At 73.7% G+C, this 57,671-nt stretch carries 45 protein-coding genes, 1 other RNA gene and 1 pseudogene (2 of these 47 only partly in view); 33 read left to right on the top strand and 14 right to left on the bottom strand.

What is annotated here, in order from left to right; genetic code table 11:
* The 4 genes from ACF08F_RS05695 to ACF08F_RS05680 all read left to right on the top strand — a co-directional run.
* A protein-coding gene (locus ACF08F_RS05695) for an acyl-CoA dehydrogenase (protein ID WP_392297207.1) crosses the window boundary here: on the top strand, positions 1-173 show its 3' portion. 2,005 nt of this gene lie to the left of the window's left edge; 173 of the gene's 2,178 nt are visible here — the last part of the coding sequence; the start codon falls outside the window, past its left edge; its stop codon occupies positions 171-173.
* 12 nt (positions 174-185) lie between these two features.
* Positions 186-1,388 carry a lipid-transfer protein gene (locus ACF08F_RS05690; protein WP_392297206.1) on the top strand — a complete coding sequence of 401 codons (1,203 nt, stop codon included), beginning with the start codon at positions 186-188 and terminating at the stop codon, positions 1,386-1,388.
* Positions 1,389-1,491: 103 nt separating this feature from the next.
* The gene (locus tag ACF08F_RS05685; protein ID WP_392297205.1) at positions 1,492-2,973 is read left to right on the top strand and encodes an MFS transporter; all 1,482 of its coding nucleotides are present in this window, start codon (positions 1,492-1,494) and stop codon (positions 2,971-2,973) included.
* A gap of 10 nt (positions 2,974-2,983) precedes the next feature.
* Positions 2,984-4,309, top strand: a complete 1,326-nt coding sequence (locus ACF08F_RS05680; RefSeq protein ID WP_392297204.1) for a phosphatidylserine/phosphatidylglycerophosphate/cardiolipin synthase family protein — start codon at positions 2,984-2,986, stop codon at positions 4,307-4,309.
* 33 nt (positions 4,310-4,342) lie between these two features.
* On the opposite strand, the pseudogene ACF08F_RS05675 reads toward ACF08F_RS05680, so the two are convergent.
* Positions 4,343-4,768 (bottom strand): annotated as a pseudogene (locus ACF08F_RS05675) (response regulator); the annotation flags it as partial.
* Positions 4,769-4,860: 92 nt separating this feature from the next.
* On the opposite strand from ACF08F_RS05675, the gene ACF08F_RS05670 reads away from it, so the two are divergent.
* From ACF08F_RS05670 to ACF08F_RS05655, 4 genes are all read left to right on the top strand, one after another.
* Positions 4,861-5,409: a GNAT family N-acetyltransferase gene (locus tag ACF08F_RS05670; RefSeq protein WP_392297203.1), complete on the top strand. Its 549-nt coding sequence runs from the start codon at positions 4,861-4,863 to the stop codon at positions 5,407-5,409.
* 299 nt (positions 5,410-5,708) lie between these two features.
* Positions 5,709-6,563, top strand: coding sequence for a MaoC/PaaZ C-terminal domain-containing protein (locus tag ACF08F_RS05665; RefSeq protein WP_392297202.1), 855 nt, complete (start codon positions 5,709-5,711; stop codon positions 6,561-6,563).
* Positions 6,564-6,640: 77 nt separating this feature from the next.
* Entirely contained in the window at positions 6,641-7,717 is a 1,077-nt protein-coding gene (locus ACF08F_RS05660; protein WP_392297201.1) for a Zn-dependent alcohol dehydrogenase, read from the top strand.
* A 20-nt stretch (positions 7,718-7,737) separates the two neighbouring features.
* Positions 7,738-8,682, top strand: coding sequence for a 3-oxoacyl-ACP reductase (locus tag ACF08F_RS05655; RefSeq protein WP_392297200.1), 945 nt, complete (start codon positions 7,738-7,740; stop codon positions 8,680-8,682).
* Positions 8,683-9,010: 328 nt separating this feature from the next.
* Here the strand turns inward: ACF08F_RS05655 and ACF08F_RS05650 are convergent, their stop codons facing one another.
* Complete coding sequence (locus ACF08F_RS05650) at positions 9,011-10,150, bottom strand: hypothetical protein (RefSeq protein WP_392297199.1); 1,140 nt, start codon at positions 10,148-10,150, stop codon at positions 9,011-9,013.
* Positions 10,151-10,452: 302 nt separating this feature from the next.
* On the opposite strand from ACF08F_RS05650, the gene ACF08F_RS05645 reads away from it, so the two are divergent.
* From ACF08F_RS05645 to ACF08F_RS05630, 4 genes are read left to right on the top strand one after another with little or no spacing between them, the layout of a single operon-like run.
* Complete coding sequence (locus ACF08F_RS05645; protein ID WP_392297198.1) at positions 10,453-11,283, top strand: Nif3-like dinuclear metal center hexameric protein; 831 nt, start codon at positions 10,453-10,455, stop codon at positions 11,281-11,283.
* A complete protein-coding gene (locus ACF08F_RS05640; protein WP_392297327.1) occupies positions 11,280-12,023 on the top strand; it encodes a zinc ribbon domain-containing protein in 744 nt (247 codons plus the stop codon). Before ACF08F_RS05645 ends, ACF08F_RS05640 begins: the two co-directional genes overlap by 4 nt.
* Entirely contained in the window at positions 12,023-13,504 is a 1,482-nt protein-coding gene (locus ACF08F_RS05635) for a bifunctional RNase H/acid phosphatase (RefSeq protein ID WP_392297197.1), read from the top strand. The genes ACF08F_RS05640 and ACF08F_RS05635 overlap by 1 nt, the downstream gene beginning before the upstream one ends.
* Before the next feature lie 56 nt (positions 13,505-13,560).
* On the top strand, positions 13,561-14,400 hold the full coding sequence (locus ACF08F_RS05630) for a GNAT family N-acetyltransferase (protein ID WP_392297196.1): 840 nt from the start codon (positions 13,561-13,563) through the stop codon (positions 14,398-14,400).
* A gap of 28 nt (positions 14,401-14,428) precedes the next feature.
* On the opposite strand, the gene eda is transcribed toward ACF08F_RS05630, so the two are convergent.
* Both eda and yaaA read right to left on the bottom strand, forming a co-directional pair.
* Entirely contained in the window at positions 14,429-15,112 is a 684-nt protein-coding gene (gene eda / locus ACF08F_RS05625) for a bifunctional 4-hydroxy-2-oxoglutarate aldolase/2-dehydro-3-deoxy-phosphogluconate aldolase (protein ID WP_392297195.1), read from the bottom strand.
* Positions 15,113-15,175: 63 nt separating this feature from the next.
* The gene (yaaA, locus tag ACF08F_RS05620; RefSeq protein WP_392297194.1) at positions 15,176-15,943 is read right to left on the bottom strand and encodes a peroxide stress protein YaaA; all 768 of its coding nucleotides are present in this window, start codon (positions 15,941-15,943) and stop codon (positions 15,176-15,178) included.
* A 95-nt stretch (positions 15,944-16,038) separates the two neighbouring features.
* Between yaaA and ACF08F_RS05615 the strand changes: the two genes are divergently transcribed.
* The gene (locus tag ACF08F_RS05615; RefSeq protein ID WP_392297193.1) at positions 16,039-17,481 is read left to right on the top strand and encodes an RNB domain-containing ribonuclease; all 1,443 of its coding nucleotides are present in this window, start codon (positions 16,039-16,041) and stop codon (positions 17,479-17,481) included.
* On the opposite strand, the gene ACF08F_RS05610 is transcribed toward ACF08F_RS05615, so the two are convergent.
* Positions 17,426-18,289, bottom strand: coding sequence for a hypothetical protein (locus tag ACF08F_RS05610; RefSeq protein ID WP_392297192.1), 864 nt, complete (start codon positions 18,287-18,289; stop codon positions 17,426-17,428). The genes ACF08F_RS05615 and ACF08F_RS05610 overlap by 56 nt on opposite strands.
* Entirely contained in the window at positions 18,286-19,038 is a 753-nt protein-coding gene (locus ACF08F_RS05605) for a MerR family transcriptional regulator (RefSeq protein WP_392297191.1), read from the bottom strand. Before ACF08F_RS05605 ends, ACF08F_RS05610 begins: the two co-directional genes overlap by 4 nt.
* Before the next feature lie 78 nt (positions 19,039-19,116).
* Between ACF08F_RS05605 and rnpB the strand changes: the two genes are divergently transcribed.
* Positions 19,117-19,515: RNase P RNA component class A (rnpB, locus tag ACF08F_RS05600), an RNA gene on the top strand.
* Between the two features lie 583 nt (positions 19,516-20,098).
* Here rnpB and ACF08F_RS05595 read toward each other — a convergent pair.
* Positions 20,099-20,278, bottom strand: a complete 180-nt coding sequence (locus tag ACF08F_RS05595) for a hypothetical protein (protein ID WP_392297190.1) — start codon at positions 20,276-20,278, stop codon at positions 20,099-20,101.
* 134 nt (positions 20,279-20,412) lie between these two features.
* On the opposite strand from ACF08F_RS05595, the gene ACF08F_RS05590 reads away from it, so the two are divergent.
* From ACF08F_RS05590 to ACF08F_RS05560, 7 genes are all read left to right on the top strand, one after another.
* Complete coding sequence (locus ACF08F_RS05590; protein WP_392297189.1) at positions 20,413-20,853, top strand: hypothetical protein; 441 nt, start codon at positions 20,413-20,415, stop codon at positions 20,851-20,853.
* 50 nt (positions 20,854-20,903) lie between these two features.
* Positions 20,904-22,349, top strand: coding sequence for a hypothetical protein (locus tag ACF08F_RS05585; protein ID WP_392297188.1), 1,446 nt, complete (start codon positions 20,904-20,906; stop codon positions 22,347-22,349).
* A complete protein-coding gene (locus ACF08F_RS05580; protein WP_392297187.1) occupies positions 22,346-22,870 on the top strand; it encodes a hypothetical protein in 525 nt (174 codons plus the stop codon). The genes ACF08F_RS05585 and ACF08F_RS05580 overlap by 4 nt, the downstream gene beginning before the upstream one ends.
* Before the next feature lie 48 nt (positions 22,871-22,918).
* Positions 22,919-23,428 carry a hypothetical protein gene (locus ACF08F_RS05575; protein WP_392297186.1) on the top strand — a complete coding sequence of 170 codons (510 nt, stop codon included), beginning with the start codon at positions 22,919-22,921 and terminating at the stop codon, positions 23,426-23,428.
* Positions 23,429-24,021: 593 nt separating this feature from the next.
* Positions 24,022-24,372: a hypothetical protein gene (locus ACF08F_RS05570; protein ID WP_392297185.1), complete on the top strand. Its 351-nt coding sequence runs from the start codon at positions 24,022-24,024 to the stop codon at positions 24,370-24,372.
* Positions 24,373-24,547: 175 nt separating this feature from the next.
* A complete protein-coding gene (locus ACF08F_RS05565; RefSeq protein ID WP_392297184.1) occupies positions 24,548-25,678 on the top strand; it encodes an acyltransferase domain-containing protein in 1,131 nt (376 codons plus the stop codon).
* Between the two features lie 161 nt (positions 25,679-25,839).
* Complete coding sequence (locus tag ACF08F_RS05560) at positions 25,840-26,811, top strand: aromatase/cyclase (protein WP_392297183.1); 972 nt, start codon at positions 25,840-25,842, stop codon at positions 26,809-26,811.
* 108 nt (positions 26,812-26,919) lie between these two features.
* Here ACF08F_RS05560 and ACF08F_RS05555 read toward each other — a convergent pair whose 3' ends face one another.
* The 6 genes from ACF08F_RS05555 to ACF08F_RS05530 all read right to left on the bottom strand — a co-directional run bounded on the left by ACF08F_RS05555 (position 26,920) and on the right by ACF08F_RS05530 (position 32,861).
* On the bottom strand, positions 26,920-27,177 hold the full coding sequence (locus tag ACF08F_RS05555) for an acyl-CoA carboxylase epsilon subunit (protein ID WP_392297182.1): 258 nt from the start codon (positions 27,175-27,177) through the stop codon (positions 26,920-26,922).
* 213 nt (positions 27,178-27,390) lie between these two features.
* Positions 27,391-28,332, bottom strand: a complete 942-nt coding sequence (locus ACF08F_RS05550; RefSeq protein WP_392297181.1) for a nucleotide disphospho-sugar-binding domain-containing protein — start codon at positions 28,330-28,332, stop codon at positions 27,391-27,393.
* A 105-nt stretch (positions 28,333-28,437) separates the two neighbouring features.
* Complete coding sequence (locus tag ACF08F_RS05545) at positions 28,438-29,214, bottom strand: BTAD domain-containing putative transcriptional regulator (RefSeq protein ID WP_392297180.1); 777 nt, start codon at positions 29,212-29,214, stop codon at positions 28,438-28,440.
* A 143-nt stretch (positions 29,215-29,357) separates the two neighbouring features.
* A complete protein-coding gene (locus tag ACF08F_RS05540; protein WP_392297179.1) occupies positions 29,358-29,963 on the bottom strand; it encodes a DNA-binding response regulator in 606 nt (201 codons plus the stop codon).
* 257 nt (positions 29,964-30,220) lie between these two features.
* The gene (locus tag ACF08F_RS05535) at positions 30,221-32,506 is read right to left on the bottom strand and encodes a TOMM precursor leader peptide-binding protein (protein WP_392297178.1); all 2,286 of its coding nucleotides are present in this window, start codon (positions 32,504-32,506) and stop codon (positions 30,221-30,223) included.
* A gap of 37 nt (positions 32,507-32,543) precedes the next feature.
* Positions 32,544-32,861 carry a hypothetical protein gene (locus ACF08F_RS05530; protein WP_392297177.1) on the bottom strand — a complete coding sequence of 106 codons (318 nt, stop codon included), beginning with the start codon at positions 32,859-32,861 and terminating at the stop codon, positions 32,544-32,546.
* Between the two features lie 399 nt (positions 32,862-33,260).
* Between ACF08F_RS05530 and ACF08F_RS05525 the strand changes: the two genes are divergently transcribed.
* Complete coding sequence (locus tag ACF08F_RS05525) at positions 33,261-34,457, top strand: sensor histidine kinase (protein WP_392297176.1); 1,197 nt, start codon at positions 33,261-33,263, stop codon at positions 34,455-34,457.
* Positions 34,458-34,471: 14 nt separating this feature from the next.
* On the opposite strand, the gene ACF08F_RS05520 is transcribed toward ACF08F_RS05525, so the two are convergent.
* On the bottom strand, positions 34,472-34,927 hold the full coding sequence (locus tag ACF08F_RS05520; RefSeq protein WP_392297175.1) for a DUF6059 family protein: 456 nt from the start codon (positions 34,925-34,927) through the stop codon (positions 34,472-34,474).
* A gap of 285 nt (positions 34,928-35,212) precedes the next feature.
* Here ACF08F_RS05520 and ACF08F_RS05515 point away from each other — a divergent pair, with 285 nt between their 5' ends.
* The 11 genes from ACF08F_RS05515 to ACF08F_RS05465 all read left to right on the top strand — a co-directional run.
* A complete protein-coding gene (locus tag ACF08F_RS05515) occupies positions 35,213-35,938 on the top strand; it encodes an alpha/beta fold hydrolase (protein ID WP_392297174.1) in 726 nt (241 codons plus the stop codon).
* Between the two features lie 126 nt (positions 35,939-36,064).
* Positions 36,065-37,846, top strand: a complete 1,782-nt coding sequence (locus ACF08F_RS05510; protein ID WP_392297173.1) for an acyl-CoA dehydrogenase — start codon at positions 36,065-36,067, stop codon at positions 37,844-37,846.
* Positions 37,843-38,748 (top strand): 4'-phosphopantetheinyl transferase family protein, encoded by a 906-nt coding sequence (locus tag ACF08F_RS05505; RefSeq protein ID WP_392297172.1) that lies wholly within the window; start codon positions 37,843-37,845, stop codon positions 38,746-38,748. Before ACF08F_RS05510 ends, ACF08F_RS05505 begins: the two co-directional genes overlap by 4 nt.
* 195 nt (positions 38,749-38,943) lie before the next feature.
* On the top strand, positions 38,944-39,204 hold the full coding sequence (locus ACF08F_RS05500; RefSeq protein ID WP_392297171.1) for an acyl carrier protein: 261 nt from the start codon (positions 38,944-38,946) through the stop codon (positions 39,202-39,204).
* Positions 39,201-40,253 carry a 3-oxoacyl-ACP synthase III family protein gene (locus ACF08F_RS05495; protein ID WP_392297170.1) on the top strand — a complete coding sequence of 351 codons (1,053 nt, stop codon included), beginning with the start codon at positions 39,201-39,203 and terminating at the stop codon, positions 40,251-40,253. The genes ACF08F_RS05500 and ACF08F_RS05495 overlap by 4 nt, the downstream gene beginning before the upstream one ends.
* Positions 40,253-42,121, top strand: coding sequence for an HAD-IIIC family phosphatase (locus tag ACF08F_RS05490; protein WP_392297169.1), 1,869 nt, complete (start codon positions 40,253-40,255; stop codon positions 42,119-42,121). Before ACF08F_RS05495 ends, ACF08F_RS05490 begins: the two co-directional genes overlap by 1 nt.
* The gene (locus tag ACF08F_RS05485) at positions 42,111-42,410 is read left to right on the top strand and encodes an acyl carrier protein (RefSeq protein WP_392297168.1); all 300 of its coding nucleotides are present in this window, start codon (positions 42,111-42,113) and stop codon (positions 42,408-42,410) included. Before ACF08F_RS05490 ends, ACF08F_RS05485 begins: the two co-directional genes overlap by 11 nt.
* Positions 42,407-43,162 (top strand): 2-oxo acid dehydrogenase subunit E2, encoded by a 756-nt coding sequence (locus tag ACF08F_RS05480; protein ID WP_392297167.1) that lies wholly within the window; start codon positions 42,407-42,409, stop codon positions 43,160-43,162. Before ACF08F_RS05485 ends, ACF08F_RS05480 begins: the two co-directional genes overlap by 4 nt.
* Positions 43,159-44,496, top strand: a complete 1,338-nt coding sequence (locus tag ACF08F_RS05475) for an FAD-dependent monooxygenase (RefSeq protein ID WP_392297166.1) — start codon at positions 43,159-43,161, stop codon at positions 44,494-44,496. Before ACF08F_RS05480 ends, ACF08F_RS05475 begins: the two co-directional genes overlap by 4 nt.
* Positions 44,489-50,773: an SDR family NAD(P)-dependent oxidoreductase gene (locus tag ACF08F_RS05470; protein ID WP_392297165.1), complete on the top strand. Its 6,285-nt coding sequence runs from the start codon at positions 44,489-44,491 to the stop codon at positions 50,771-50,773. The genes ACF08F_RS05475 and ACF08F_RS05470 overlap by 8 nt, the downstream gene beginning before the upstream one ends.
* A gap of 68 nt (positions 50,774-50,841) precedes the next feature.
* Positions 50,842-57,671 carry the 5' portion of an SDR family NAD(P)-dependent oxidoreductase gene (locus tag ACF08F_RS05465; protein ID WP_392297164.1) on the top strand. The gene runs 2,218 nt beyond the window's last position, so 6,830 of the gene's 9,048 nt are visible here — the first part of the coding sequence; its start codon is at positions 50,842-50,844; its stop codon lies off the right edge, out of view.

The raw sequence follows: 57,671 nt of genomic DNA, 5'->3' as shown, positions 1-57,671 counted from the left end.
TCGCCGAACTCACCCTCGAACTCCTCGGACCCGAGGGCGCGTTGCGCGAGGGCCCCGGCGAACGGGCGCTGCACGGAATGCTCATGTCCCGCTGCCTCACCATCGCGGGCGGCACCACACAGGTACAGCTCAATGTCGTCGCCGAGCGCCTGCTCGGCCTGCCGAGAGACTGAGGGGGACCCGCGATGACCACCAAGGCGTACGTCGTCGGCGTCGGGATGACGAAGTTCGAGAAGCCGGAGACCCGGGACTGGCAGTACTGGGACATGGCGAAGGAGGCCGGCACCGCCGCCCTCGCCGACGCGGGAATCCCGTACGAGACCGTGGAACAGGCGGCCGTCGGCTACTGCTTCCAGGCCTCCACCGCCGGCCAGCGGGCCGTGTACGAGCTGGGGCTGACCGGCATCCCCGTCTACAACCTCAACAACAACTGCGCGACCGGCTCCACCGCCCTCATGACCGCCCGGCAGTTCGTCGAGGGCGGCATCGCCGACTGCGTCCTCGCCCTCGGCTTCGAGAAGATGGCCCGGGGATCGCTCGGCGGCGGCGGATCGGCCGGCGAGAACGACTTCAAGACCTCGCCGGTCGCCCGGCACTACGGCATCATGGCCGCCGCCCACGGCTTCGAGATGTCCCCGCCCACCGCGCAGATCTTCGGCAACGCGGCCCGCGAGCACATGGAGCGGTACGGGACGACCGAGGTGCAGCTCGCGGCCGTCGGCGCCAAGAACCACCAGCACTCGGCGAACAACCCCAACGCCCAGTTCCAGGACGTCTATTCGGTGGACGAGATCCTCGCCGCCAGAAGCGTCCACCGGCCCCTCACCAAGCTCCAGTGCTCGCCCACCTCCGACGGCGCGGCGGCGGCCGTCGTCGTCTCCGAGCGGTTCGTCGAGGAGCACGGGCTGCGCGGGCGGGCGGTGGAGATCGCGGCCCAGGCGATGACCACCGACACCGGGGAGTCCTTCGCCTCCGGCTCCTGCATCGACGCCGTCGGCCGCCCGATGTCCCGGGCCGCCGCCCGCCAGGTGTACGAGCGCTCCGGGCTCGGCATCGAGGACGTCGACGTCATCGAGCTGCACGACTGCTTCTCCGTCAACGAGCTGCTCACCTACGAGGCGCTCGGCATGTGCGAGGAGGGCGCCTCCGGCAAGCTCGTCGAGTCCGGTGCCACCACCTACGGCGGACGCTGGGTCGTGAACCCCTCCGGAGGGCTCATCTCCAAGGGCCACCCGCTGGGTGCGACCGGTCTCGCGCAGGCCGCCGAGCTGGTGTGGCAGCTGCGCGGCGAGGCGGGGGCACGACAGGTCACCGGGGCGCGGGTCGGGCTCGCGCACAACATCGGCCTGGGCGGGGCGGCGGTGGTGACGCTGCTGCGGAAGGCGTAGAACGGGCCCGGGGGAGGGCGGCGTCGCGGCGGAGGAGGGGTGACGCTGCTGCGGAGGTCGTAGGGCGGAATCCCCATGTACGGGTCCCGACCGGTCTGCGACCATGACGTCCATGCCGCAGACCGACTCCGCCACGAGCGACACCGCCACGCCCCCCTCCCCCGGTACGCCCCGCCCGTGGCTGGTCGTCCTGACCGCGTGCGCCGCCCAGTTCCTCGTCGTCCTCGACGTCTCCGTCGTGAACGTCGCGCTGCCGTCCATGCGGACCGACCTCGGCCTCACCGCGCTCGGTCTGCAATGGGTCGTCAGCGCCTACTCGATCGCCTTCGCCGGCTTCATGCTGCTCGGCGGCCGGGCCGCGGACGTCTTCGGGCGGAAGGCGATGTTCCTGCTCGGGCTCGGGCTCTTCACCGGCGCGTCCGTCGTCGGCGGCATCGCCCCGGAAGGCCAGTACCTGATCGGCGCCCGCGCCGTGCAGGGCCTCGGCGCGGCGCTCCTGTCGCCCGCCACGCTGACCCTCGTCACCGGCGCCGTCGCGGCCGGGCCCGCCAGGACCCGGGCCATCGGGACCTGGACGGCGGTCGGCGCGGCGGGCGGCGCCGCGGGCGGCTTCGTCGGCGGTCTCCTCGTCGACCTGCTCTCCTGGCGCTGGGTCCTCCTCATCAACGTCCCCATCGGCGTCCTCGTCCTCGCCGCCGCCCTGCTCTGGCTCCGCGAGGGCCCCACCGGCACCGGCGGCCGCCACCTCGACCTCCCGGGCGCCGTGCTCGTCACCGGCGGGCTCGCCACCCTCGCGTACGGCATCGTCCAGACGGAGGAGGCGGGCTGGAGCGACCCGGCCACGCTCCTGACGCTCCTCGGCGGGCTCGCCCTCCTCGGCGTCTTCGTCGCCGTCGAGGCGCGCACGGCGGCCCCGCTGATGCCGCTGAAGATCTTCCGCAACCGGGCCGTGTCGGCGGCCAACGTGGCGATCCTGCTGTGCGGTTCGAGCTCCTTCGGCATGTGGTACTTCATGACGGTGTACGCGCAGAACGTGCTCGGCTACACCCCGATCCAGGCCGGCCTCGCGCTCGTCCCCAGCTCCCTCAGCGTCATCCTGGGCTCCAAGCTGGCCCCGCGCCTGATGCCGGCGCTCGGTGCCCGGAACGTCGCCGTGGCGGGCGCGCTCATCGGGGCGGCCGGCTTCGCCTGGCAGTCGACGCTGACGGCCGACGGCACCTTCCTCGGGACGATCCTCGGTCCCGGCGTCGTGATGATGGTGGGCCTCGGCCTGGCCACCACCCCGCTGGCCACGCTCGCCACCTCCCACGCGGAGCCGGGCGACGCGGGCCTCGTCTCCGGCCTCGTCAACACCTCCCGCACGATGGGCGGCGCCCTCGGACTCTCGGTCCTCTCCACGATCGCGGCCTCTGGCGGCCTGCCGGCCCCCCTCTCGTTCTCCGACTACTCCGTGTTCGGCACCCCGGACTCCTCGTACCTGGTCCCGGGATACGCCCTGGCCTTCCGCGTCTCGGCCGGGATCCTGGTGGCGGCCTCGGTCCTGATGCTGGTCTGGCTCCCGAAGGAGGCCAAGCGCGCCGGGTGACAATGCCCGGGTGATATCGATCAAGAACGACAAGCAGCACGGCGGCAAGGGAACGGGCGGGAACAGGTTCCGAACGGCCGTGACCGCGCTGGCCGTCGGCGCCGCCCTGACGGTCGCGCCCTCGGCCTCGGCCGAGCCGGTCCTGGCGGTGACCACCGGCGCCCTGTTCAACGACCCGAACAGCAGCGACGCCGCCGCGCGGGGGCGGATCCTCTTCCACCTGGGCGACCTCGTCGACGGCGCCGAGGCGGGGTCGTCCATCCGGATCTCCCTCTACCTCTTCCAGTCGGTGTACCTGGCGAACAAGCTGGGCGAGGCGCACAAGCGGGGCGTCACCGTCCAGGTCGTCGTCGACGCCGACAGCCGGTCCACCGGGCTCGACACCCTGAAGACCCGGCTGGCGGACCCGGCGGGCAGCCCCGACTCCTGGGTGCGGACCTGCAAGCCGGAGGAGGCCTGCCTGGCGCTGGACCCGGGCACCACGGAGGCGGACCCGAACGGCACGTACGACAACGTCAACCACAACAAGTTCTTCCTGTTCTCCCGTACCAAGGGCAAGGGCGACATCGCGGTCGACGACGTCGTCGTGCAGGCCTCCGGGAACCTCACGAGCCAGGACACCGACGACTGGTGGAACGACGCGCTCACCGTCGTCGGCAACACCGCCCTCTCCGGCGCTTACGGGCAGTACTTCGGCGACCTCGCGGCGGCCGCCGCCGGACAGATCCCGCAGGTCGCCGACTACGCCCACGACACCCAGGCCGGCAAGGCGAAGGTCTACTTCTTCCCGAGGTCCGGCTCGGACACGGTCGTCAACATCCTCGGCACGGTGGCACCGGTCGGCACCCCGGACTCCTGCGGCGGCAACTCCGCCGGCTTCGGCACGAGCGACGGCCGTACGAAGATCCGCATCGCCCAGGGCCACATCACCCGCACCGACGTCGCCAGGAAGCTGTGGGAGCTCGCCAACGCGGGCTGCCACATCGAGATCGTCTACCGTTCGCTCGACAACTGGACCGCCGACGACAAGCCCATGGGGCAGGTGGCCAACTGGCTGACCAGGCCGGTCACGGGCAAGGGCCGCATCACCCTGCACCAGCTCGACAACGACAAGCGCGGCGGCTCCGACTCCCACACCAAGTACCTGCTGATCGAGGGCACGTACTACGGCGGCGTGAACAAGAAGATCGTCTTCACCGGCAGCCACACCTACACGACGACGGCGCTCCGCTACAACGACGAGACCCTGCTCAAGTACGAGGACGCGACGGTCTTCGACGCCTACGTGAAGAACTTCGAGGCCCAGCGGACGGCGGCCCAGACCGAGGGCCTGTAGGCGCCCGCCCTACAGCCGCTCCTCCTCTTGGCGCGCGGCGGCCGCGAGGGCCGGGTCGACGACCGTCTCGCCCCGCAACACCTGCCGGACCGCCTCGGCCAGCTCCGCCACGGGCCCGTCCTTCACCAGGAGCCCCGCCGCCCCGGACTCCGTCGCCCGCCGGAGAAGGCCGGGGCGGCCGGAGGTCGCGAGGATCAGGACCCGGCAGTCCGGCACCTCGTCACGCAGGCCGGCGGCGGCGTCGAGGCCACCGCGTCCCGGCAGCTCGACGTCGAGGAGCGCCACGTCGGGCCGCGAGAGCAGCGCGGCGTCCACGACCTCGTCGCCCCGCCCGACCTGCGCGACGACCTCGATGTCCGGCTCCATCCCGAGCAGCAGGGCGAGCGCCCCGCGCGTCGTGCCCCGGTCCTCGGCGAGGAGGACGCGTACGGACTTCGCCGGGCGGTGGTCCTGCGGCATCTCGGTCACGAGGAACAGCGTAGATCCGCGGGCGCGGGACCGCCCCGCGAACTCCCCCCGCTCTCGCACGGGCGTGCGGTAGGTTGCCCGTCATGACTCAACTCGGGCCTGACTCCTGGCCGCCGGCTCCGCTGAAGACCGAACGGCTCGTGCTCCGAGGGTCCGAGGCGCGGGACCGGGCGGCGTTCGTCGAGCTGTTCTCCTCGCCCGAGGTGGGGGTGTACGTCGGTGGGGCCCGGCCGCGTGAGGAGCTCGACCGGGCGATGCCCGAGGTGCCGGGGCAGCGGCCTGGACTGTTCGTGATCGAGCTCGACGGAGCGATGATCGGCATGATCACGCTCGACCGGCGCGACGCGGAGCGGCCCGGTCACGTCCGTCCGGAGGGCGGGGAGGCCGAGCTCGGCTACCTGCTGCTGCCGGAGGCCTGGGGGCACGGGTATGCGGCCGAGGCAGGCGCGGCGGCGCTCGGCTGGTTCGCCGGGGCGTGTCCCGGCGAGCCGGTGGTGCTCGGCACGCAGACCGCCAACGCCCGCGCGATGCGCCTCGCGGAGAAGCTGGGGTTCACCGAGGTGGAGCGCTTCGAGGAGTACGGCGCCGAGCAGTGGTTCGGCGTGCGGAACTCCGGCGGGCCGGCCGGCTGAGTCCGGGCCCGGCCCCGCCCCTTCGTCGCCCCGTTCGTGGCCCTCGCCACGGGCGGGGCGTCCTCGTGTCCGCCGCGAGTTCTGCCCCGCGAGTCATTTCTGACGTACCGTCAGGCATGCCGTGCCCGGAGGGTTCCCAACTCCCCGCGCCTCGGCTATACATGAGATCCACCGACCTAGAACGCGTTCTAGAACGGCCGCGTCCGGGACGGTCCCGCACGGCCTCGGTGCGACCGACGGTGCGGACGGTCGCATCGAGGTCTTTCCCCGCCACCTCGCCCACGAGGAGCAGCAGCCCGATGCCGATCGACCCCGCCAAGGCCGTCGCCGCCGAACCCCGCAGCGCCGAGATCTCCTGGGACCACAAGGACGTCCAGCTCTACCACCTGGGACTCGGCGCGGGCACACCCGCGACCGACCCCGACGAGCTCCGCTACACCCTGGAGTCCAGGCTCCACGTCCTTCCCAGCTTCGCCACCGTCGCCGGCGCCGGCATGGGCGTCGTCGGCGGGCTCTCCGCCCCCGGCATCGACATCGACCTCGCCGCCGTCCTCCACGGCGGCCAGTCCGTCACGCTCCACCGCCCCGTCCCCGTGCACGGCCGCGCCGTCTCCACCTCCCGCGTCGCCGCCGTGTACGACAAGGGCAAGGCCGCCGTCCTCGTCCTGCGCAGCGAGGCCTCCGACGCCGACGGCCCGCTCTGGACCAGCGACGCCCAGATCTTCGTACGCGGCGAGGGCGGCTGGGGCGGCGACCGCGGGCCCTCCGAGCGCCTCGCGCTCCCGGACCGGATCCCCGACGCCACCGTCGAGCGCCCGATCCGCGAGGAACAGGCCCTGCTCTACCGGCTCTCCGGGGACTGGAACCCGCTCCACGCCGACCCCGAGTTCGCCAAGCTCGCCGGCTTCGACCGGCCGATCCTGCACGGGCTCTGCTCGTACGGCATGACCCTCAAGGCCGTCGTCGACACCCTGCTCGACGGGGACGTCACCCGGGTCCGCTCCTACCGCACGCGCTTCGCCGGGATCGTCTTCCCCGGCGAGACCCTGCGCCTGCGGATGTGGGCGGCCGAGGGCCGCGTCCAGGTGGCGGTCACCGCCGTGGAGCGCGACGACGCCCCCGTGCTCGCCGACACCGTCGTCGAGCACTCCTGACCCGTGGATCCGTACCGACCGGATCCGTACCGAGCAGATCCGTACCGAGCAGATCCGTACCGATTGGAGTCGCACCCATGCGCGCAGCCGTACTGCACGAGATCGGCCAGGACAAACTCGAGGTGCTCGACGACGTCGAGGCGGTGGGCTTTGGCCCCGGGAAGGTGCGGATCCGGGTCCGGGCCACCGGTCTCTGCCACTCCGACGTCTCCGCGATGAGCGGCGTGCTCCCGCAGCCCGCCCCCTTCATCCCCGGCCACGAGGGCGCGGGCGAGATCCTCGACATCGGCGACGGCGTCACCCACCTCACCCCGGGCCAGCGCGTCCTGCTCTGCTGGCTGCCCGCCTGCGGCACCTGTCCTGCCTGCAGGCGCGGCCAGACACAGCTCTGCCTGGCCGGCTTCATGAACGCCGGCACGCCCAACTTCAAGCGCCCCGGCGGGGACGTCTTCGGCTTCGCCGGCACCGGCACCTTCACCGAGGAGGTCGTCGTCGACGCGGGCTGCGCCGTCCCCATCCCCGACGACGTGCCCTTCGACATCGCCGCCCTCATCGGCTGCGGCGTCACCACCGGCCTCGGCGCGGCCATCAACACCGCGAAGGTGGAGGCCGGTTCCTCGGTCGCCGTCATCGGCTGCGGCGGCGTCGGCATCTCCGCGATCCAGGGCGCCAAGCTCCAGGGCGCCGCCCAGATCATCGCCGTCGACCCCGTCGAGTCCCGGCGCGAGGCCGCGCTGCGCTTCGGCGCCACCGAGGCCATCGCCCCGGACGCGCTCGCCGACGCCAAGCAGCGGATCACCGCGGGGGAGGGCTTCGACTACGTTTTCGAGGTCGTCGGCAAGTCCGCCACCGCCCGCACCGCCTACGACACGACCCGCCGCGGCGGCACCCTCTGCATCGTCGGCGCCGGCGCCCTCGACGACAACCTCCAGCTCAACATGTTCGAGCTGTTCTTCGACGAGAAGCGGATCCTGCCCTCCATGTACGGCGGCGGGGACGTCCTCACCTCGTACGAGCGGACCATCGCGCTCTGGCGGGCCGGCCGCGTCGACCTGGAGTCGCTCATCACCCACCGCGTACCGCTCGCGGGGATCAACGAGGCCCTGGAGCAGATGCGTACGGGCACGGCTCTTCGCACCTGCATCGAGATCTGACCCGAGAGGACTGCTGCGAGATGTCACTCCCCCTTGAGGGCTTGAGCGCGATCGTCACCGGCGCCGGACGGGGGCTCGGCCGCGCCGAGGCGCTCGAACTGGCCCGGCTCGGCGCCGCCGTCGTCGTCAACGACTACGGGCAGGCCGGCCGCGACGGCTCCGGAGAGGCCTCCGCCGCGCCCGCCGAGGAGGTCGCCGCGGAGATCCGCGCGGCCGGCGGCCGGGCGGTCGCCCACCTCGGCGACGTCTCCGACTTCGAGACGGCGCGGGGCCTGGTCGACCTGGCGGTGAGCGAGTTCGGGAAGCTGGACGTCCTGGTCAACAACGCGGGCATCCTGCGCGACCGGATGGTCTTCTCGATGAGCGAGGACGAGTGGGACTCCGTCGTACGGGTCCACCTCAAGGGCCACTTCAACACCACCCACTTCGCCGCGGTGCACTGGCGGGGCCGGTCCAAGGCCGGGGAGACCGGCGTCTACGGCCGGATCGTCAACACCTCCTCCGAGGCCTTCCTCGCCGGCTCGGCCGGACAGCCCAACTACGCGGCGGCCAAGGGCGGCATCGTGGGCCTGACGACCTCCTCGGCGCTCGCGCTCGCCCGGTACGGGGTCACGGCCAACGCGATCTGCCCGCGGGCCAGGACCCGGATGACGGAGGACGTCTTCGCGGGCTTCGCGGAGCCGGCGGCCGAGGGGGACCTCGACCCGCTGTCCCCGGAGCACGTGGCGCCGCTCGTCGGCTACCTGGCCTCCCCGGCGGCGGCCGGGGTCAACGGCCAGCTGCTCGTCGTCCACGGCGGGATGGTGGCGGTCGTGGACCGGCCGAAGGTGGCGGCCAAGTTCGACACCGCCAAGGAGGCGTTCACATACGAGGAGCTGGACGCCGTGCTCACCCCGCACTACGCCTCCCGGCCGGCGGGCGAGACCTTCGCCGCGGCCGAGGTGCTCGGCCTGAAGAAGGGCTGAAAGGGGGCGCGGGGGACGGACGGGGAAGTGGGGAAGGCGGGGAACGGCGATGGGCCCCGGGGAGACCCGGGGCCCATCGCCTTCCTCACCGACCGCTGCTGGACTGCTCGGTCACTGCGCGTCGGGTTCGCGACGGTGGCGACCGTGCGGCGAGGACGTGGAGTCCTCCGCCGGCGACGCCTCGCCGCGATGCCTTCCGGAGCCGCTGGGCTCCTTACCCTCCGTGCTTGCTTCCGACATGCTGGAACTCACCCCGTATGAATCGGTCTTTCGGTGTTGCTGTGCAACCGGTGAGTTTAGTGATGCGGACGGACAAGGAGGGAACGGTTCAGCCCGCGGGTCTCCGGTCCGTCAGGGGCGCCTGCTGCAGAGGTACCGGGCGGCACACCCGGGGCTCGTCGACGGCCACCACCACCGGCACCGGCTCGGGCTCGGGCGGCGCCTCCAGCTCCGCGAGGCCGCAGGGCGCCCCGGCCGTCGCGTACGGCAGCCGCAGCACGCCCTCCGCGGTCCACAGCCCCGCGCCGGCCAGCCAGCCCGCGGGCGCGGCCGACTGGACCAGCCGGCGCGAGGAGGGCTCCCAGGTCCCCACCCAGCTCCCGCCCGCCGCGTCGATCCGCAGTGCCACCGAGCAGCTCTCCGGCATCAGGACCTGACCCGGCTGCACCGCGAACGGCGTCACGACCGCGTCCTCGACCTTCAGGCACTCCGGGAAGCGCACCGGCAGCAGGCTGCCGAGCACACCCCAGCCGAGCCGCTCGCGCCCCGGCGACGGCGCGTCGGAGCCGATCAGGAGCAGCCCGCTGTCCGGGTCGGCGAGGAGCAGCCGGTCGTCGCTCTCCTCGGTGATCTGGAGCAGCGGGGTCACCTCGCCGCCCCGCTCCAGGTCGACCGCGACGGCCTTCACCGGCCCGCCGTCCAGCCGCCGGTCGAGCGCGAGCATCCGGCCCGTACGGTCGAGCCACACCCCGCCCGAGCAGCGGCCCCTGACCTCGGCGACCTGCTCGGGGCCGAAGGCGCCGCCGGCGACGAGCCACAGCGTCGTCGTCTCGGGCCCCGCGCACATCACGTACGCGCAGATGCCGTCCGGCGAGGGCGGCAGCAGGACCAGCCGCTCGGAGCCGGCCGCCTCGACCGCGCCGAGCTGGAGCTCGCCGGTGGCCGGGCCGGTGGGGTAGAGAAGGGAGAACGTGGTCCGCCGCCCGTCCACGCGGCGGGCGACGAGGACCCGGCCGTCCGCGAGGGGCAGCAGCTGGGTGTGCGGCTCCTCCGGCTGACCGAGGGGGAGCGGGACGGCGTACGGCTCGGGGCCGTCGAGCGTCCACCGCTCCACGTACAGGGCGTCTCCGGCGCCCGCGAGCCTGGCCGCGTACGCGCCGTTGGCCGTGATCGTGAAGCCGGCCGACCCCGTGGGGTTCTTGTCGCGGTCGTCGTCCTCGGCCGCGGTCTCGATGGCACACGCTGTCATCGACTCGTCACCTCCGGCCATGAAGCTAGTTTTCGCACTTCCTGCCGAACAACACGAGCCCGGTCACTTCACACATAAGGGTGGTCGTGCGGCGGTTCGGCTGTGGGTGAGGGGGCGGCTGTGCTGGAGTGGCCCGAGATGAGCAAGGTAAGGCGAGCCTAAGCGGAGCAGGTGACTCCGGTGCGGCCGCGCCCGGAGGCGACGCGGATCGGCACGGACACCGGCGCGGACAGGCCGTCCGTCGCAGTGGGTTGTCCACAGGTCAGGACGGCGGGGCGCGGGGTGCAGGTAGCCTTTCCCTCGTGCCCCGTCTGTCTGAAGTCATCGCCGCGCTCGACGCCCTCTGGCCGCCAGAGCGGGCCGAGTCGTGGGACGCCGTCGGCACCGTCTGCGGCGACCCCGACGCCGAGGTCGGCCGCGTCCTCTTCGCCGTCGACCCCGTCCAGGAGATCGCCGACGAGGCGATCGCCCTCGGCGCCGACCTCCTCGTCACCCACCACCCCCTCTACCTGAGGGGTACGACGACGGTCGCGGCCGGTCACTTCAAGGGCCGCGTCGTGCACGAACTCATCAAGCACGACATCGCCCTGCACGTCGCGCACACCAACGCCGACACCGCCGACCCCGGCGTCTCCGACGCCCTCGCCGGCGCGCTCGACCTCCGGGTCACCGGCCCCCTCGTGCCCGAGAACAACCTCGGCCGGATCTGCGAGCTCGACCACCCCGAGACCCTCGCCGAGTTCGCGGCCCGCGCCGCGAAGCGGCTGCCCGCCACCGCGCAGGGCGTCCGGGTCGCCGGCGACCCCGACATGGTCCTGCACCGCGTCGCCGTCAGCGGCGGCTCGGGCGACAGCCTCTTCGACGCCGTACGGGCCGCGGGCGTGGACGCCTTCCTCACCGCGGACCTGCGCCACCACCCCGTCTCCGAGGCCACCCAGCACGCGAACCGGTCCGGGCCGCTCGGCCTGGTCGACGCCGCCCACTGGGCCACCGAATGGCCCTGGTGCGAGCAGGCCGCCGCCCAGCTCGACGCGATCTCCGACCGCCACGGCTGGGACCTCCGCGTCCACGTCTCGAAGACGGTCACCGACCCCTGGTCCTCCCACCACACCTCTCCTGGAGCCCCCAACTGAACGCCGCGCCCGCCGACCAGATCCGCCTCCTCGACGTCCAGGCCCTGGACGTCCGACTCCAGCAGCTCGCCCACAAGCGCAAGTCGCTCCCGGAGCACGCCGAGATCGAGTCGCTGACCAAGGACCTCACGCAGCTGCGCGACCTGCTCGTCGCCGCGCAGACCGAGGAGAGCGACTGCGGCCGTGAGCAGACCAAGGCCGAGCAGGACGTCGACCAGGTCCGCCAGCGCGCCGCGCGCGACCAGCAGCGGCTCGACTCCGGCGCCGTGTCCTCCCCGAAGGACCTGGAGAACCTCCAGCGCGAGATCGTCTCCCTCTCCAAGCGCCAGGGCGACCTGGAAGAGATCGTCCTGGAGGTCATGGAGCGCCGCGAGTCCGCCCAGGAGCGCGTCTCCGAGCTGACCGAGCGGGTCTCCGCCGTCCAGGCCAAGACCGACGACGCCACCGCCCGGCGCGACGCCGCCCAGGGCGAGCTGGACGCCGAGGCCGCCACCGTCACCAAGGAGCGCGAGCTCGTCGCGGGCTCCGTCCCGGACGACCTGCTCAAGCTGTACGACCGGCTGCGCGAGAAGCAGGGCGGCATCGGCGCGGCCCGGCTGCACCAGCGCCGCTGCGAGGGCTGCCGCCTGGAGCTCGACGTCACCGAGGTGAACGAGATCCGCGCCTCCGCGCCCGACAAGGTCGTCCGCTGCGAGAACTGCAGCCGGATCCTGGTCCGCACCTCGGAGTCCGGCCTGTAATGACCACGGCACGCGAGCTGATCGTCGAGGCGGACGGCGGCTCCCGGGGCAACCCGGGGCCCGCCGGATACGGGGCCGTGGTCCTGGACCCGGTCACCGGGGAGACGCTCGCGGAGGCCGCCGAGTACATCGGCGTGGCGACGAACAACGTCGCCGAGTACAAGGGCCTCGTGGCGGGGCTCACGGCGGCCCGGGAGCTCTTCCCGGACGCCACCGTCCACGTCCGCATGGACTCCAAGCTGGTCGTCGAGCAGATGTCCGGCCGCTGGAAGATCAAGCACCCGGACATGAAGCCGCTGGCGGCCGAGGCCGGCCGGGTCTTCCCGGCGGGCCGCGTCCGCTACGAGTGGATCCCGCGCGAGCTGAACAAGCACGCGGACCGGCTCGCCAACGAGGCGATGGACGCCGGCAAGCAGGGCCGCCGGTGGGAGCCGTCCGGCTCGACGGCCGCGCTGGACGCCACCGCCGCGCGCAACGCCGCGGCCCCGCCCCCGACGGGCCCTCCCGGCGACGCCACGGCGGGCGCCGCGCGCGCCCGTGCGGCCCTGGCGACGCGATCGGGCGGGACGCCCGCGCCGGCCGGGGCCGGGACCTCAGGGACCGGGGCATCCGCTTCCACCGGGCAGGCCGACGACGGCCTGTTCGCCCACGACGAGGCCCTCGCGGCCCAGGCCCGCGCCTCCCTGGCCTCGGCCGCACCGGACGCCTCGGCCGCATCGGACGCCTCGGCCGCCGCGCACGCGGAGGCGACCGGCGACTTCGAGGCCGAGGCGGCCGCCGTCGTCCACACGGAGCCGGCCGCGCAGGCCGCCCCGGCCTCCGCAGCACCCAGGCAGGGGTGGGCCGGGCCCGACATGGGGGCGCCGGCGACGTTCGTGCTGCTGCGGCACGGCGAGACCGCACTGACCCCCGAGAAGCGGTTCTCGGGGAGCGGCGGCACCGATCCCGAGCTCTCGGCGGCCGGGCTGCGGCAGGCCGAGGCCGTCGCCGCCGCGCTGGCCGCGCGCGGCACGATCCAGGAGATCGTCAGCTCGCCCCTCACCCGCTGCCGACAGACCGCCGCCGCCGTCGCCGCCCGCCTCGGGCTCGACATCCGGGTCGAGCGGGGGCTGCGCGAGACCGACTTCGGAGCCTGGGAGGGCCTGACCTTCGGCGAGGTCCGCGAGCGGTACCCGGACGACCTGGACGCCTGGCTGGCCTCCCCGAAGGCCGCTCCGACCGGCGGGGGCGAGAGCTTCGCGGCCGTCGCCCGGCGCGTCGCCGCCACCCGGGACCGGCTGACCGCCGCCCACGCGGGCCGCACCGTCCTCCTCGTCACCCACGTCACCCCGATCAAGACCCTGGTCCGGCTCGCGCTCGGCGCCCCGCCGGAGTCGCTGTTCCGGATGGAGCTGTCGGCGGCCTCGATCTCCGCCGTCGCGTACTACGCCGACGGCAACGCCTCCGTACGGCTCCTCAACGACACCTCGCACCTGCGCTGAGGCGCCGCGGGAAAAGGGCTGGACCCCCGGCTCCCGGCGTACCACCATCACCGTTCATGACGTGGTACTTCACCGAGGACGTCGACACCTTCCGCACCGCCGCGGGCGAACTGCTCGCCGCCGAGGCGGCCCGCAACACCGCCGTGCTCACCCTCATGGACTCCGCAGGGCGGCTCGGCTGGTGGGCCGAGCCCGACGGCCGGGTCACCGGGGTGCTCGCGATGTCCCCGCCGCGCGAGCCCTCGCCAGGCCCTGTCGACCTGGGTGTCGTGACGGTGGAGGCGGCCCGCGCCCTCGTCCTCCCGGAGGGCGAGACCCCGACGTCGGTACGGGGTGAGACGGCGGCCGTCGAGGCCTTCGCGGAGGCGTACGCGCGGGCCACGGGCCTCCCCCGGACGGTCACCGGCCGGATGCGGCTCTTCCGGCTCGGCGAGCTGGTCCCGCCGGACCCCGCCCCCGCCGGCCGCGCCCGGACCGCGGTCGAGGCCGACATCCCGCTCGTCGCCGCCTGGGCGCGGGAGTTCGCCCGGGCCGTCGGGGACGAACCGGCCCCGGACGCGGACTTCACGGAGCACGTCACGGAGCGGATCACCGAGGGCCGCCTCGTCCTCTGGGAGGCCCCCGACGGACGCCCGGTGTCGATGGCGTGCGTCTCGCGCACGATCGAGGGCCAGGCCCGGGTCCACCTCGTCTACACCCCGCCCGCCGAGCGCGGGCACGGCTACGCGGCCGGTGCCACCGAGGCCGTCAGCCGGGCCGCGCGCGAACGCGGTACCGGGCAGGTCCTCCTCTTCACGGACCTCGCCAACCCCACCAGCAACGCCCTCTACCGGCGGCTCGGCTACCGCCCGGTGATCGACCACCTGGGCGTCCGGTTCACCGGCGCGGGCGACTGACGGAGGCGCCGGAGTCCGGGGCGGGTGCTCAGGACTCCGGGTCGAGGGCTCCGGAGGACGTGCTGGGGGCCCCGGAGGCCGGGGAAGGCGCCCGGAGCGCCGCCGCGTCGCGGGCGAGGGCCTCGACGCGGGGCCAGTCGCGGGCCGCGAGAGCCGCGGGCGGCAGCATCCACGTACCGCCGACGCAGCCGACGTTCGGGAGGGCCAGGTAGGCGGGCGCGGAGGCGAGGGAGACGCCGCCCGTCGGGCAGAAGCGGGCCTCCGGGAGCGGGCCGGCGAGGGACTTCAGGTACGGGACCCCGCCCGCCGCCTCCGCCGGGAAGAACTTCATGTCCCGCACCCCGCGTTCGAGCAGCGCGACGACCTCCGAGGCCGTGGAGACGCCCGGCAGGAAGGGCACGCCCGACTCGCGCAGCGCGCCGAGGAGCCGCTCGGTCCACCCGGGGCTCACCAGGAACCGGGCCCCGGCGCCGACCGCGGCCGCGACCCCGGCGGCCGAGACGACCGTGCCCGCGCCGACGACCGCCCCCGGCACCTCGGCGGCGACGGCCCGGACGGCGTCGAGCGCGGCCGGGGTGCGGAGGGTGACCTCGATCAGCGGGAGGCCGCCGGCGACGAGGGCGCGGGCCAGGGGGACGGCGTCGGCGGCCTCCTCGATCACCACCACGGGGACGACGGGAAGGGCGGGGGCAAGGTCGAGCACGCTCGTCATGAGCTTCATCGTGCCCAGGGCGAACGTCCTGCGCAACGAGCGTTGCGCAGGACGCAACACGCCCTAGTGGATCTCGTCCACCAGCACGTCCAGCGCCCCTGCCTTGCCGCCCTCCTCCACCACGTACCCCAGGTCCCGCAGGGCCGCCGTCAGCTCCCACGGCGACGCGGGCTCCGCGCCCGCCTCCAGGAGGCTCCGGACGATCCGGCCCTTCGTCGCCTTGTTGAAGTGGCTCACCACCTTCCGGGTCGGCGCGTGCAGCACCCGCACCGTCGCCGTCCGGCCCGCGAGCTCCCCCTTCGGCTTCCACGCCGACGCGTACGCCGACGAGCGCAGGTCCAGGACGAGCCCGTCCCCGGCCGCCTCCGGGAGCACCGACGCCATCGCGCCCCGCCAGTGCGCGCCCAGCGCGCCGAGCCCCGGCAGCTTGACCCCCATCGAGCAGCGGTACGACGGGATCCGGTCCGTCACCTTCACCGCGCCCCACAGCCCAGAGAACACGAGCAGGGACCGCCCCGCGCGCTTCCGGGCCGCCGCGTCCAGCGTCGCCAGACCCAGCGCGTCGTACAGGACCCCCGTGTAGACCTCGCCCGCCGGGCGCGCGCCCGCGGTCCGCAGCTCCACGTTCTTCGCGACCTCGCCGCGCAGCCCCTCGCTCAGCCCGAGGACCTCGCGCGCCTTCTCCTCGTCGGCGGCGCACAGCTCGACCAGCTCGTCCAGGACGGCGGCCCGCGCCTCCGCGAGCCCCGGCAGGGACAGCGACTCCGGCTTGAGCGGCGCCCCGCGCCCCGAGGAGGCCTTGCCTTCGGAGGGCGGCAACAGCACGAGCACGGTGGTTCTCCTTCGTCCGTACGGGGGTGGGGGTGCGGCCCCGGCAGTCCAGCCTACGAGGTGCCGCACCCCTCCCTTCCTCATACGCTCGGTCCATGCCCCGCCGCCACATCCACGTGACCGGCGCAGCCGAGGCTCCGCTGCGGGCCGCCCTGCGCGCACTGCGTACCGAGCTCGCGATCCCCGACACCTTCCCGCCCGCCGTCCTCGCCGAGGCCGAGGCCGCCGCGAAGAACCCCCGGCTCCCCGCGTACGACGCCACCGACCTGCCGTTCCTCACGATCGACCCGCCCGCCTCCACCGACCTCGACCAGGCCATGCACCTGGCCCGGCGGGCCGACGGCGGCTACCGCGTCCACTACGCCATCGCCGACGTCGCCGCCTTCGTCGCACCCGGCTCCGCGCTCGACGCCGAGGCCCACCGGCGGGTCCTCACCCTCTACTTCCCCGACACCAAGATCCCCCTGCACCCCGCCGTCCTCTCCGAGGGCGCCGCCAGCCTCCTCCCCGGCGAACCCCGCCCCGCGCTGCTCTGGCGCATCGACCTCGACGCCGAAGGCCGCAGGGTCGCCACCGACGTCCGCCGCGCCCTCGTCCGCAGCCGCGCCAAGCTCGACTACGCGGGCGTGCAGCAGCAGATCGACTCCGGCACGGCCGAGGAACCCCTCGCGCTCCTGCGCGAGATCGGACGGCTCCGGGAGGCCCTGGAAGCCGAGCGCGGCGGGATCTCCCTCAGCGTCCCCGAGCAGGAGGTCGTCGAACGCGACCACACGTACTCCCTCGCCTACCGGGCGCCGCTCCCCGCCGACGGCTGGAACGCCCAGATCTCCCTGCTCACCGGCATGGCCGCCGCCGACCTCATGACCGCCGCCGGCACCGGCATCCTCCGCACCCTGCCCACGGCCCCCGACGGCGCCGTCGCCCGGCTGCGCCGCTCCGCGCGGGCCCTCGGCGTCGACTGGCCGCACCACGTCTCGTACGCGGACGTCGTCCGCTCCGCCGACCCCGAGAACCCGCGCCACGCCGCCTTCCTCCAGGAGTGCACCACCCTCCTGCGCGGCGCCGGGTACACCGTCTTCACCGACGGACACGTCCCCACCCCGGCCGTGCACGCCGCCGTCGCCGACGAGTACACCCACTGCACCGCGCCGCTGCGGCGGCTCGTCGACCGGTACGCGGGCGAGCTGTGCGTCGCGGCGGTCGCGGGGAACGAACCGCCCGAGTGGGTCAGGGCCGCGCTGCCCACGCTCCCCGACGAGATGGCGGCGGGCACGCGCCGCGCCAACACCGTCGAGCGCGGATGCGTCGACATCGTCGAGGCGGCGCTCCTGAAGGAGCGGGTCGGCGAGGTCTTCGACGCGTACGTGATCGACGTCAAGGAACGCGAACCCGCCGTCGGAACCGTCCACCTGGAGGACCCGGCGGTCGTCGCCCGGATCGCCGGCGGCACCTCCCGCCTGCCGCTGGGGGAGTGGCTGCGGGTCAGGCTCGCGGAGGCGGACCCGGGCTCGGCGAAGGTGCTGTTCGCGCCCGCGTGAGCGCGCCGGACAAGGCGTCGGCCAGGGCCTTCGGGTCGTCGGCGTGGACCCGGACGACCCGTACGGGCCGGGGCGCGCCGAGCAGCCGGGGCGCGTCGACGGGCTCGGTCAGCTCGATGGTGAGGGAGGTCTGCGAGCCGACGGCGAGGTTCAGCTCGCCCTCGGTCCTCTCGTGCGTGAACAGCGACTCGCGGCGGACGGACGCGATCAGGGCGAGCGGTACGCGGACGTCGACGTGGGCCGCCTGCCGCAGGCGCAGGACGTCACCGGTCAGGACGTGCGGGCGGGTCACCGAGGCAGCGTGCAGGCCGAGGACGAAGAGCACGGTGTAGACGTCGAGGACGAGGACGACCGCGTGGACGACGGGCCAGTCGGAGAGGAGGTACGACATGCCGACGGACTCGACGACGCAGACGAAGGCGAAGCCGTGGAAGAGCGCGGCCTGGTCACGGGCGTGCGGGAAGACCCCGCCCGCGCCCGCGACCCCGTGCGGCCGCCGCGCGACCCACCGCACCAGGCTCGTCATCAGCCGCAGCTCGTGTCCGACGAGCCGCAGCACGGCCTCGGGGACGAGCTCGGCGACGGCCTCCCGCGCGGACAGCCCGCGCCGCCGCAGGCGGAGGAAGACCAGCCCGGTGACCGCCAGGAGGGCCACGGTCACCACCTCGGTGAAAGCGAGAACGGCCCCGGGTATCCGCACCCCGGCGACGAGGCAGACGGCGAGGACCACCTCGGCGGGCAGCGCGGCGTACGCGAGGAGCCGCAGGACGCGCAGGACCGGGCGGAGCCGGTCGTCGGAGCCGTTCATCGTGTCCCTCCCTGATGCCGTTCCCGGACGAGCCGCATCGCGAGGCGGACGGCGGCGGACTGGGCGGGGGCGAGGTCGCCGAAGAAGGCGTCCGCGAGCCGGCTCGTCCCCTCGGCGGGCAGCTCCCCGCCCACCTCGTCCGGCAGACAGGCGGCCAGCACCCCGGCGGCCTCGGCCACCCGCGGATCGTCCGGCTCCGCCTCGGCGAGGGCGTCGAACCGCGCGTACACCTCGTGCGCGTACTCCGCCGTCCCGTGCAGCAGCCCCATCAGCCGGGCCCGCTCCTCCTCCGGGACGACGGTGTCGAGCAGGGCGAGGATCTCGCGGTCCTTCGCCGCCATCGGCGAGTCCGGCGCCGGGCCGAGCCCCGCCAGGAGCTCGCCCAGCTCCGCCGACACGGGCCCCTCGGCGGGCAGCAGCCCGTCCCGCGCCCGCTCCAGCAGCGCGCCGAGCCGCTCCCGCCGCTCCCGGATGACCGCCTCCTGCCGGGCGAGGTCCTCCGCCAGCTCCCCGAGCACCTCCACGAGCCCCCGCCCCTCGTCGTCCGCGAGCACCGCCCGCACCTCGTCGAGTCCCAGCCCCAGCTCGGTCAGCCGCCGGATCCGCGCGAGCAGCACGGCGTCCCGGATCCCGTACTCCCGGTACCCGTTGGCCCGCCGCGCGGGCTCGGGCAGCAGCCCGGACTGGTGGTAGTGCCGCACGGCCCGCGGGGTGACCCCGACGAGCGCGGCGATCTCGCCGATTCGCATGGCCCCAGTAGAAACCCTGACGCTGCGGCAAGGTCAAGCGCGCTCCGGAGCTGCGGGTAGCATGGTCGGCACGGCAGACGAGCCGGGCGGGCGGCCGCGTGGAGATCCTCGGATCTTCCCGAGGAACGTCCGGGCTCCACAGAGCAGGGTGGTGGCTAACGGCCACCCGGGGTGACCCGCGGGACAGTGCCACAGAAAACAGACCGCCGGGGACCTCGGTCCTCGGTAAGGGTGAAACGGTGGTGTAAGAGACCACCAGCGCCTGAGGTGACTCAGGCGGCTAGGTAAACCCCACTCGGAGCAAGGTCAAGAGGGGACACCCCGGTGTCCCTGCGCGGATGTTCGAGGGCTGCTCGCCCGAGTCCGCGGGTAGACCGCAGGAGGCCGGCGGCAACGCCGGTCCTAGATGGATGGCCGTCGCCCCGACGACCGCGAGGTCCCGGGGGACAGAACCCGGCGTACAGCCCGACTCGTCTGCCCCTACCTGGGGCTTTGCCTCGGAAAGGGCCTCTGACCTGCGCCGGAGGCCCATTCCGGTCTTTCGGGGGCTTGCCGCGTTAGGCGGCGGAAAGTCCCTCGGAAGTCCCTCGGACAACACTGAAAGTCCCTGAAAAATCCCTGGCGCGGAGGCGCGGAGGGGGTAATCAGGTTCCTCTGGCCTCAGCGCGCGGCATGCGAGAGCTCGGCGGGAATGTACCGATGCGGCAGACCGCAACGCTCGTCGTCGAGATCATCGAGATTCCCGGAGTCCTTGCGCCGGCCGAGCTCGTCGAGAGCGAACGGGATGCCATCCTCGACGCAGCCCCCGTCGTCCGGGCGGACGAGCGGCTGGCTGTCGGACGACCCCGAACGAGTGCTGCCGACCTCTGCACTGCAGCTCGTACGGGGCTCTGCAGATCAGCTCGTACGCGGACAACCTGGGGTCCGTTCCGACGACGGTCCCCAGCAGGGCTTCCCCGTTCTCGAAGACGGAGACCACATAGCCGGCCGGGTTGTCCTCGTCCGAAGTCATGGAGAAGTAGCAGCCGACCTCGCCCCTGCCGGACATCGGCCTCGCGTCCTACACCCCGATGGCCTTCTGCTGGGCCTCCGTGAACGTGGCTTCGCACACGGAGTTCTCGGTCACTCCGCTGGTGCTGGTGGGCGCCATGGCCACGTGCTGCCCGGAGTCCGCCTCGGCGGACGTGGCCGGCTGCTGTTCGGACGCGGCACACGCCGACGCCAGAACGGCAAGCGGCACACCCGCACGGTTTCAGGAGCGTGCGCCAGCCGCGGCGCGATTCAGCCACTCCAACGCCCTCTGACCCGATCTAACTCTCTGTACGCGGTCCCCGTTCCGTAAGTTACTTGAGGGACTATCAATGGGGGAGATACATGGCTTGGGACGAATGGGAGCAGATCAAGGCGAACGCGGCAGCCCAGCAGTCCACGCCGATGCGGCTGAACCAGCTCGCGCCGAATGCGGGAGGTGGCGGTGCCGGCAAGCCGGACCTGGCCTCCAGCCCAGCGGCTAAGAAGGCGGCGGCGAAGGCGGTCGACGACGACCTGGAGCCGGGGGTCACGAGGGACGGCAAGCACGCGGCCGAGACCACGAATGCCGCGGTCAAGGCGTTCGGGGCGAAGGACGGCCACGGCTGGGACACCTCCGGTGCGCTGCAGAGAGCCCACGAGACGTGGGAGAAGCAGGTCAAGATGCTGCTCGGGCGCCTGGCCTCGGAGAAGCAGGCCCTCAGTGCGACCGGTATCAGCGTGCAGAACAACGAACTCGACATCGCCGCCCGACTGGCCCGCCAGTCGCGGATTCAAGGCATCTGACGGGCTGGTGGACCGGCCTCAGGGGAGTCATGCCGACCTATCACGAAGCCATGAGCACCGACCTGTCCACGTTGACCGCCGCCGCGGGCAAGTGGGAAGAGATGGCCGCCAAGTTCAAGACGCTCGAGGAGCGGTACGAGAAGGACGTCCACGGCGTCTCGCTCGGCGAATCCTGGATCGGCCTGAGCGCCCAGGCCGCCAACGACAGGTTCACCATCACCCTGAAGGAGCTCCAGGGGGCGCAGAAGGAGGCGAAGGCCGTCGCCGGCGTCCTCCGTGACGCGCACACGCAGCTCACCGACCTGCGCAACCGGGTCAAGGCGATCCGTGACGATGCCGTCAAAGCGGGCATGCGTGTCTCCGACCAGGGCACCGTCGCTTTCGACACCGCACAGCTCACGCAGGCCGAACGCACGGCCTACGTCCATGACCCCGACTTCCAGCAGACCGCCCGTACCCAGGCGAACGAGTGGGCCGAAAGGCTCGTCAAGGCGGTCAAGGCGGTCACCGACGCCGACGACGGCATTCGCGTGGCCCTCGATGCCGTCGTTCTCGACTCCGACCCCATGGACGGCACCTTCAACGGCTTCAACCGGAACCCCCAGGCCAGCCCCTACCCCTCCCTGGAGGAAGCCGGCAAGGCCGCCAGCATGCCCAAGGACCGCAAGGACATCCCCGCCTGGTGGCAGAGCCTCGACCCGGTCACCCGCGGCATCCTGCTGGAGGACAAGGGCGACGAACTCCGAGCGGCTGGAGTCATGGATCCCCGGTACCAGTGGCATTCGGCCGACTCCGGCTCCGGCCGGTTCAAATCAGAAGAGCCCACCCCCGAGGACCTGTGGTTCCACGCCCGGGCCCTGGCCATCGCGACGGCCGGCGACGCCATCGGAGAGACCGGAGCCTCCCGCAACATGCTGCACTACCTGCGTGGTACTGGCGAAACGCTCGACCTCGACGTGGACCGGATACTGGCCGACGACTCCGACTTCCGGTCAAACATCGAGAACAAGCATGTCGGTACGAACCAGGACGTCTGGCGGCAACAGGCGCTGAACGAGTTCCACGCGGCCGGAGGCGACAGGACCGTGGTCGTCCCGGTCGAGAGCAGGACCAGGCACACAAACCTGCAGAGCGACGAGTGGTTCCACGCGGTGGGAGCCCACGCGCAGAACGTCTCCGGGTTCGTCACCGTCACCCCGGACGCTCACGGCGGCGCACCCAAGGTCTCACTCGACTACCAGGTCAACGTCTGGGACCGCTACAACTGGGACCCCGGCAAGTCCACACCCTTCGCCGACGGCCTCATCAACATCTCGGACGACGACATGGGCCGGCTGCACAAGGTGGGGTTCGCCCAGGAATTTGACATGCAGGGCAGCAGCTCCACCTACCACCACGATCTCAACAGCTCCACACCCCCGGCCACCACTCCAGAGGACCAGGGACGCGAAGGCACCCGGGGCGACGTGTCCCGAGGCGAGGAGAAGAACCGATGAAACTCCGCCGCACCGCGCGAGCCCTTCTGCCGGCCTCGGCCGCCACTCTTGCCGTAGGGCTGACACTCGGCGGCTGTACGTCCGCTCCCTCGGACCACGTCACGCGCACGGCTCCCTCCCCCAGCTGGAAGAAGGGAGCAGATGCCGAAGAGTCGGCGGCATTCATGAAGATCCAGGTCCCCCAGGGGGCGACGGAGGTGAAGGGGGCTGTACGGATCCAGCCACAGGAGAACGTCTACCTGCTGTCCTTCGTCACGAGCGAGCAGGCCGCGGAGGCGATCACCGAGGACCTGCGCCCCGACTACCCCTTGACCGTGGAAAGCCCGTCCTCCTCGTCGCTGAGCGGAGACGGGTTCGAACATCTCGGCCTCACCCCACCGCAAGAGCTCAAGAGCGTGCGGACGACAAGTGCGTGTCCGCCCTGCGTCGGCGACTCAAGGCGGCGCCACATCCAGGGCATCGAGATCTACATCGGCGAGGTCGCGGGGGATCGCGTGCGGGTCTACCTGGCTGCGTACTGACCGGCCCGGCTCCGTGCGACGGCTCGACATCGACGACAAGGAGAGCCGGTGAGGATCAACCCCGTCTTCGTGAAGGGCCTCCTCGGATCTCTCGTCTCCGCTCTGCTCCTCACCTCGTGTTCCACCGGATCCCAAGACCGGGCCACGCGCGACCCCTACCCGTACTGGGAGCCGGGAGCAGGCGCGCGCGAGGCCGCCGACTTCATGAAGGTGGAGGTTCCCGCGGGCGCGACGGAGGTGAAGGGCGCGGTTCAGGCCAATCCGCAGGAGGACGTGTACATCCTCTCCTTCCGTACCGACCGAGCCACGGCGATCGAGATCGCCACCGACCTGCGCCCCGAGAAGCCGCCGACCGCATGGAACGTCAGCGTGAGTCCGGCGTCCGAACTCTTTGGGCACCTCGGCCTCCCTGAGCCAGGCACGCTGAAGGGCTCGCTTTGGGCGGGCGTGTGCCCGCCGTGCGTCAAGGACTACCGGCGCCGCAACGTCGCCTGGGTGGACATCTACATCGAGACTCTGAACGCCGGCCAGGCCCGGGTGTACCTCCACGCCTTCTGATCGCTGCTCTCGCCCGAGACCGCCGCACGGTACGAGGAGACGCTGGCCAGCCTCTCCCGCGTCGACGAGTTCGCCACGACCTGCGACCGTCTGCTCAACGTGCCCGAGGGCGAGGGGTTCGCCGTCCTCGAACTGGCCGAGCTGCTCGACACGACCGACGACGAGGAGGCGGGCCTGCGGGCCGTGACCGCCGTCGTCTCCCTGATCGCGACACCGCTGCGGGCCGTGGCTCCGCTTCGACGGCTCCCGCCTGGCAGAGGAGCGCGGAGCTTGCTACCTCCAACTGGGCCGCCCTGATCTCGCCGAGGAAGCGCTCATCACGGCCCTTGCCCAGCCTCTGTCCCTGCGCCGCCGTGCCGCTGTTCTGAGCGACCTCGCCGTGCTCGGGGCGCACAGGCGGGACGTCGACCAGGTCGTGCACTACGCGGAGCAAGCACTCGGACTGGCCGACCGGGCGAATTCGGGATTCATCGGCAGGAAGCTGGACGGGCTTCGGGGGCGTCTTGCGCCGCTCATGGCCGATGACCGAGTCTCGACTCTTGATCACCGAATCGCGGCGCTTCCGCGCACCGCATGACGAGAGGGACACGCGCATGAATGACGGCCGGATCTTCCGCGAGGCGTGGATCGACGGTGTGAACAAGCACTACCCCGGCGAGCCCAAGCCCGGCTACGTCACGCCGTGGGACGAGACGCCGGAGTGGGAGCGTGAAGCCGCCGCCGTGTACGGGCAGGTGCGCGACTTCATCAAGGCCAGCGACGGGCATGCGGCCCGGCTCACCCGTGAGCAGAAGGGGCGCTTCGTCGCGATCTGCTGGACCGCCCAGATGTTCAAGCATTTCGAGGACCCCAAGCCCGGATACGTCGCCGACTGGGCCGACCTGCCGACCTGGCAGCAGGAGACGGACACGGACATCTTCGAACGCATCGAGCAGGCCGTTTGACCTCAGGAGCGACGACGTCCCCGCCCGGGGCCGATCCGGACGGGGCTCTGTCGTGTCGACCTCCGACAGAAGCGGCCGATCCGCTTCAGAATCCCTCCAGCGGTGCGCTACCGCGCCGCGCGACCCTCGCCAGGCAGCAGTCGTCGACGCTGTGAAGAAGGAGAGGGTTCCCACGATGGCCTCCATCGGCGCACCGCCGCCCACCCCCGTCATCCTCATGCTGCCGGGACAGGGATCCCAGTACCCCGGCATGGCCCACGGGCTCTACGGCACCGAAGCCGTGTTCACGCGGGTCGTCGACGAGGTCCTCGGGCTCCTGGGGGCCGAAGGGCGCCGGATTCGGGACGACTGGCTCGCCGAGCGGCCCCTCGTCGACATCGACGACGTCACCCGTGCCCAGCCGCTGCTCTTCGCCCTCGACGTCGCCTACGGCACCCTCCTCGCCTCCTGGGGCGTCCGGCCCGTCGCGCTCGTCGGGCACAGCGCCGGCGAGTACGCGGCGGCCGTCCTCGCCGGGATCACGCGGCTGCCCGACGCGGTCGCCGCCCTCGACGCCCGCGTACGGGCCCTCGCCACCGCCCCGCGCGGCGGGATGGCCGCGGTGGCCGCCAGTCCCGCGATGCTCACGCCCTGGCTCACCTCGCAGGTCGTCGTCGGCGCCGTCAACGCGCCCTCGCAGGTGATGATCGCCGGACCCGATCCCGAGCTGTCCGCCGTCACCGACGCCCTGACCGCCGGGTCCGTGACCTGGATGCGGGCCAAGGCCACCACCGGCTTCCACAGCCCCTCCGTCGAGGCGGCCTGCGCGAGCACCCGGCCCGCGTACGAGCGGATCGCCTTCAGGGCGCCGCGGACCGTCGTCGTCTCCGGCTACACCGCGCGCCCGCTCGCCGAACCGCAGCTCAGCGACCCGGGGTTCTGGGCCATGCAGCCTGCCAGGACCGTCCTCTTCGGCCCGGCGCTCAGCCACCTCCTCGACGGTGCGGGGCCCGTCGGCGCCGGCCCCTTCCTCCTCGTGGAGGCCGGCCCCGGCCAGGGGCTCTCCATGCTCGCCCGCCGCCATCCGGCCGTCAGCCGGAACGGATCGGTCGTCGCACCCCTCTCCCCCGTAAAGGCGGGTGCGCAGCTCGACGTCCGGCAACTGGCCGTCGTGGCGGCGAAGTTGCGGGAGGGAGGACACCGGCTCGGGTACCGCGCCCCCGCCCCCCTGGAGCCCGTCGCCCCCGGTGGCACCGAGGGCTCCGCCGCCCCTTCCGCATCGCTGGGACAGGACCGGAGACGGACAGCGAGGGCGGACGCCGCCTAGGGCGTGTTGCGAAAGCAGCGCCGGCCGCCCGTCGGGCAGGCGGGACTTTCGCAACACGCCCTAGGCCCTGTCGTCACACTCCCGCTTGCCCTCCGGGCGGACGGCGGGAGTTCGACGGCAGGACCCAGGCCCTGGTTCTCGCCTCCGGAAGGAAGACCTCCTTGAGCACCACAGACGACCCGGCCGTCCACGTCGTCCGGCACGAGACCGTCGTCGCCGCCCCGCCCGAGGCGGTGTTCGCCCTCATGGCGGACGTGACCCGGTGGCCCCACGTGTCCGGTTCCACCGTGTACGCCGAGGTGACCCGGGACGACGGCACGGAGCAGACCCTGCGCGGCTGGGTCCTCGTCGACCGCGCGGTCCGCTCCTGGGAGTCCCGGCGGACCCTGGACCGGACCGCGCGCACGATCACCTTTCGCCGGGACGTCCCTCCCGCGCCGCTGGCCGCGATGGGCGGCGCATGGCGGGTGGAGGCCGGTCCGGCCGGGGCCTGCCGGGTGGTCCTGCGGCACGACTACTCCGTGGTGGACGACGGCCCCGGGACGGCCGAGCGGGTCGCCGAGGCCGTCCGGGCCGCCGGTGCGACGGAGATCGACGCCCTGCGCGCCACCGCCGAGCAGGCCGCCGCCGCGGCCGGTGGGGGACACGAGCTGACCTTCACCTTCAGCGACGGCGGGCGGATCCGGGGATCCGCCCGTGACGTGTACGCCTTCCTCGACCGGGCCGACCTGTGGCCCGAGCGCCTTCCGCACGTCGCCGTCACCCGCCTCACCGAAGAGGAAGGGGGCGTCCAGGTCCTCGACATGGACACCCGCGGCCCCGACGGCTCCCTCCACAGCACACGTGCCGTCCGCGTGAGCTTCCCCGAGCGCGGACTGCTCGTGTACAAGCAGCTGACGGTGCCGCCGTTCATGGCCTGCCACACCGGGCGCTGGACCGTCGTCCAGCACGGGGAGGAGGTCACGGCCACCGCCTGGCACACCGTGACCCTGGACCCGGCCGGTGTCCGGCCGGCCCTCGGCGAGGCGGCGACACTCGCCGACGCCCGGGCCCTGGTGCGCCACGCCCTCGGCACGAACAGCTCCACCGTGCTCCGGTACGCCAAGGCGCACGCCGAAGCCCGCGGGACGTGACACGACGGGTAGGCCGGGGCGGCCCCGGCGAGGGGCGCCGTACACGCGTACGCGCCGGACGGGATGTGAGGGCATCCCGTACGGCGCGTACGTGTCAGGGGGCCGCGGTCAGCGGCCGCGGGGCACCGAGCGCCAGGAACCGGCCGCCTGCGAGCTGTGCGACCTGCTCCAGCGGGCCGCGCGGTCGGACCGGGCGCCGCTCGCCGCGTGCGGCGGCTCGCGGTGCAGCGTCGCCAGCAGGGCGGCGGTCACGGCGGCGACCTCCTCCGGGGTGGGGTTGCCGTTCAGGATCCGCAGGGGGCGGACCGGCGAGGCGGTGGAGTCCGCCGTGTGCGGCGGAAGCGGGAACGGGGTCGAAGCGCTCATGGCGGTGGCCTCCAGTGGGGCGGGGCGGGGCCCCTCGGACGGACGGATACGACGGATACGCGGTCGGTGGATCGGTGATCGGTGCGGCGGAAGCCGGACGGGGCTCCTCGCCAGGTGTACGCGGCCGGGCCGGACGGCAGGTGTACGGGGCGGGGCCGGAAGGCCTCCGAGGGCTTTCCGGCACCCGGCCCTGTTCCGCCGGGCAGGCCAGCCCTAGCCGCCGGCCAGGTCCTCCAGGCGGCCGGCGAAGGCCTCCGGTGAGGGCAGGGCGGCGATGGCGGAGCGCAGGCGCTGGGCGGTCGCCAGGGCCCGGCCGCCGTAGAGGAGGTCGGCGAGGTGGCGGCGCAGCCGCAGGGAACTCCCGGTCTCCCCGGGCTTCTCGGCGGTGACGAGCCGGCGTCCGGCGCCGATCCGGCCCAGGCGGTCGCCCGCCGGGCGGCTGTCGGCGAGGACCAGTTGCGTGACGCCGTGGGCCGCGGCCTCCAGGGTGACGTCGGGGCCGCCCTCGTGGGCGACGGCCACACAGGTCGACAGGACCGGGCCGAGCAGCTCCGGTTCCGCGAACCTGACCGGGGAGCCGGGCCCGCCCAGGGTGCCCAGGGCGACGGCGATCCGGGCCCGCTCGGCGGCGGGGACGAGGACGATCACCTCGACGTCGAGGCCGAGGGCGGCCCGGGCGACGAGGAGTAGCCGTTCGGGCGACCAGCTCTGCGGGGCCCCGGCCGGGCCGGGCCGCAGACACACCCGCAGCAGGTGGTGCGGCTCGCGCAGCTCGTACGGCAACTGTCCGGCGTGGCTGGTGGGCTGGCGTACGGACAGGGCGTCGGGCTCGGCGCCCGACTCCGCCCCGCCGCGCAGCCCCGGCGGGCAGGGGTCGATGCGGACCGGCGCCGGTCCGCCGGCGCTCAGGTGGTCGAGCGGCGTCCACCGCACGACCCGCCCGCCGGACCCCTCGCCGCCGTCCTCCGCCGACACCACGAGGTCGGGGCGCCAGCCGGGGGCGGGCGGAGAGGTGCCGCGGAGCGCGGCGGTCAGGGCGGCGTCGGGCGGCCCGGCCGTGCGGACCTCGTGGCCGGCGGCCGCGCAGGCCTGCGCGGCGGCCGTCATGGCGAGCAAATGCGAAACGGAGTGCCGTGCGGTGAACAGGACACGCATGGGTTCCCCTTCCGGCCGCGCCGTGCGCTTCTGCGCGCACGCTCTTGCCGACCAGGGGACCCCCAGGCGATCCAGCCTCGTTAGGGGGACGCTCGAGCCGGGGCGTCAGGCGTGGTGGGAGGCCTGTCCGGCGAGCTGCCGCAACTCCTCGCCGAGGCGCATCAGGTCGGGCGAGGGGAGCAGCCCGAAGCGCTCGTCGAGGCGGGCGGTGACCGACTCGTACACGCTGAGCGCGCCCGAGACGCGGCCGGAGCGTGCCAGCGCGGTCATCAGGAGCCCGTGCAGCGCCTCGTGGTGCGGGTGCTCCTCGACCAGTGCGGACAGCTCGGGCAGCAGCCGCTCCCCGGCGCCGAGCCGCAACTCGGCGGTCAGGCACCGCTCCAGCACGTCGGTACGGCTCTGCTCCAGGCGCATCGCCTCCAGGCCGAGGGCGGGACCGTCCTGGACGCCGTCGAGGGCGCGCCCCTTCCACAGGGCGAGTGCCTCCCGGAACAGGGCGGCCGCGGCGGCGTCGTCACCGGTCTCGAAGGCCGACTGCCCCCGGGCGCACAGCCGGTCGTAGGTGTGGACGTCCACGGCGTCCTCGCCGGCGAGGAGCGCGTAGCTGCCCGGCCGGGTCACGAGGACGTCCCGGGCGGCGCGCGGGTCCTTGAGGGCCTGTCCGATGGAGTTGCGGAGCTGGAGCACGTACGTCTGGACCGTCATGTGCGCCTTGGGGGCGGCGGCGGCCCCCCACACCTCGTCGACGACGGCGGAGACCGGGACGGCCTGCCCCGCGTGGAGCGCGAGCAGCGCCAGGATCCTGCGGGGCTTCCGGGCGCTCGGGGCGATCGGTACGCCGGCGATGGCAGCGGAGAACGGGCCCAGCATGTCGATCTTCATCGGTGCCTCCTCCTGGTCGTGGGTCCCACCGTCGCACGGGGCTGTGACGGGGGACCAGTGAGGGCGGAACGAGCCAGGGATGAAGCGTTCATGGCCGGACCGTGACGGATTCACGGTCCGGGTCCATGTCCTGTGTCCGGGGCTCAGAGCCAGCCGGAGGACTGCGCGATGCGGATGGCGTCCACGCGGTTGCGGGCGCCCAGTTTGTAGACGACCGCGGTGAGGTAGTTCCGGACGGTGCCGGACGAGAGGTAGAGCGCGCCGGCGATCTCCTCGACGTCGTCGCCGTCGGCCGCGAGCCGCAGGACGTCCGCCTCGCGCGGGGTCAGCGGGGACTCGGCGGCGCCGAGCGCCGCGAGCATCAGCTGAGGGTCGAAGACGCGCTCGCCCTTGGCGATGGCGCGGATCGCCTCGGCGAGCCGGCCGGGCTCCGCGTCCTTCAGGAGGAAGCCGCGCACCTGCGCGTCCAGGGCCCGGCGGAGATTGCCGGGCCTGCCCAGGCTGGTGAGGATCAGCACCCGGGCCCCCGCCCCTCGCCGGTGCAGCTCCTCGGCGGCCGCGATGCCGTCGACGCCGGGCAGTTCGATGTCGAGGATCGCCACGTCCGGCTTCAGTTCCTCGACGCGCGCCACGATCTCGCTGCCGGTCTCCAGTTCGGCGACGACCTCGATGTCGGGCTCCAGGGAAATCAGCTCCACCAGAGCACGGCGCAGCATGCGCATGTCTTCGGCGATCAGGATCCTGATCAAACTTCGTTCCACCCCCCGTGGACTCCGTTGACTAGTCGACTCTGTCGACGGGGATGGAGCGTACTGGCTATTTTCGATCGCCGCGCGGGGGTGGGACGGCCTGATTCGTACGAAGACGGGGGCGGCCGCTCCACGGCCGCCCCCGTCGTCATCGAGGGTTCACACGAACGTAAGAGGTACTGACGAGTGGGGCGTGTTGCGAAAGTAGCGCCGGCCGCCCGTCGGGCAGGCGGGACTTTCGCAACACGCCCTACTCGTCAGAGGAAGAGCGGGACCGGGTTCAGCTCTTCGTACGGGGTCGGGGCGGCCGCCCTGCCGAGGGCGACGGGCACGTCGAAGAGCCGGCCGGGCGCGAAGCGGTCCCAGAAGTGGCGCATGCCGGGCACGATCACCTTGACCACCGGCAGCCCGACGTCGGGGCGGGTCTGGTCGAGGACGAGCAGCTCCATGCCCCGCTCCCGGACCGCCGCCGCGATCGCGGCGACGTCGTCGCGGAGGTCGGCGCGCGGGGCGTACGCGAAGTCGGCGGGGCCGCGCAGCGGGGCCGCGGGGTCCGGCAGCAGGTAGGGGTGGGCCGCGGTGGTGGCCGTCCGCCACCAGCTCAGCAGCCGCTCGTCCTGGCAGCCGTAGCCGCTGCCGTCGGCCCGGACCTCGGCCACGGACGGCATCATCTGGTTCGCCTCGGCGAGCGCGCGGCAGAGCGCGACCTTCGGGTCGAAGTGCGCGCCGAAGCCGAACAGGATGTCCTCGGCGGACTTGTCGGTACGCCGGGTGACGGCGGCGAAGGTCGGGACGCCGAAGTCGGCGGTCACGTCGAGGACCCACACCTCGCGGCCGAGCGAGGCGTGCAGCTCCCGCATCCGGCCGATCCACGGCTCGTCGAAGGCGTCGAGGTCGACGGCGGCGTGCCGGGTGCGGTTGTACCACCAGAGGGCGACCGCGTCCCGCTCGACCAGCTCCAGGAAGCCCTGGACGATCGCGTCCTCCCGGCTGCTGCCGGCGGCGTTGCCGTTCGAGTCGGCCCGGACGTTACCGAGACCGGGGGTGCGGGGGGCGTCGAAGTAGAGCAGCGCGGTGGGGAGCAGCCGGTGTTCGCCGCGGGTCACCGACCAGACCGGCGTCCAGTCGACGGGCGCGTCCCCGTCGAAGGGCTCCATGCCCTGGCGGGGGTCGTACAGCTGGCAGGCGTCGGGGTGGACGGCCCGGTCCGCGACCTCGCGCCAGCTCGCCCGGACGGTCGGCTCGTCGCCCTCGTACATCCCGGAGTGCCGCTCCAGGGACTCGCACAGGGCGCCGACCCGGGCGTCGAGCTCGGTCATGCCCTTGCCGCCGCTCTCGCTGCGCAGCTGGGAGGCGGGACCGGTCAGTCCGCGCGGGCCCCGGGCGTGGTTGTGTCCGGCGCGGAAGGAGTTGAGGCCGGCGGGGCCGCGGGTGTCGCGCTGCACGGCCTTGACGACGCCGGTGACGGGGCTGATGAGGTGCTCGTACCGGCGCAGGGTCTGCTCGGCGGTGGCGGAGCGGTGGCCCGAGCCGGTGAGATCGGCCTTGGGGCGGGAGTCCACGGTGACGGGGGCGAGGACCCGGCGCGCCACCAGGCCGGGGTCGCCGCACCCCGGGCACTGCGGGCGGGCCCGCAGCGGGTGGACCCGGGTCGTGAGGCTGATGGTGTCGAAGGTGAGGACGCCGTCCTGGCCGGGGTGGCGGTGCCCGCCCAGCCACTTGACGCACTCGGCGACGGCGAGCTGGTTGCCGAGGAGGAGGCTCGCGGGCGTCTCGGCCGGCGGATGCGCGACCGGACGGCCGAGGGCACGGCTCAGATGGGTCTCGGCGCCCCGGTGGCCCGAGATCCGGTGCGACAGGCACTGCCAGCAGGGGCCGTCGTCGGGCCGGAACAGCGGGCCGATCCAGGGGGTGGTGCCGTGCGGCTTCGCGAGCAGCCAGGGCGTGCCGGCCGCGCGCTGCTCCGCGTCGACCTCGGCGAGCTCGGGGTCGAGGTAGTTGTCGCAGACGACGAGGGTGAGTTGGGCGGGGACACGGCCGCCGATGCCGTCCCCGCCCTCCTGACCGTACGTGTCGTGCGGGCTGCCCGGGCCGTGGAGCACGGCCGGGCCGCCCGGTGCGTCCGCATCGTTTCGGCTGTCCGCGAGGAGCAGGCCCGAGGCGGTGCAGGCCTGCTCGGCCGACTGTGCGTCGGCGCCTCCGACGGCCCGGACCCGGACGGTCGAGAGGGATAACGGGCCCGGCGCGCCGGCCAGTTCCCAGTACGCGGCGGCCGCCGCCGCCGTGGGGTTCACGGGGACCGGATCGCGGGTCAGGAGGTCGGCCTCGTTGAGACGGCCGACCGCCAGGGCCACGTCCCGGGGCGAGCAGTGGGGAGAGGCGTCGGCGACGAGGGACCGGAAGTCCCTGGTGCCGTCGAGGAGCGGTGCGACGACCGCGACCCGCGCGTCGTCGAAGGCGGTGATGCCCCGTTCGGAGATGACGTACGTCGCTTCGCCGGGCACCACTTCGGCCCGCAGATGTTCCTTGAACCCCATGCGCATGCGTGTGCCCCTCCCCTTACGTGTCGGACGTACGGATTCAGTGGCCGGCGGAGGGCAGCGGAGCCAGGGCCGCGGCGGGCAGGGCGCGGATGCAGAGGGTGAGCAGGGTGGTGCCGTCGGGGGCTATCGCGGCGTACTCCTCGGTGACGGCGCCGAGGCCGGTGGTCGCCGGGATGACCGGGGCGGTGGCGCCCTCGTCGAGGTCGATGCCGGACTCCTTCAGGACGGCGTCCGGGTCGCTGGCGTAGCGGGCGGCGAAGGCCGGGTCCACGAAGGTGTGGAGCATGAGCTCGGCGAAGGCCAGCTCCTGCTCGATCGAGCCGATCTCAAGGGCCGTGGCGACAGACTGGTTCATGGCAACTCCCGTGATGTCAGCGGTTGGTGAGGGCCGGTGAGGCTCGATAGGAGTAGACGAAACTTCGCGACATCTCCACAAGTGATCGCCTCACCCTCACTGACATGAGATTTTCACCACGGTGACAAATCGGTTCTGCGGGGAGATCCGACCGCCATACGGACATCCGGACGCCCAGAATCCGGCCACGGAGCGACATGAAGCGGATCCATGTGGTTATGATCCGGCCATGGGTGGCCCCGGGGGAGGGGCCGACAGGGGGGGCTGGATCCGATGACAGCACAGGGCACCTCTCGCCTGAGACTCACCGCGCTGCGGCCGTGTGCCACAGAGCGCGCCGGCGGTAAAAGGGAGTTGTCGGCCATCAGTTCAGCGGCTCCCGCCCCCCGGATCGCGAACGTGCTGGTCGTGGTGGTCTTCCTCGGGTATCTGCTGATGCAGGCGGTCAACGTGCTGGACCGTGCGCCGGGAGGGTCGGAGCTGGCCGCCTGTCTCACCATTCCGCCGGTCCTCGCGGCCCTCCAGTACGTGCACTTCGCGCCGAACCTCACGCACCTCAGGCAGCGGCTGCACCCCTGGTCGCTGATCCTCCAGGCCCTCGTCACCTTCGTCCCGTTCGCCTTCTTCGGATGGCACTGGGGAGGCATGGCGGGCTTCCTTGCCGGATCGTTCCTGCTCCGGCTGTCGCCGGTCCTGGGCTGGGTGTTCTACGGACTCACCGTCACCGGCGTCATGGCCATCTCGGCGACCGAGCAGCTGCGGCCCGTCGACATCGCCTACATGGGCGTCTCGACCGCCCTCACCGGCCTCGTCCTGTACTCCATGGCCCGGCTCGCGATGCTGGCCACCGCCATCCACGACTCGCGCGGCGAGCTCGCCCGCATGGCCGTCGCCAGGGAGCGGCTCCGGTTCGCCCGGGACCTGCACGACCTGCTCGGCTACAGCCTCTCCTCCATCACGCTGAAGAACGAGCTGATCCAGCGGCTGATCGTCAGCAACCCGCAGCGCGCCTGCGAGGAGGTCACCGAGGTCCTCGGCATCTCCCGGCAGGCCCTGGCCGACGTCCGTGAAGTGGCCCGCGGCTACCGGGACATGTCGCTCCTCGTCGAGGCCGAGTCCGCCGGGTCGGTGCTGAAGGCGGCCGGCATCACCGCCGAGATCGAGGTGGAGTGCACAGGGCTCTCGTCGATCGCGAACACGATCCTGGCGACCGTGCTGCGGGAGGGCGTCACCAACGTCCTCCGGCACAGCCAGCCCCGGAACTGCTGCGTCAGGGCGAGCGAGGACCCCGAGCGCAAGGGCTTCTTCCGGCTGGAGATCGTCAACGACGGGGTGGGGCTGAAGGGGCTCGTCGCCTCCGACAGCACCGGGACGGGACTCACCAACCTGGCGGCCCGGGCCGCCGCCGTGGGCGGCCGGCTGAGCAGCGGGGTGGAGCCCGGGGGCACCACCTTCCGCCTCGTCGTCACCGTTCCGGCCGACGCGGCCGCGGTGAAGGACGGTTTAGCCCTCCTGACGGAGGACCCCCGGACGGTCTGCGACGACGAGCCCGCGGCGGTCGAGCGCCCCACCGTGGAGTCGCGGCGCAGCGCCTGACCGGGGAACGGACCTCACACGCCCTTCAACTGCCGGGCCAGGCCCAGCTCCAGCTCGCTCAGCGGTACGTCCACGCAGAGCCGCTCCGGGTGCCCGGGCGGCGGACCGGGCGGTGTGCCGAGCCTCCCGGCCGGCCTCCCGGCGGGGTGCCGGGCCGGACGCCCGGCGGAGCCGCCGGCCGTGCTCCCGGCCGCGGCAGGGCCGGTGTCGCCGTCCCGGGACGGACCCGTGGACGGGGACGGGCCGGTGGGCGCGGGCGAGGCGGTGGCCGCGGCCGTGGTTCCGGACCCCGAGTCGTGGCCGGTGCCGGTCCCCGGCCCCTGCTCCTCCGGACGGTCCCCGTACAGGATCCGCCGCAACTGGTCCTCGGGCAGCGGAAGCCAGAGGGCTCCGAAGGCCACCAGGGCCCGGTAGCAGCCCCGGGCCACCCGTATCACCTGCCGCAGGGCGTGGTTCAGCACTCCGTGCACCGATCGACCTCCGTCTCGGTCCGTGGGCGGCGGCCGGGGCCGGGGGAACCCACGGGCCGCCGCCGTCCCCGGAGCGTCGTCCGCCCCGCTCACGTGCCGCTCGAACGCGGGTGGAGCGGCGACGAAACGGTCCCGCTTCAGAGGTGGTGACCGGAGGCTCCGACGAGATTCGAGCGGACGGTGCCAGCATGCCCTCCGGGGTTGTCCCGCCGTGCGCCGAACGGACACCTCGCCCAGGCCGCTGTCAGGCCGATGCCAGGCCGTGGCCGCCGAGAGGAGTGAGGGATGGCCGTGCGCGACATCCGTCGGGGGCCGGTGCCCTCGAACGGTCCGGACCCGGTCTGGTGGAGCGGCGGAGCGGATCCCGAACGGCCGCTCGTCCTCGTCGTCGGCGGCGCCCTGGGCGGCGGCCCGGAGTGCGCCCGGCTCCTCTGCCGGCTCGTCGCCCACGGCCACGCGGTGGTCGCCGCACGACTGCCCCGGCCCGTGCCGTGCGCCGAGTGCACCGCGGCCTCCGTCACCCGGCTGATCGACCGCCACGCCCGCACCACGGACACCCGGCGCACCCGGGTGATCGGCTTCGACCTCGGCGGCCGGCCCGCGCTCGCCGCCGCCGCGACCGACCACCGGATCGCCTCCGTCCACCTCGTCGGCACCCCCGTCTCCCGCCTCTTCGAGGAGCCCGACCGGATCCTCGACCTGCCCCCGGCGACGGTCGGCGCGCTGGTGAAGGCCACCGGGGCGACGGGCGGCGAGCAGCTCCCGTACCTCCTCAAGGGCCTGGCGCTGCTCCCCGAGCAGCTCTACGAGATCCGGGGCCCGGTGTGGGTCGGCCACGCCCCCGACGACCCCCTCACCACCCCGCAGGACCTGGCCCTGCTCAAACTGACCCTGGAGAGCTCCGTGTTCCACGCCTTCGCCCCCACCGGGGGGACGACACCGCGCGGCGGGGCCGTCCACCGCTGGCTGGCCGACGGGGTCCGCAGGGCGGGTCCGCCGCCGGCGCGCTGACACTTCCCCGCGATACCCCGGAAGGGCCACGTACGGGTCGACTCCCGGTCAAGGCTGTCTCCAGCGACTTTCGACATGGTGCGAGGGATTGTCCGCCGATGCCCCCTCTGACGCCCTGGGGTGACCATGTACGAACCCGATGAACTGATCGCCGCCGCACTCGGTGCCGATCCGCAGTGGCAGCCCGACCGGCTGACGCGCGCCCGCTCCCGGGTCGCCGAGATCGAAGACGGTCTCGGCGACCCCTGGAGCCCTGACAACCCCGTCGGCCTCGCCGCCGTCCTCGCCGCCGACGACTCGGGGGAGAGCTCCGTCATCGGCATCCGGCGGTTCCAGAACCTCGGCATGCCGGCCGAGATGGTGCCGGTGGAACTAGGCGGCAAGATGGCCGGTGTCGACCTCCTCGGCCTCGTCATGCGGCCGTTCTTCCGCCGCGACCCGGCCCTCGCCTTCAGCCACGGCTTCACGCCCTTCCTCGGCGCGCAGATGGTGTGGCTCAACGGGGACGCCCGCCAGCGCTCCCGGATGGCCAACGTCGTCCTGCGCGGCGGCATGGTCGGCGTGGCCTGCCAGCGCTTCGAGCACGAGAGCGAGTTCCACGCCCAGGAGTTCACCGCCTCCTGGGCCGAGGACGGCATGCTGCGGCTCAACGGCAGCAAGGGCGCCATCAACAACGCCCACACCGCCGAGCTGATCGTCGGCTTCGTCTCCACCGGTGACGGAGCCACCGACTACTCGATCCTCATGTTCGACCCGGCCTCCGTGCCGCCCTCCCGGGTGCGCGCGCTGCCCCGGCACCGGACGACCGGCGTCCGCGGAGTCCAGGCCGCCGGCCTCGAATTCCTCGACTGCCCGCTGCCCGGCGAGTCCCTCGTCGGCACCTGGGGCGACGGCGTGGCGCTCAGCCTGCGCGCCTACCCGGCCGTGCACGCCGCCTTCCCGTCGATGGCCATCGGCCTCGCCGACACCGCCCTGCGCTCCGCCGTGCGCGCCGCCCAGGAGCGGGACTACGGCAGCCAGGGGCTGGTGGGCGACGCCTCGGCGCGCTCCGCGCTCGCCGGCACCTTCGCGGACCTGTTGATCTCGGACTGCCTGTCCCTGACGGCCGCCCGCTCCACCCACCTGCTGCCCGAGCAGTGCGACGTGCTCGCGGCGGTCACCAAGTACATCGTCCCGAAGATCGTCGGCGAGGCGCTCTACGACCTGTCGGCGGTGATGGGCGACGCCTTCCACGCGGAGAGCGGGCACGACGCCGTCTTCCGCAAGCAGCTGCGCGACCTCTCCACGATCACCTTCGGACACGTCAGCAGCGCGATCTGCCAGTCCGTCATCGCGCCCTACCTGCCGGCCCTCGCCTTCGTCGACCCGGACGCCGCCACCACCCCCGCCGACCTGTTCCGGCTGGAGGTGCCGCTGCCCCCGCTCGACGGCGAGCGGCTCTCCGGCTTCGGCGGCGACGACCGGCTCCTCGACTACCTGAGGCACGCCGCCGGACGACTGCCCCTCGCGCTCACCGGCCTCCCGCACGCCGAGCTGCTCACCGGCCTCGTCGCCGGGCTGTGCGAGGAGGCCGCCGAGATCCGCCGGGAGGCCGCCGCGCTCACCGACGACGGCGGTGAGGACGGGCTGCTGTTCGACACGCGGACCTTCCCGCTCAGCGAGCGGTACGCCCTGCTGCTCGCCGCCTCGGCCTGCGTGGGCGTCTGGCTCAACGCGGGCGTCGGCCCGGACGAGTTCCTCGACGAACCGGCCTGGCTCGCCCTGGCCCTCCACCGGCTGCTGCGCCGCATCGGCCGCTCCGTACCGCCGCTGCCCCGCGAGATCGAGGCCCTCACCTGCGAGGAGGTCCTGGCGCGGGTCCGCGTCCCGCAGAGCCTCGACCTGCTGCGGACCGGACTCGCGGGATGAGGGCAGCCGCGCCCGACCGGGTGCTCCCGCCCGCCCCCGACCGGGTCTTCCCGCCCGAGCCGAGCTACGTCGGCGGCCCGGCCGGGCCCTGGGCCAACCTCCTGCGCGACCTGGAGAGCTCCGGCTTCGGCATGGTGCACGCCTCGCTCGACGAGTGGCGCACCCAACTGCCGCCCGAGGACGAGCGCAAGGAGCTCCTCGGGCGGGACTGGGAGCGGTACAGCAAACTCGCGGGCACCCATCTGAGGGAACGGTTCCTCGCCACCCGCATGCTCATCCGCCACACCGCCGCCGTCGCCCTGGGCACGGAACCGTACGCCCTGGAGCTGCGGTACGGGCTCAACGGCCGCGTCCACCTCCGGGGCTACGACCAGATCGACGTCAGCCTCAGCCACACCGCCGACCTGCTCCTCTGCGGCATCACCTCCCTCGGCGTCGTCGGCATCGACACCGAACCGGCCGACCGCCGGCTCAGCGGCCAGGACGTCGAACGGCTGATGTGCACCGAACCGGAACGCAAGAGGATCGCCCGCGCCCCCGAGGCGGAACGCAACGGGCAGCTCCTCGGCCTCTGGACGCTGAAGGAGGCCTACAGCAAGGCGCTGGGGCAGGGACTCCGCTTCCCCTTCACCGAGTTCGGCTTCCGCGTCGAAGGCGGCGAGGGCGGGGGAGCGGGCCCCGGCGGGCCGGGCGACGGGACCGTCCACGCACGGCTCGAACGCGCCGACGGCACGCTCGTCGAGGACCACACCTGGCGGTTCGCCACCTGTCCCGTCCCCGGCGGCCACGTCGCCGCCGTGGCCCTCCAGGACACCCGGCGCTCCGGCCGGCCCGACACCCGGGCCAGCACCGCCCTGAACCGCCAGATCCTGGCCGCCATCAAGCGGTCCAGGCCCGCCTGACCTGGATCTACCTGCACTCAAGGGGACGTCGAGTCACCCCCGCCAAGGTAAAGGAGCCGGTGGGGCCCCCTCGGGATCCGAGGAGGTTTCACACCGCAGGCGCCCGGGACGGGGCAGTCGGCCACAAGCTCGCTGCCCCGCCCCTGATCTCGCGCCGGAGCGGATGAATCTGCCGTGGTGAAGGGGTAATTGACGATGGCACAACTCACCCTGCGGGAGCTGGGCGAGATCCTTCTCGAGTTCCAGGACCGGGATTCGCCGGGAGTCCTCGACACCGGCAGCCTCGACGTCGTCTTCCAGGACCTGGGGTACGACTCGCTGGCGCTGCTCCAGACCACCGGCCGTATCCAACGCGAGTACGGCGTCGAACTCGACCGGGACGGAGTGGCCTCGGCGGAGACGCCGCGCGCGCTGCTCGACCTGGTCAACACCACATTGACTGGAGCGACGGCATGAGGCTCACCGGATTCAGCGAAGTACTTCCGGGCGAACCCGTCACCAATCGGGACATGGCCGAGCGGTTCGGCCTGCACGAGAAGTGGCTGGACATGATGACGGGGAACCGGACGCGCTACTTCTGCGCGACGGACTCCCCACCCTCCGTACCCAAGAGCACCGGCGACCTCGCCGTCGCCGCGGCCACCGCGGCCCTCGCGGACGCCGACGTGGACGTCGCCTCGCTCGACTTCCTCGTCCTGACGACCGCGTCGCCCGACCACCTGATGCCGGCCACCGTCAACCTGGTCGCCGACCGCATCGGACTCAACGACGTCCCCACCTTCCAGCTCATGTCGGGCTGCGCCGGCGCGCTCACGGGCCTCTACACCGCCCGCGCGCTCCTCGCCTCCGGGCTCCGCCGCGGCCTCGTCATCGGCGCCGACACCTGCCTCAACTTCTTCCCCTCCAGCGGGCAGATCGAGGCCATGTCGCCGGCCGAGCTCATCAACTTCGCCCTCTTCGGGGACGGCGCCGGCGCGGCCGTCGTGGACGCCGACCCGGACGGTCCCGGCCTGCTCGTCGAGCACCTCTTCCTGCGGACCACGGGCATGGGCCGCAAGCCCGCGCAGACCGCCCGCTGGTTCGGCATCGAGGGGGCCCCGCTCCTGGACGGCCCCGACGGCCCGTACCGCGAGTCCTGGGGCGAGGAGGACTACAAGGCCATCGAGCACCACGTGCCCGAGCACGCCGAGTCCATCTTCAAGGAGCTCACCGCCGAGACCGGCTGGCAGCTCGACGAGGTCGAGCACGTCCTCCTCCCGCAGCTCAACGGCGTCATGACGGACTCCATCCGCAAGCGCCTCGGCGTCCGCCCCGAGCAGGCCGTCAACTGCGTCGCGGACACCGGCAACAACGGCAACGCCGTGCCCTTCATCCAGCTCAACCGGGCCATGCGGCGCATCCGCTCCGGCCTCGGCGTCGAGGGCCGGCTCCTCGTCGCCAACGTCGAGTCCTCCAAGTGGATCACCTCGGGCCTCGCGCTCCGCCACCAGAACGGAGCCCGGTGATGACCGGCGACGCCCTCACCGAACTCCGCGCCCTCAAGCGCGCGGGCATCGCGGACTCCGCCGGCCGCGTCCCCGGACTGCTCCGCTCGATCGACGACGCCCTCGACCGCGAGGCCGCCGGGATGCTCCTCGGCGGCCGGGCCGCCAAGGCCGCGCTCGCCGGCACCGGCCGGTACACGCCGGTCGCCCTCGGGCTGCTCGCGAGCTCCACCGTCGACCCGCTGCCCCACCTGCTGACCGCCGCGCTCCTCGCCGAGGGCGTCCAGCCCGAGACCGGCACCACCGGCTTCAACCAGTGGCGGTTCGAGATCCTCTCCGGCGCCCCGAACCTCAAGGAGCTCGCCCCCGCGGTCACCGCCTGCCTCCTCGACGACACCGCCGTCTTCGAGAAGGTCGCCGACCCGCTGGACCCCGCCGAGGTCGAGGCGCGGTGCGCCGCCCTCCCCGCCGAGCTCGACGCCTGGCTGACGGCCTTCGAGGGCGCGCCCGGCGGCGTCGCCGTGCTCAACACGCTGCCGCTGTCGGCGCTGCGCCGCGACCGCTACGTCGACTACGCCACCAAGGCCCGCGTCGAGGCGGCCTGGCACCGCATGAACGCCGGGATCCTCGACCTCGCCGGCCGCCCGAACGTCGTGGTGCTCGCCACCGACTCCCTCGCCGCGCGCGCGGGCTCGGCCGCCGCCACCGACCGGATGCGGCACATCGCCGGCCACGCCTGGAGCCAGGAGTTCCTCGACGCGTACGCCCGCGAGGTCGCCCGGGTCGTCCTGGCCCGCCTCGGCCGCGCCAGGAAGTGCCTCGTCCTCGACCTCGACCACACCCTGTGGGGCGGCGTCGTCGGCGACGACGGCATCCCCGCGCTGAAGATCGGCGGCTCCTTCCCGGGCTCCGCCCACGCCGAACTCCAGTCGCTCGCCAAGGACCTGTCCCGGCAGGGCGTCCTCCTCACGGTCTGCTCCAAGAACGACGACTCCGTCGCCCGCGAGGCCGTGGCCGGCCACCCCGACATGGTCCTCGGCCCGGACGACTTCTCCGCCTTCCGCGCCAACTGGGACCCGAAGCCCGGCAACGCCGCCTCGATCGCCGCCGAACTCAACATCGGCACCGACTCGATGGTCTTCGTCGACGACAACCCGGCCGAGCGCGGCCTCATGGAGGCCCAGCGCCCCGAGATCGCCGTCGTCGCCCTGCCGGACGACCCGGCCGGGTACGCCTCCGCCCTCGCCCGCGCAGGACTGTTCAACCAGTTCGCCCTCACCGAGGAGGACCGCGTCCGCGGCTCCCTCTACCGGGCCCGCGCCCAGCGCGACGAACTGCGCCAGACCGCCGTCAGCGTCGAGGACTACCTCCGGGAGCTGGCCTCCGAGATCACCGTCGAGGAGTACGGGACCCTCAACGGCGCCCGCATCACGCAGCTCTTCGGCAAGACCAACCAGTTCAACCTGACCGGCATCCGCTACGGCGCCGACGAGGTCGCCCGGCGGGTCGAGACCGGACAGGCCGCCTTCTTCGGCGTCCGGGCCACCGACGCCTTCGGCGACAACGGACTCGTCGGCGCCCTGGCCCTCGTACGGGAGACCGACGGGGACTGGACGATCGAGAACTTCGTCCTCTCCTGCCGGGTCTTCTCCCGCTCCATCGAGCAGGCCGTCGTCGGCCTGGTCCTGCGCGCCGCGCGCGACGCCGGGGCCCCCGGCGTCCGCGGCCGGCACGTGCCCACGGCCAAGAACGGCCGCTTCGCGGACTTCTACCCCTCCCTCGGATTCACCGGGCAGGACGGCGACTTCCGCCACGACCTCACTCAACTCGCCGAACTGCCCGACTGGGTGGCGGTCGGCACCGGCGAAGGGAAGTTCCATGCCGCCTGAGGCGACCTCCAACCAGCCTTCCGAGCACGACCGGGACGCCGCCGTGGCGTTCGTCGTCGAGGCCGTCGCGCAGCTGCTCGACGTCGACGAGGACACCCTCGCCCTCGACGCCCCCCTGGAGGCCATCGAGGGCTGGGACTCGGTCAACCAGCTCCGGATCCTCGTCTTCCTGGAGCGCGAGCTCGGCGCCTCCCTCGACTACGACCGGTTCACCGCCGCCGAGACCCTCGGCGAGCTGGCCTCCCTCGTCGCCGACACCGAGGCCGAGGCCGCCGGGGCCCGGACATGAGCGCGGTCACCGCCCCGCTGCCCGCCGCCCGAAAGCAGACGCTGGTCTTCCTGGAGGACGCCCGGCGCACCTCCCACGTCTACCTGATGGCCGAGGTCGACGCCTCCGCCCTCCGGGCCGCCCGCCGCCGGGCCGCCACCCCGGTCAGCTACGTCAGCTACGTCGTCAAGGCCGCCGCCGACGTCCTCGCCGACTACCCGGACGCCCGCGCCGTCATCCTCGGCGGCCGCTCCCCGAAGCTGACCACCTCGCCCGAGGTGCACGCCAAGGTCCTCTTCGACAAGACCGTCGAGGGCCAGCGGTGCGTCGTCTCCGGCATCGTGCGGGACGTCCAGGCCCTCGACGTGACCGCCGTCCAGTCCGCCATCGACCTCTACAAGACGGCGGACGTCGACGACCAGGGCCCCTTCGCGAACATCAAGCGCCTCCAGCGGCTCCCGCTGCCGGCCTTCCGCGCCGTCTACCGGACCATGATGCGCAACCCGGCCCGCCGCGCCGCCCTCCAGGGCACCTTCGCCGTGACCTCCATCGGTCACGAGCGGGTCGGCGCCATCCTGCCGCTCATCACCGGAACGCTCGGCCTGGGCGTCGGCCACATCGCCGACGCCCCCGTGGTGCGCGACGGCGCCGTCGCCGTCGCGCCCGTCTTCACCCTCTCGCTCGTCTTCGACCACCGCGTGCTCGACGGTGCGATGGCCGCCGAAATCCTCGCGGGCATCAAGAACCGCCTGGAAAACTGGGAGTTGGCATGACCGAATCCGCCCACCGGGGCAGCTCCGCCGGAATACCCGACGACACCGACGTCCTGATCGTCGGAGGCGGTCCCGCCGGCTCCCTGCTCGCCTGCCTGCTGGCCCGCCGCGGCATCAGCACCGTCCTCGTGGAGAAGCAGACCAGCCTGGAGCGCAGCTTCCGCGGCGAGACGATCGCCGCGCCCTCGGTGCTCTCGCTCAACCAGCTGGGCTTCGGTCCCGCGCTGCGCGAGCACGGCTTCCTGGAGACCACCGCCGTCACCACGATCGCCGAGCAGCGCCCCGTCCTGCGCGTCGACTACGCCAAGTTCGCCGGCCTGCCGCTGCCCATCGACATCCCTCAGCCCGGCCTGATCCGCATCTTCAACCGGCACACCGAGGTGTTCCCGAACCACACCTACCTCTCCGGCTGGTCCTTCGCCTCCCTCGTCGAGGAGGGCGGGACCGTCCGCGGCGCCGTCCTCAGCAGGCGCGGCGAGAAGGTCACCGTGCGGTCCCGGATCGTCATCGGCGCCGACGGCCGCTTCTCCAAGGTCCGCAAGGCCTCCGGTCTCGTCGCCGACGTCCAGCCGATGGCCCGCGACTTCCTCTCCTTCCTGGTGCCCCGCCCGCCGGAGTGGGGCAGCGAGGCCCAGCTCGTCATCGAGGGCGACCGCCACCTGGTGGTCCTGCCGACCTTCCCCGACTCCCTGCGCATCGGGCACAACCTGCCCAAGCGCGGCCTCGGGGACCTGCGGGCCGCCGGCTTCGAGTCCTTCAAGCGCGGCATCATGGCGATCTCCCCGCAGCTCGCCCCGCTCGTCGACGAGCACCTGCACACCTGGGACGACACCGGCTTCCTGGAGATCTTCACCGCCGAACTGGAGGAGTGGGCCCGCGACGGCCTGCTGCTCATCGGCGACGCCTCGCACACCGCGACCCCCATCCTCGGCCAGGGCGTCAACCTTGCGATGCAGGACGCCATCACCATCGTCCCGGTGATCGCCGCGTCCCTCGCCAAGGGCGGCCGGGACCGCGTCGTCACCAAGGCCGAGCTCGCCGACTTCGTCGCCAAGCGCCGCGCCCACAAGATCCACGTCACCGGCTTCCAGCGGATGCAGGAAGGCCTCCTCGCCATCGGCGACCCGCGCGGCATCAAGCTGCGCCGCCTCCGCTTCCGGGTGCTCAACTCGCTCCCCGGCAAGTACCGGATCTTCAACAAGGTCATCAACGCCCGGCACGAGATCGACCCCGTCGACCTCGCCGCCGCCCGGAACGCCCCCGCGCCCGCGCCCGCGACCGCCGCCGCCCCCGCGAACGTCAGCCCGATCCTGCACGAGGTGAGCCATGACTGAGCTGCCACAGAACGACGACGGGTCCGGCGGCGGGCACGGTGAGGGCCAGGAGGACCCCTCGCGGCTCATCGCGATCGTCGGCATGGCCGGCAAGTTCCCCGGCGCCCCCGACGTGGACCGCTACTGGAAGCTCCTGACGGCGGGGGAGGAGGCGGTACGCCCCGTACCGCCCGAGCGCTGGGACACCTCCGCCCAGCTCGACCCCGTCAAGAAGATCCCCGGCTTCGCCGGACTCGTCGACGACGTCGACCAGTTCGACCCCGGCTTCTTCGGCATATCCCCCCGCGAGGCCGAGGAGATCGACCCGCAGCAGCGCCTCATGCTGGAGGTCGGCTGGCAGACCCTGGAGGACGCGGGCATCCCCGCCGCCAAGGTCCGCGGCACCCGCACCGGCGTCTACGTCGGCGCCCTCTGGCACGACTACGAGATCGCCCGCAAGGAGCGCGGGGTCCAGACGACCCAGCACAGCGCCGTCGGCAACGGCCTCGACATCGTCGCCGCCCGCCTCTCGTACTTCCTCGGCCTGAACGGCCCCAGCCTCGTCGTCCAGACGGGCTGCTCCTCCGGCCTGGTCGCCCTGGACCTCGCCGTCGGCGCCCTGCGCTCCGGCGAACTCGAAGGCGCCCTCGTCGGCGGCGTCAACCTGATCCTGACGCCCGACAACTCCATCGGCCTCACCCACTTCGGCGGCCTGTCGCCGGACGGCCACTGCCGGGCCTTCTCCGCCCAGGCCAACGGCTTCGTCCGCGGCGAGGGCGCCATCAGCCTCTACCTCAAGCGGCTCGACACGGCCCTCGCGGACGGCGACCGCATCCACGGCGTCATCGTCAACAGCGCCGTCAACAACGACGGCGGCGGCCACAGCCTCGTCTCCCCGAACGTCGAGGCCCAGACCGGCCTGCTCCGCCGGGTCTACGCCGACGCCGGCGTCCACCCCGACCGCCTCCGCTACGTCGAGGCGCACGGCACCGGCACCCTGCGCGGCGACCCGATCGAGGCCGAGGCCCTCGGCACCGCGCTCGGCACCGCGCGCAGCGCCGAGGCCGGCCCCCTCCTCATCGGCTCGGCCAAGTCGAACATCGGCCACCTGGAGGCGGCGGCCGGACTCGCGGGCATCGTCAAGACGATCCTCGCGCTCAAGCACCGCACGATCCCCCGCACCCTCCACGTGGAGGAGCTCAACCCGAACATCCCCTTCGGCGAGCTCAACCTCCAGGTCGCCTCCCAGCCGGCCGACATCCCCGTCGACGGCACCTGGTACGCGGGCGTCAACTCCTTCGGCTGGGGCGGCACCAACGCCCACGTCGTGCTCCGCACGCCCCCGGCGCCCCAGGAGCCCCCGGCCGACGAGGCCACCGGCCCGCTGCTGCTGCCCCTCACCGGTCACAACGACGCCGCCCTGCGGCAGCGCGCCGCCGACGTGCTCGACGCCCTGCCCGAGGACGCCACCCCGGCCGAGGCGGTCGCCCTCACCGCGACCCTCGGCCGCGAGCGCGACCACTTCGCCGCCCGCACCGCCGTCGTCGCCGGGAACGCCGGCGAACTCCTCGACCGGCTCCGCGCCTTCACCGAGGCCGCGCCCGAAGCCGAGCTGCCCGGCACCTTCACCGGGCGCGCCAAGGAGCGCGGCAAGGTCGCCTTCGTCCTGCCCGGCCAGGGCTCCCAGTGGGCCGGCATGGGCCAGGACCTCTACGAGCGGTCGCCGGTCTTCGCCGAGACCGTACGGCGCTGCGCCGAGGCCCTCGCCCCGCACATCTCCTGGGACCTCACGGCCGTCCTCTCCGGCGCCGCCGGCGACGACTGGCTCGACCACAACGACCAGGTCCAGCCCACCCTGTGGGCCATGTCCATCGGCATCGCCGAGATGTGGCGGGCCGCCGGCGTCGAGCCCGACGTCGTCATCGGACACAGCCAGGGCGAGGTCACCGCCGCCACCATCGCCGGCCACCTCTCCTACGAGGACGGCGCCCGCATCATCGCCGTGCGCAGCGCGCTCGCCAAGCGCACCGCGGGCCGCGGCCGGATGCTCGCCGTCGACCTCGACGTCGAGGGCGCCCTCAAGGCGCTCGACGGCTTCGAGGACACCGTCTCCCTCGCCGTCAACAACGGACCCTCGTCCTGCGTGCTCTCCGGCGACACCGACTCCGTCCTCATGCTCCGCGAACTCCTGGAGGCCGACGGCACCTTCTGCCGCCTGGTCAACGTGGACTACGCCTCGCACTGCCACCACATGGACGAGCTCACCGACGAGCTGATCGAGGTCCTCGCGCCGATCCGCCCCCGGCGCGGCGCCGTCCCCCTCATGTCCACGGTCGTCGGCCGCGAGCTCGACGGCGACTCCCTCGACCCCGCCTACTGGGCCGCCAACCTCCGGCAGCCGGTGCTCTTCGCCGACGCCCTCGGCAAGCTCCTCGACGCCGGCGTCACCCACGTCGTCGAGATCAGCCCCCACCCGGTGCTCTCCCCGGCCGTGGAGCAGCTCGCCGCCACCCGGGAGGGGCCGGTCGCCGTCCTCGGCAGCCTCCGCCGCCAGGAGGGCTCCCTCGACGACTTCACGCAGGCCCTCGCCCGCGCGTACGTCCAGGGCCTCGCCCCCTTCGGCGGACTGCCCTCCCGGGCCGGCGCCCCCGTGCCCGCCTACCCCTGGCAGCGCTCCCGCTTCTGGCTGCCGGACGCCGTGCGCCGTACCGCCGGACCCGGCGGACTCGCCTTCGAGTTCGCGCCGGCCAGCACCGAGCAGGACGTCCACGAGGGCCGCACCGAGCTGTCCCTCAACGACCTGCCGTGGCTCCGCGACCACCAGGTGTACGACGCCGTCGTGCTGCCCGGCGCCGCCATGCTGGCGCTCGCCGTCGCCGCCGCCCGCGCCCGCACCGGCGAGAACCCCGGCGCCCTGCACACCGTCCGCTTCCGCAGCGACCTCACCCTCACCGACGAGCCCGTCCGTCTCGGCGCCGTCTGGCGCGAGGACGGGGTTGCGTCGGCGGGCTTCACCCTCAGCTCGCTGGCCCCCGGGGCCGACGGCTGGACCCGGCACGCCACCGCCCGCGTCGGCGGCGACACCGACCCCGACCTGCCCGCCTTCCCCGGCACGCCCGCGGGCGCCCGGGACGTCGAGCCGGACGACTTCTACGCGTCCTGCGGCGAGCGCGGCCTCAACTACGGGTCCGCCTTCCAGGGCCTGCGCGCCCTCAGCCTCGCCGAGCGCGAGGCACTCGCCGAGGTACGGCTCCCGGACCGCTGCCTCGCCGGGGTCCGCCCGGGCGAGCTGCACCCCGCCCTGTGGGACGCGGCGCTCCAGACCACCCTGGCCCTGCTGCCCGGCGACGCGACCGTCGTCCCCACGGCCGTCCGGCGCGTCGACTACGCCCTGCCGCGCGACGCCCACGTCACCGTGCTCCTGGCCCACGCCGTCCGCAACGAGGACGACACCTTCGACCTGGTCTGCTACGACGAGGACGCGCGGCCGCTGCTGCGGATGGCCGGACTCGCCTTCCAGACCATCGAGACGGCCACCGCCGAGGGCGTCGACCCGGCCCGCCTGCACCGCTTCGCGTTCCGGCCCGCCGAGGAGGCGCCCGCCGCCACCGACCGCGCCCCCGGGCACTGGGTGGTCTGCGACGCCTCCGGGCGCGGCGCCGAGCTCGCCGCCGCGCTCACCGCCGCCGGCGCCAGCATCGACGTCCTGAAGGCCGACGGGGCCGACGCCGACACCCTCGCCGCCGCGCTCCGCGAGAGCGACCGCGCCGCCGGCCTCGTCTTCCTCGCACCCGGCGCCGACCGGGGCCTGGACGCCCAGCGCGCCGGACTGCTCACCCTCGCCGGGGCGGTCAAGGCGGTCACCGCCCTGCCCGTGCCGCCGCGGACGTTCGTCGTCACCGACGGCGCCCAGACCGTCCCCGCCGACCGGGCGCCCGACCCGGGCGCGGCCCTCTACTGGGGCTTCGGCCGCGTCCTGCGCCGCGAGCACCCCGAACTGGCCGCCACCCTCCTCGACGTCCGCACCGGCGGCGACGACTGGGCCGGGAACTGCGCCCGGCAGCTGCTCGTCGCCGACGCGGAGGACCAGGTCGTCCTGCGCGGCACCGACCGCCACGTCGGCCGGGTCGTCCGCGGCGAGGAGACCGAGGACACCGTCGCTGCCGCCTGGGCCGGCCCCGCCCAGCCCTTCCGGCTCAGCCCCGACGGCACCGGGCTCTGGGAGGGCCTCGCCTTCCGCCCGTACGCCAGGACGGCGCCCGCCGCCGGACAGGTCGAGGTCGAGGTCACCGCCGCCGCCCTCAACTTCATCGACGTGATGAAGGCGATGGGCACCTACCCCGACACCTCCGCCGGAGCGGGCCTCATCGGCGGCGAGTGCGCCGGCGTCGTCGCCGCCGTCGGCCCCGGCGTCACCGGCCTCGCGGTCGGCGACCGGGTCGTCGCCTGCGGCTTCGGCGCCGTCGCCTCCCACCTCACCGTGCCCGCCGGACACGTCAGGCCCGTCCCCGCGGCCCTGACCGACGCCGAGGCGGCGGGACTGCCCCTCGTCACCGCCACCGCCTGGTACGCGCTCGCCGAGCAGGCCGGTCTGGAGGCCGGCGAGACCGTACTGATCCACTCGGCGGCCGGCGGCCTCGGCCTCGCCGCGGTCGGCGTCGCGAAGGCGCTCGGCGCCACCGTCATCGCCACCGCCGGCACCGAGTCCAAGCGGGCCGGACTGCGCGCCCTCGGCATCGACCACGTCTTCGACTCCCGGGACCTGTCCTGGGCCGAGGACGTCGCCTGGGTCACCGGCGGCCGGGGCGTGGACGTCGTCCTCAACTCGCTCTCCGGCGCGGCCATCGACCTCGGTCTCGCCGCACTCGCCGAGGACGGCCGGTTCGTCGAGGTCGGCAAGCGGGACATCTACGCCTCCCGCACGATCAGCCTCCGCGACTTCGCCAAGGGCATCAGCTTCTCCGCCGTCGACGTCGCCGGGCTCATCACCCGCCGCCCGGAGCGCTTCGCGCGCCTCCTCGACGCCGTCTGGCAGAAGGTCACCGACGGCACCCTGCCGCCGCTGCCCGTCACCCCGTACGCCTTCGACCGGGCCGCCGAGGTGCTCCGCACCATGGCGCGCGGGGAGCACACGGGCAAGCTGGTCCTCACCGAGCCCGGCCGGGTCACCGCCGTCGTACCGGAACCGCTCCCCGAGGGGCGGCTGCGCCCCGACGCGAGCTACCTCCTCAGCGGCGGGCTCGGCGCGCTCGGCCTGTCCCTGGCCGAGCACCTCGTGGACCACGGCGCCCGGAGCCTCGTCCTCCTCGGCCGATCGGCGCCGAGCGACGCGGCCCTGGCGCGGATCGGGGAGCTGCGGGAGCGCGGCGCCACCGTCACCACCTTCCCGGTGGACGTCGCCGACCGGGACGGGCTCGCCGCCGCACTCGACCGCGTACGGGCCGAACTACCGCCCCTGAGGGGCGTGTTCCACGCCGCCGGCGTCCTCGACGACGCCGTCCTCGCCAACCTCACCGGCGCCCAGCTCGACAAGGTCCTCGCCCCCAAGGTGGACGGCGCCCGGCACCTGGACGCCCTCACCGAGGACGATCCCCTGGACCTGTTCGTCCTCTTCTCCTCGGTCGCCGGCCTCGTCGGCAACCCCGGACAGGCGGGCTACGCGGCGGGCAACGTCTACATGGACGCCCTCGCCCAGGCCCGAAGGCACCGCGGCAGGCCCGCGCTCGCCGTCCAATGGGGACCCTTCGCCGACATCGGCCTCGCCGCCGACGAGGCGATCCGCGGCGAACGCCTCGCCGACCACGGCATGACCGGCTTCACGGCCGCCGAGGGCTGGCAGGCGCTGTTCCACCTCCTGGACGCCCCGGGACAGGTCGTGTCGTACGTCCCCCTGGACGCCCGGCACTGGTTCGACGCGTACCCGGAGACGGCCGCACAGCCCAGCTGGCGTGCCATCGCCGAGCTCGCCAAGGACGGCGCCGCCGCCGGCGGCGGCGCCGAGGAGTTCCTCGGCCGGCTGCGCGGCTCCTCCGACACGGAGCGGCCCGTCCTCGTCGAGGGCAAGATCCGTGAACTCGCAGGCCGTGTACTGCGGCTCGAGGCGGGCTCCATCGACCGTGAAGCTCCTTTCAAGTCACTTGGGTTGGACTCACTGATGAGCCTGGAGCTGCGCAACCGCCTCGAAATGGCCTTCGGGATGAAGCTGTCGCCCACGCTGCTGTGGACCTACGGCACCACCGCGGCGCTCGCGGGGATGCTCACCGGACGCATCGGCGGGAGCGACGAAGCCCACCCGTAGGACGAGTGGAGCTCGCCCGGCTCCTGAAAACCAGTCAGTACGACATGCCGACCGCGAGGGACCTTCTTGTGACGACGCAACCGACCCATGAGGAATCGGCAGACCGGAAGACCGGTGCCGGGCGAAGCTCCACCAGCGCCACCCCGCTCAGCCGCGCGATGGACACCATCAAGAAGTTGCGCGGAGAGCTCGAAGAGGCCCGTTCCGGGCAGAGCGGACCGCTCGCCGTCGTCGGCGTCGGACTCCGCCTGCCCGGCGGCATCGTCGACCTCGACGGCTACTGGGACGCCCTGTCCGAGGGCCGCGACCTGGTCGCCCCGATGCCCGAGCACCGCAAGGGCCCGTTCGCCGCGGAGTGGGAGAACCTCCCCCGCCGGGGCGGCTACCTCGACGAGGTGCTGGAGTTCGACGCCGGATTCTTCGGCATCAGCCCCCGCGAGGCCCGCAGCCTCGACCCCCAGCACCGCCTGCTCCTCGAAGTGGCCTGGGAGGCCCTGGAGGACGCGGCCTTCGCGCCGGAGTACCTCTCCGGCCTGCGGACCGGCCTGTACGTCGGCGTCACCGGCCAGGACTACCGCGACTGGCAGCCCGCCGGCCAGGAGGACGCCTACTGGCTCACCGGCAACGGCCACTGCTTCGCCGCCGGCCGGATCGCCTACACGATGGGCCTGATGGGCCCGGCCGTCGCCGTCGACACCGCCTGCTCGTCCTCGCTCACCGCCGTCCACCTGGCGGGGCAGGCCCTGCGCCGCGACGAGTGCGACGTCGCCATCGCCGCCGGCGTCAACCTCATCCTGTCGCCCCGCTCCACCCGCCTCATCCAGCAGACCAACTCCCTCTCCCCGGACGGTCTCTGCAAGACCTTCGACGCCCGAGCCAACGGCTTCACCCGCGGCGAGGGCTGCGGCGTCGTCGTCCTGAAGCGGCTCTCCGAGGCCCTGCGCGACGGCGACCGGGTGCACGCCGTGATCCGCGGCAGCGCCGTCAACCAGGACGGCCGCTCCACCGGCTTCACCGCCCCCAACGTCCGCGCCCAGATCTCCCTCATCCAGGCCGCCCTCGACGACGCCGGCCTGACGCCCGCCGCGATCGGCGCCCTGGAGGCGCACGGCACCGGCACGGCGCTCGGCGACCCGATCGAGGTCGAGGCGATCGTCGAGGCCCTCGGCCGCCGCGACGGCGGCGCGCCGCTGCGCATCGGCTCCGTCAAGACGAGCATCGGCCACCTGGAGGCCGCCTCCGGCGTCGCCGGACTCATCCGCGGCGTCGCCTCCGTCAAGCGGCGCGCGGTCCCGCCCGTCGTCCACCTGGACACCCTCAACCCCCGCATCGACATCGCGGACACCGGCATCGAGTTCCCGCGCGCCGAGACCCCGTGGACCGGCGAGGACGGCTCGGGCGACTGCCTCGGCATCAGCTCCTTCGGCATGAGCGGCACCAACGCCCACGTGGTCCTCGGCCCGCTGACCACCGACGAGCTGGCGCCCCCCGCGACCGGCGCCGCTCCCGCGACAGGCTCCGCGCCCGTGACCGGCTTCGAGATCACCGCCCGCAGCGAGGACGGGCTGCGCGCCTGGGCCGGCCGGCTCGCCGACCGCGCCGACGGCCTCGCCGAGGACGCCTACCCGGCCTTCGCGTACACCGTCACCGAGGGCCGCGCCCGCCACGCCGTCCGCGCCGTGATCACCGCCGAGGACCCGGCCACCGCCGCCCGCGCCCTGCGCGCCCTCGCCGACGGCACCGACTCCGAGGCCGTACGCCTCGACGGCACGGCCCCCGCCACTGCGCTCCCGCGCAGCGTCGCCGACCTGCCGGCCTACCCCTGGGAGCGCGTCCGGTACGCACCGGAGACCGCCGCCCCCGCGACGCTCCGCACGGCCGACACCGCGGTGGAAGCCGCGGCCGCCGCCCCGGCCGAGGCCGCGGAGCCGCTGCCCGCGCTCGGCGTCGAGTGGATCCCGTACACCCCGGCCGCGACCGCCGGCCGCCCGCTCGTCGTCGCCGGTGACGACAGCGCCGCCGTCGCCCTCCTCACCGAGGCCGCCCGCACCGCCGGCCGCACCGTCGCCTCCCTCGACACGCTCCCCGCCACCACCGAGGAGTGGACCCGGGCCCTGGACGGCGTCACCGCAGACCTGCTGCTCGCGCTCTCCGCCGCCCCCCTGCCCGGCACGCTCGACGCCGAGGCGCCCACCGCGCACGCCGCGGCCCTCTGCGCCGCCGCGACCACCGCCGTCCGCGCCCTCCCCGCCGGCACCGGCCGGGTCCACCTCGTCACCGCCGGCGTCCGCCAGGTGACCGGCTCCGACCCGATCGCCGCCACCGACCACGGCGTCCTGCACGGCCTCGCCCCGGTCCTCGCCCTGGAGTTCCCCGACACCTGGGGCGGCATCCTCGACCTGCCGGCCGCGCCGACCGACGCCGACGCCACCGCCGCCGTCACCGCGCTCGCCGACGGCTCCGCCGAGGACCTGATCGCCGTCCGCGCCGGCACCGCGCACACCGCACGGCTGCGGCCCGCCGCCGAACCGCTGCGCCCGCTGCCCGTCCGCCCCGACGCCACGTACCTCCTCACCGGCGGACTCGGCGCCATCGGCACCGGACTCGTCCGCGACCTCGCCGCCCGCGGCGCCCGGCACCTCGTCCTCCTCGGCCGCCGGCCGCAGGACGAACTGCCCGCCGAGGCCCGCGAGCTGCTCGCCGAACTCGCCGAGGTCGGCGTCACCGCCGCGTACGTCCCCGCCGACACCGGCGACGCCGTCCGCCTCACCGAGGCCCTCGCCGTCCTCGACGGCCTGCCGCCCGTCCGCGGAGTCGTGCACGCCGCCGGCAGCATCGACCGCCTGCCGCTCGCCGAGGCCGACACGGACACCTTCGCCGCCGCCCTCGCCGGCAAGTTCACCGGCGCCGCCTGGCTGCGCCTCCTCGCCGCCGACTGGCCCCTCGACTTCCTCGTCCACCTCTCCTCCGTCTCGGCGGTCTGGGGCACCGACGGCTACGGCGCCTACGCCGCCGCCAACGGAGGCCTCGACGCCGTCGCCGCGCTCTGCGCCACCGAGGGCATCCCGGCGACCAGCGTCGCCTTCGGCCCCTGGGACCTCGACGGCATGGCGAGCCCCGAGGCCCGCGCGCTCCTCGCCCGCATGGGCGTCAGCCCCGTCGCCCCCGCCGAGGGCTTCGCCGGACTCGCCGGAAACGGCACGGGCGCGCACACCGTCGCCTGCCGCCTGGACGCCGAGCGGTTCCGCACGGTCATGAACTCCGTACGCGCCAGGCCCCTGTTCGACGGCCTCACCGGAGCGGACACGGACCGGGACACCGCGTCCGACACCCCCACCGAGACCCCGGCCGACGCCTTCGCACGGGAGCTCGCCGAGGCCCCCGAGCACCGCCGCGCCACCCTCGTCACCCGCCGCACCCGCGAGGTCCTCGCCGGGATCCTCGGCCACGACGACCCGGCCGCGCTGCCCGAGACCACCGGCTTCCTCGACCTCGGCCTCGACTCGATCATGGCCGTCGACGCGGCCGCCGCGCTCACCGAGACCCTCGGCATCGACGTCGGCATCGGCGACGTCTTCGGCCACCCGACCGTCGAGCGGCTCTCCGCCGAGCTGACCGCCCGCCTCGCCGGCCGCACCGAGGCCCCCGCGCCCCGCAAGGCCCCGGCGGCCCGCCCCGCCGCGACCACCGCCCCCGTCACCGCGGCGGCCACCCCGGCCACCCCCGCCGAGCAGACCGGGCACGAGCCCATCGCCATCGTCGGCATGGCCGGCCGCTTCCCCGGCGCCGACTCCGTCGAGGAGTTCTGGTCCCTGCTCGACGAGGGCCGCGACGGCGTCGGCCCCGTCCCCGCCGACCGCTGGGACACCGGCACCCTCCACGACCCGGCCGGCGCCCGCCCCGGCTCCATCTCCACCGACCAGGGCGGCTTCCTCCGCGACATCCGCCGCTTCGACGCCGCGTTCTTCGACGTCCCGGCCCGCGAGGCCGAGAGCCTCGACCCGCAGCAGCGCCTCCTCCTCGAAGCCGCCTGGCATGCCCTGGAGGACGCCGGCACCGACCCGAAGTCCCTCGCCGGCAGCCGTACCGGAGTCTTCGTCGGCATCTCCAACTCCGACTACGCCCGCGTCCTGGAGAGCGGCGGCCTGGAGCCCCTCGACGCCTACTTCGCGACCGGCACCGCGCTGAACGCCGCCGCCGGCCGGATCTCCTACTACCTCGGCGCGCAGGGCCCCGCCCTCGCCGTCGACACCGCCTGCTCGTCCTCCCTCGTCGCCCTGCACCTCGCCGTCCGCTCCCTGCGCTCCGGCGAGACCGACCGGGCCCTCACCGGCGGCGTCAACGTCATCGCCGCACCCTCCTGCTCGGTCGCCGTCAGCCGCGCCCACATGCTCGCCCCCGACGGCCGCTGCAAGACCTTCGACGCCTCCGCCGACGGCTTCGTCCGCGCCGAGGGCTGCGGAGTCCTCGTCCTGCGCCGCCTCTCCGACGCCCTGCGCGACGGCGAGCAGGTCCTCGCCGTCATCCACGGCAGCGCCGTCAACCAGGACGGAGCCTCCTCCGGCTTCACCGCCCCCAACGGCACCGCGCAGCGCCAGGTCATCCGGGCCGCGCTCGCCGACGCCCGCGTCGAAGGCTCCGAGATCGGCTACCTGGAGGCCCACGGCACCGGCACCTCGCTCGGCGACCCGATCGAACTCGAAGCCGCCTGGGACGTCTTCGGCCCCGGCCGCCGCCCCGGCGAGCCGCTGCTCATCGGCTCGGTGAAGAGCAACATCGGCCACTGCGAGTCCGCCTCCGGCATGGCCTCCGTCTTCAAGACGGTGCTCGCCCTGCGCAACGGCCGCATCCCTGGCGACCTGCACTTCGAGAACCCCAACCCGCACGTCCCCTGGCGCGACATGAACGTCCGCGTCGTCGACTCCCGCGCCACCTGGGCCCGCGGCGAGGTCCCGCGCCTGGCCGGCGTCTCCGGCTTCGGCTTCTCCGGCACCAACGCCCACATCGTCATCGGCGAGGCCCCCGCCGTCGAGACACAGCCCGTCCCGCCGCGCGACTCCGCCGACGGACTCCTCCTGCCCCTCTCCGCCCCCGACGCCGCCGGCCTCGACCGGCTCACCGAACAGTGGCGGCGGACCCTGGAGGAGACCCCCGAGGAGGCGCTCGCCCAGCTCACCGCCACCGCCGGCGCCGGCCGCGCCCACCTCCCCGTGCGCCGCGCCGTCTTCGGCAAGGACCGCGAGCAGCTGCTCGCCGCACTCGCCTCGGCGACCCCGGCCTCCGGCCCCGCCAAGGCACCCAGGGTGGCCTTCCTCTTCTCCGGCCAGGGCGCCCAGTACTTCGGCATGGGACGCGAACTGTACGAGTCGGAGCCGGTGTTCAGCGCGGTCTTCGACGCCTGCGACCGGGCCCTCGCCCCGCACCTCGGAGACTCGCTCCTCAACCTGGTCTTCTACGGCGACGACCCGACCGTCGTCAACCAGACCCGCATCACCCAGCCCGCCCTCGTCGCCCTGGAGCTGGCCCTCGCCGCGCTCTGGGAGTCCTGGGGGGTCAAGGCCGTCGCCGTCATGGGCCACAGCGTCGGCGAGATCGCCGCGGCCGTGCACGCCGGGGTCATGAGCCTCGACGACGGCATGACGCTGATCGCCCACCGCGCCCGGCTCATGCAGTCCACGCAGCCCGGCGGGATGCTGTCGATCCCGGAGGACCCGGAGACCGTCGCCGGCTGGGCCGCCGAGGCCGGAGTCGACGTCGCCGCCGTCAACGGACCGCAGTCCGTCGTCGTCGCCGGCCCCTCCGACAAGCTCGACGCCCTCGCCGAGAAGCTCATCGCGCAGGGCGTCCGGTGCCGGCCGCTGACCGTCTCGCACGCCTTCCACTCCCGGCTCATGGACCCGGTCCTCGACGAGTTCCGGCAGGCCCTCGCGGGCCTGGAGTTCGGCGCCCCGAAGCTCCCCGTCATCGCCAACGTCACCGGCACCGAGGCAGGGCCCGACACCTTCACCCCCGCCTACTTCGCCGACCACATCCGCCGGCCCGTCCGGTTCGTCGAAGGCGCCCGCGCCCTCGGCACCCTCGACGTCGACGTGCTCCTGGAGATCGGCCCCGACCGCACCCTCGTCAACCTCGTCCGCGCCGCCGGACTCACCCCCGACGGCGGCTCCACGCCCTCGCTGCGCCGCGGCGGCCAGGACCGCGCCGTCCTCCTCGGCGCCGCCAAGACGCTCTACGAGCGCGGCCAGCGCCTCGACTGGGAGAAGATCACCGGCCGCCGCACCGACCGGGCCGCCGCCCCCCGCTACCCCTTCGCCGACACGGCGTACTGGACCACCGCGGGCAGCCGCGCCACCGGCACCACCACGGCCTCCCCGGCCGTCCGCGCCGGCGCCGGCCGCCACTGGGGCGCCGAACTCCGCTCGCCGGGTCTCGCCGGCCGCGCCTTCGCCTTCGAGCGCAGCTCCGGCTTCCCCGCGTACCTCACCGACCACCGCCTCTACGGCACGGTCGTCACCCCGGCCGCGTCCCACCTCGCGACCGTCCTCTCCGCCCTCGGCAACGACGGCAGCCCCGTCGTCGTCCGCGACCTGATCTGCCCGCGGGCCCTGGTCATCAAGGACGGCGAGGAGTACGAGGCACAGATCGTCGTCGACCGTCCCGCCGACGGAGCCGGTGCCGAGCTCTCCGTGCAGAGCCTCCTCGACCCCGACCGCGGCGTCTGGCAGAAGCACATCGGCGGCCGCTACTCCGCCACCCCGGACGCCCACCGGCCGCCCGCCGAGAGCCGTACCGCGTTCATCGACTCCAGCGACCGGCACCTCACCCGCACCGAGTTCTACGACTACTTCCGGGAGCTCGGCTACACCCTCGGCCCGTCCTTCCAGTGGATCGACGAGGT

This window comes from Streptomyces sp. NPDC015130, from assembly GCF_043080005.1.
Lineage (GTDB): Bacteria > Actinomycetota > Actinomycetes > Streptomycetales > Streptomycetaceae > Streptomyces.
Note: the sequence above shows the minus strand (reverse complement) of the source record. Positions and strands in the feature narration are given on the sequence as shown.

Excerpts from the sequence above, each read along its gene's own strand:
- ACF08F_RS05555 (WP_392297182.1), bottom strand. The coding sequence starts at position 27,177 with ATGAGCGCTTCGACCCCGTTCCCGCTTCCGCCGCACACGGCGGACTCC.
- ACF08F_RS05480 (WP_392297167.1), top strand. The coding sequence starts at position 42,407 with ATGAGCGCGGTCACCGCCCCGCTGCCCGCCGCCCGAAAGCAGACGCTG.
- ACF08F_RS05655 (WP_392297200.1), top strand. The coding sequence starts at position 7,738 with ATGTCACTCCCCCTTGAGGGCTTGAGCGCGATCGTCACCGGCGCCGGA.
- ACF08F_RS05515 (WP_392297174.1), top strand. The coding sequence starts at position 35,213 with ATGGCCGTGCGCGACATCCGTCGGGGGCCGGTGCCCTCGAACGGTCCG.
- ACF08F_RS05565 (WP_392297184.1), top strand. The coding sequence starts at position 24,548 with ATGGCCTCCATCGGCGCACCGCCGCCCACCCCCGTCATCCTCATGCTG.
- ACF08F_RS05470 (WP_392297165.1), top strand. The coding sequence starts at position 44,489 with ATGACTGAGCTGCCACAGAACGACGACGGGTCCGGCGGCGGGCACGGT.
- ACF08F_RS05670 (WP_392297203.1), top strand. The coding sequence starts at position 4,861 with ATGACTCAACTCGGGCCTGACTCCTGGCCGCCGGCTCCGCTGAAGACC.
- ACF08F_RS05660 (WP_392297201.1), top strand. The coding sequence starts at position 6,641 with ATGCGCGCAGCCGTACTGCACGAGATCGGCCAGGACAAACTCGAGGTG.
- ACF08F_RS05475 (WP_392297166.1), top strand. The coding sequence starts at position 43,159 with ATGACCGAATCCGCCCACCGGGGCAGCTCCGCCGGAATACCCGACGAC.
- ACF08F_RS05545 (WP_392297180.1), bottom strand. The coding sequence starts at position 29,214 with ATGAAGATCGACATGCTGGGCCCGTTCTCCGCTGCCATCGCCGGCGTA.
- ACF08F_RS05505 (WP_392297172.1), top strand. The coding sequence starts at position 37,843 with ATGAGGGCAGCCGCGCCCGACCGGGTGCTCCCGCCCGCCCCCGACCGG.
- ACF08F_RS05590 (WP_392297189.1), top strand. The coding sequence starts at position 20,413 with ATGGCTTGGGACGAATGGGAGCAGATCAAGGCGAACGCGGCAGCCCAG.
- ACF08F_RS05610 (WP_392297192.1), bottom strand. The coding sequence starts at position 18,289 with ATGAACGGCTCCGACGACCGGCTCCGCCCGGTCCTGCGCGTCCTGCGG.
- ACF08F_RS05615 (WP_392297193.1), top strand. The coding sequence starts at position 16,039 with ATGCCCCGCCGCCACATCCACGTGACCGGCGCAGCCGAGGCTCCGCTG.
- ACF08F_RS05605 (WP_392297191.1), bottom strand. The coding sequence starts at position 19,038 with ATGCGAATCGGCGAGATCGCCGCGCTCGTCGGGGTCACCCCGCGGGCC.
- ACF08F_RS05685 (WP_392297205.1), top strand. The coding sequence starts at position 1,492 with ATGACGTCCATGCCGCAGACCGACTCCGCCACGAGCGACACCGCCACG.
- ACF08F_RS05665 (WP_392297202.1), top strand. The coding sequence starts at position 5,709 with ATGCCGATCGACCCCGCCAAGGCCGTCGCCGCCGAACCCCGCAGCGCC.
- ACF08F_RS05690 (WP_392297206.1), top strand. The coding sequence starts at position 186 with ATGACCACCAAGGCGTACGTCGTCGGCGTCGGGATGACGAAGTTCGAG.
- ACF08F_RS05530 (WP_392297177.1), bottom strand. The coding sequence starts at position 32,861 with ATGAACCAGTCTGTCGCCACGGCCCTTGAGATCGGCTCGATCGAGCAG.
- ACF08F_RS05650 (WP_392297199.1), bottom strand. The coding sequence starts at position 10,150 with ATGACAGCGTGTGCCATCGAGACCGCGGCCGAGGACGACGACCGCGAC.
- eda (WP_392297195.1), bottom strand. The coding sequence starts at position 15,112 with ATGACGAGCGTGCTCGACCTTGCCCCCGCCCTTCCCGTCGTCCCCGTG.
- ACF08F_RS05630 (WP_392297196.1), top strand. The coding sequence starts at position 13,561 with ATGACGTGGTACTTCACCGAGGACGTCGACACCTTCCGCACCGCCGCG.
- ACF08F_RS05570 (WP_392297185.1), top strand. The coding sequence starts at position 24,022 with ATGAATGACGGCCGGATCTTCCGCGAGGCGTGGATCGACGGTGTGAAC.
- ACF08F_RS05580 (WP_392297187.1), top strand. The coding sequence starts at position 22,346 with ATGAAACTCCGCCGCACCGCGCGAGCCCTTCTGCCGGCCTCGGCCGCC.
- ACF08F_RS05585 (WP_392297188.1), top strand. The coding sequence starts at position 20,904 with ATGAGCACCGACCTGTCCACGTTGACCGCCGCCGCGGGCAAGTGGGAA.
- ACF08F_RS05635 (WP_392297197.1), top strand. The coding sequence starts at position 12,023 with ATGACCACGGCACGCGAGCTGATCGTCGAGGCGGACGGCGGCTCCCGG.
- ACF08F_RS05485 (WP_392297168.1), top strand. The coding sequence starts at position 42,111 with ATGCCGCCTGAGGCGACCTCCAACCAGCCTTCCGAGCACGACCGGGAC.
- ACF08F_RS05490 (WP_392297169.1), top strand. The coding sequence starts at position 40,253 with ATGACCGGCGACGCCCTCACCGAACTCCGCGCCCTCAAGCGCGCGGGC.
- ACF08F_RS05535 (WP_392297178.1), bottom strand. The coding sequence starts at position 32,506 with ATGCGCATGGGGTTCAAGGAACATCTGCGGGCCGAAGTGGTGCCCGGC.
- ACF08F_RS05495 (WP_392297170.1), top strand. The coding sequence starts at position 39,201 with ATGAGGCTCACCGGATTCAGCGAAGTACTTCCGGGCGAACCCGTCACC.
- ACF08F_RS05550 (WP_392297181.1), bottom strand. The coding sequence starts at position 28,332 with ATGCGTGTCCTGTTCACCGCACGGCACTCCGTTTCGCATTTGCTCGCC.
- ACF08F_RS05510 (WP_392297173.1), top strand. The coding sequence starts at position 36,065 with ATGTACGAACCCGATGAACTGATCGCCGCCGCACTCGGTGCCGATCCG.
- ACF08F_RS05500 (WP_392297171.1), top strand. The coding sequence starts at position 38,944 with ATGGCACAACTCACCCTGCGGGAGCTGGGCGAGATCCTTCTCGAGTTC.